The organism is Rouxiella sp. S1S-2, assembly GCF_009208105.1.
Taxonomy (GTDB): Bacteria; Pseudomonadota; Gammaproteobacteria; order Enterobacterales; family Enterobacteriaceae; genus Rouxiella.
The window spans coordinates 3,627,620-3,685,087 of the sequence record NZ_WFKL01000001.1 but is presented as its reverse complement, the minus strand read 5'-3'; the positions used below and the strand labels follow the sequence as shown (position 1 = coordinate 3,685,087).

The 57,468-nt window shown below is 52.6% G+C and carries 56 protein-coding genes (2 of these 56 only partly in view); 37 read left to right on the top strand and 19 right to left on the bottom strand.

The window, feature by feature from the left end; genetic code table 11:
* Positions 1-259, top strand: partial view of a bifunctional transcriptional activator/DNA repair enzyme AdaA gene (locus GA565_RS16935; protein WP_055783357.1) — the end only. The gene continues 788 nt to the left of window position 1, outside the view; 259 of the gene's 1,047 nt are visible here — the last part of the coding sequence; its start codon lies off the left edge, out of view; it ends in the stop codon at positions 257-259.
* Positions 260-411: 152 nt separating this feature from the next.
* Positions 412-1,161, top strand: coding sequence for an SDR family oxidoreductase (locus tag GA565_RS16930; RefSeq protein WP_152199541.1), 750 nt, complete (start codon positions 412-414; stop codon positions 1,159-1,161).
* A 53-nt stretch (positions 1,162-1,214) separates the two neighbouring features.
* On the opposite strand, the gene GA565_RS16925 is transcribed toward GA565_RS16930, so the two are convergent.
* The 8 genes from GA565_RS16925 to GA565_RS16890 all read right to left on the bottom strand — a co-directional run bounded on the left by GA565_RS16925 (position 1,215) and on the right by GA565_RS16890 (position 8,650).
* Positions 1,215-2,183, bottom strand: a complete 969-nt coding sequence (locus GA565_RS16925; RefSeq protein WP_152199540.1) for an ABC transporter ATP-binding protein — start codon at positions 2,181-2,183, stop codon at positions 1,215-1,217.
* A 5-nt stretch (positions 2,184-2,188) separates the two neighbouring features.
* The gene (locus tag GA565_RS16920; protein ID WP_152199538.1) at positions 2,189-3,175 is read right to left on the bottom strand and encodes an ABC transporter ATP-binding protein; all 987 of its coding nucleotides are present in this window, start codon (positions 3,173-3,175) and stop codon (positions 2,189-2,191) included.
* 3 nt (positions 3,176-3,178) lie between these two features.
* Entirely contained in the window at positions 3,179-4,120 is a 942-nt protein-coding gene (opp4C, locus tag GA565_RS16915) for an oligopeptide ABC transporter permease (RefSeq protein WP_193311927.1), read from the bottom strand.
* A complete protein-coding gene (locus GA565_RS16910; RefSeq protein ID WP_152199535.1) occupies positions 4,120-5,079 on the bottom strand; it encodes an ABC transporter permease in 960 nt (319 codons plus the stop codon). The genes opp4C and GA565_RS16910 overlap by 1 nt, the downstream gene beginning before the upstream one ends.
* 79 nt (positions 5,080-5,158) lie before the next feature.
* Entirely contained in the window at positions 5,159-6,763 is a 1,605-nt protein-coding gene (locus tag GA565_RS16905; RefSeq protein ID WP_152201579.1) for an ABC transporter substrate-binding protein, read from the bottom strand.
* Positions 6,764-7,105: 342 nt separating this feature from the next.
* On the bottom strand, positions 7,106-7,882 hold the full coding sequence (gene map, locus GA565_RS16900; protein ID WP_152199533.1) for a type I methionyl aminopeptidase: 777 nt from the start codon (positions 7,880-7,882) through the stop codon (positions 7,106-7,108).
* An 11-nt stretch (positions 7,883-7,893) separates the two neighbouring features.
* The gene (locus tag GA565_RS16895) at positions 7,894-8,091 is read right to left on the bottom strand and encodes a ParD-like family protein (protein ID WP_152199532.1); all 198 of its coding nucleotides are present in this window, start codon (positions 8,089-8,091) and stop codon (positions 7,894-7,896) included.
* Positions 8,092-8,245: 154 nt separating this feature from the next.
* Positions 8,246-8,650, bottom strand: coding sequence for a helix-turn-helix domain-containing protein (locus GA565_RS16890; protein WP_152199530.1), 405 nt, complete (start codon positions 8,648-8,650; stop codon positions 8,246-8,248).
* A gap of 82 nt (positions 8,651-8,732) precedes the next feature.
* On the opposite strand from GA565_RS16890, the gene GA565_RS16885 reads away from it, so the two are divergent.
* Positions 8,733-9,671, top strand: a complete 939-nt coding sequence (locus GA565_RS16885) for an aromatic alcohol reductase (protein ID WP_152199529.1) — start codon at positions 8,733-8,735, stop codon at positions 9,669-9,671.
* 11 nt (positions 9,672-9,682) lie between these two features.
* Here the strand turns inward: GA565_RS16885 and GA565_RS16880 are convergent, their stop codons facing one another.
* Positions 9,683-10,564, bottom strand: a complete 882-nt coding sequence (locus GA565_RS16880; protein ID WP_152199527.1) for a MurR/RpiR family transcriptional regulator — start codon at positions 10,562-10,564, stop codon at positions 9,683-9,685.
* Between the two features lie 8 nt (positions 10,565-10,572).
* Positions 10,573-11,289: an HAD-IIA family hydrolase gene (locus GA565_RS16875; RefSeq protein ID WP_152199525.1), complete on the bottom strand. Its 717-nt coding sequence runs from the start codon at positions 11,287-11,289 to the stop codon at positions 10,573-10,575.
* A gap of 161 nt (positions 11,290-11,450) precedes the next feature.
* Here GA565_RS16875 and GA565_RS16870 point away from each other — a divergent pair, with 161 nt between their 5' ends.
* The 7 genes from GA565_RS16870 (at position 11,451) to GA565_RS16840 (ending at position 19,365) form a co-directional block, all read left to right on the top strand.
* Entirely contained in the window at positions 11,451-12,329 is an 879-nt protein-coding gene (locus tag GA565_RS16870) for a metallophosphoesterase (RefSeq protein ID WP_193311926.1), read from the top strand.
* On the top strand, positions 12,322-13,245 hold the full coding sequence (locus GA565_RS16865) for an ABC transporter permease (RefSeq protein ID WP_152199522.1): 924 nt from the start codon (positions 12,322-12,324) through the stop codon (positions 13,243-13,245). The genes GA565_RS16870 and GA565_RS16865 overlap by 8 nt, the downstream gene beginning before the upstream one ends.
* A complete protein-coding gene (locus GA565_RS16860) occupies positions 13,242-14,162 on the top strand; it encodes an ABC transporter permease (RefSeq protein WP_152199520.1) in 921 nt (306 codons plus the stop codon). The genes GA565_RS16865 and GA565_RS16860 overlap by 4 nt, the downstream gene beginning before the upstream one ends.
* A gap of 78 nt (positions 14,163-14,240) precedes the next feature.
* Positions 14,241-15,794: an ABC transporter substrate-binding protein gene (locus tag GA565_RS16855; RefSeq protein WP_152199518.1), complete on the top strand. Its 1,554-nt coding sequence runs from the start codon at positions 14,241-14,243 to the stop codon at positions 15,792-15,794.
* A 34-nt stretch (positions 15,795-15,828) separates the two neighbouring features.
* Positions 15,829-17,631, top strand: a complete 1,803-nt coding sequence (locus tag GA565_RS16850) for an ABC transporter ATP-binding protein (RefSeq protein ID WP_152199517.1) — start codon at positions 15,829-15,831, stop codon at positions 17,629-17,631.
* Between the two features lie 132 nt (positions 17,632-17,763).
* Positions 17,764-18,759, top strand: coding sequence for an alpha/beta hydrolase (locus tag GA565_RS16845; RefSeq protein WP_226950988.1), 996 nt, complete (start codon positions 17,764-17,766; stop codon positions 18,757-18,759).
* 102 nt (positions 18,760-18,861) lie between these two features.
* Positions 18,862-19,365, top strand: coding sequence for a GNAT family N-acetyltransferase (locus GA565_RS16840; protein WP_055783408.1), 504 nt, complete (start codon positions 18,862-18,864; stop codon positions 19,363-19,365).
* A 17-nt stretch (positions 19,366-19,382) separates the two neighbouring features.
* Here GA565_RS16840 and GA565_RS16835 read toward each other — a convergent pair whose 3' ends face one another.
* Positions 19,383-19,970 (bottom strand): pyridoxamine 5'-phosphate oxidase family protein, encoded by a 588-nt coding sequence (locus tag GA565_RS16835; protein WP_226950987.1) that lies wholly within the window; start codon positions 19,968-19,970, stop codon positions 19,383-19,385.
* A gap of 393 nt (positions 19,971-20,363) precedes the next feature.
* On the opposite strand from GA565_RS16835, the gene rbsK reads away from it, so the two are divergent.
* The 3 genes from rbsK to GA565_RS16820 are packed head-to-tail and all read left to right on the top strand — an operon-like array spanning position 20,364 to position 23,633.
* Positions 20,364-21,278 (top strand): ribokinase, encoded by a 915-nt coding sequence (gene rbsK, locus GA565_RS16830; RefSeq protein WP_152199515.1) that lies wholly within the window; start codon positions 20,364-20,366, stop codon positions 21,276-21,278.
* 13 nt (positions 21,279-21,291) lie between these two features.
* A complete protein-coding gene (fucP, locus tag GA565_RS16825; protein ID WP_152199513.1) occupies positions 21,292-22,617 on the top strand; it encodes an L-fucose:H+ symporter permease in 1,326 nt (441 codons plus the stop codon).
* The gene (locus tag GA565_RS16820; RefSeq protein ID WP_152199512.1) at positions 22,614-23,633 is read left to right on the top strand and encodes an aldose 1-epimerase family protein; all 1,020 of its coding nucleotides are present in this window, start codon (positions 22,614-22,616) and stop codon (positions 23,631-23,633) included. The genes fucP and GA565_RS16820 overlap by 4 nt, the downstream gene beginning before the upstream one ends.
* Positions 23,634-23,666: 33 nt before the next feature.
* Here GA565_RS16820 and prpR read toward each other — a convergent pair whose 3' ends face one another.
* Positions 23,667-25,304 (bottom strand): propionate catabolism operon regulatory protein PrpR, encoded by a 1,638-nt coding sequence (prpR, locus tag GA565_RS16815; protein WP_152199510.1) that lies wholly within the window; start codon positions 25,302-25,304, stop codon positions 23,667-23,669.
* Positions 25,305-25,573: 269 nt separating this feature from the next.
* Between prpR and prpB the strand changes: the two genes are divergently transcribed.
* The 3 genes from prpB to GA565_RS16800 are packed head-to-tail and all read left to right on the top strand — an operon-like array spanning position 25,574 to position 29,071.
* On the top strand, positions 25,574-26,464 hold the full coding sequence (prpB, locus tag GA565_RS16810; RefSeq protein ID WP_152199508.1) for a methylisocitrate lyase: 891 nt from the start codon (positions 25,574-25,576) through the stop codon (positions 26,462-26,464).
* 1 nt (position 26,465) lies between these two features.
* Entirely contained in the window at positions 26,466-27,608 is a 1,143-nt protein-coding gene (gene prpC, locus GA565_RS16805; protein WP_152199506.1) for a 2-methylcitrate synthase, read from the top strand.
* An 8-nt stretch (positions 27,609-27,616) separates the two neighbouring features.
* A complete protein-coding gene (locus GA565_RS16800; protein ID WP_152199504.1) occupies positions 27,617-29,071 on the top strand; it encodes a bifunctional 2-methylcitrate dehydratase/aconitate hydratase in 1,455 nt (484 codons plus the stop codon).
* A 17-nt stretch (positions 29,072-29,088) separates the two neighbouring features.
* Here GA565_RS16800 and GA565_RS16795 read toward each other — a convergent pair whose 3' ends face one another.
* Positions 29,089-30,084, bottom strand: coding sequence for a LacI family DNA-binding transcriptional regulator (locus GA565_RS16795; protein ID WP_152199503.1), 996 nt, complete (start codon positions 30,082-30,084; stop codon positions 29,089-29,091).
* Positions 30,085-30,358: 274 nt separating this feature from the next.
* Between GA565_RS16795 and GA565_RS16790 the strand changes: the two genes are divergently transcribed.
* The 4 genes from GA565_RS16790 (at position 30,359) to GA565_RS16775 (ending at position 34,896) form a co-directional block, all read left to right on the top strand.
* Complete coding sequence (locus GA565_RS16790; protein ID WP_152199501.1) at positions 30,359-31,600, top strand: MFS transporter; 1,242 nt, start codon at positions 30,359-30,361, stop codon at positions 31,598-31,600.
* A gap of 21 nt (positions 31,601-31,621) precedes the next feature.
* Positions 31,622-33,049 (top strand): glycoside hydrolase family 32 protein, encoded by a 1,428-nt coding sequence (locus GA565_RS16785; RefSeq protein WP_152199500.1) that lies wholly within the window; start codon positions 31,622-31,624, stop codon positions 33,047-33,049.
* Positions 33,050-33,131: 82 nt separating this feature from the next.
* A complete protein-coding gene (locus GA565_RS16780; RefSeq protein ID WP_152199498.1) occupies positions 33,132-34,487 on the top strand; it encodes a carbohydrate porin in 1,356 nt (451 codons plus the stop codon).
* 136 nt (positions 34,488-34,623) lie between these two features.
* Positions 34,624-34,896 (top strand): PTS transporter subunit EIIB, encoded by a 273-nt coding sequence (locus GA565_RS16775; RefSeq protein ID WP_152199496.1) that lies wholly within the window; start codon positions 34,624-34,626, stop codon positions 34,894-34,896.
* On the opposite strand, the gene GA565_RS16770 is transcribed toward GA565_RS16775, so the two are convergent.
* The gene (locus tag GA565_RS16770; protein WP_152199494.1) at positions 34,893-35,828 is read right to left on the bottom strand and encodes a LysR family transcriptional regulator; all 936 of its coding nucleotides are present in this window, start codon (positions 35,826-35,828) and stop codon (positions 34,893-34,895) included. The two genes, GA565_RS16775 and GA565_RS16770, sit on opposite strands and share 4 nt — an antisense overlap.
* Positions 35,815-35,952 carry a hypothetical protein gene (locus tag GA565_RS24645; RefSeq protein WP_193311925.1) on the bottom strand — a complete coding sequence of 46 codons (138 nt, stop codon included), beginning with the start codon at positions 35,950-35,952 and terminating at the stop codon, positions 35,815-35,817. Before GA565_RS24645 ends, GA565_RS16770 begins: the two co-directional genes overlap by 14 nt.
* Between GA565_RS24645 and GA565_RS16765 the strand changes: the two genes are divergently transcribed.
* From GA565_RS16765 to GA565_RS16730, 8 genes are all read left to right on the top strand, one after another.
* Positions 35,951-37,216 (top strand): ABC transporter substrate-binding protein, encoded by a 1,266-nt coding sequence (locus tag GA565_RS16765; protein WP_152199493.1) that lies wholly within the window; start codon positions 35,951-35,953, stop codon positions 37,214-37,216. The genes GA565_RS24645 and GA565_RS16765 overlap by 2 nt on opposite strands.
* Positions 37,217-37,251: 35 nt before the next feature.
* Positions 37,252-38,235 (top strand): carbohydrate ABC transporter permease, encoded by a 984-nt coding sequence (locus GA565_RS16760; protein WP_152199491.1) that lies wholly within the window; start codon positions 37,252-37,254, stop codon positions 38,233-38,235.
* Positions 38,235-39,080, top strand: coding sequence for a carbohydrate ABC transporter permease (locus GA565_RS16755; protein ID WP_152199489.1), 846 nt, complete (start codon positions 38,235-38,237; stop codon positions 39,078-39,080). The genes GA565_RS16760 and GA565_RS16755 overlap by 1 nt, the downstream gene beginning before the upstream one ends.
* A gap of 35 nt (positions 39,081-39,115) precedes the next feature.
* On the top strand, positions 39,116-40,477 hold the full coding sequence (locus tag GA565_RS16750; RefSeq protein WP_055783455.1) for an alpha-glucosidase: 1,362 nt from the start codon (positions 39,116-39,118) through the stop codon (positions 40,475-40,477).
* A gap of 63 nt (positions 40,478-40,540) precedes the next feature.
* The gene (locus GA565_RS16745) at positions 40,541-41,650 is read left to right on the top strand and encodes an ABC transporter ATP-binding protein (protein ID WP_152199487.1); all 1,110 of its coding nucleotides are present in this window, start codon (positions 40,541-40,543) and stop codon (positions 41,648-41,650) included.
* Between the two features lie 22 nt (positions 41,651-41,672).
* A complete protein-coding gene (locus GA565_RS16740; RefSeq protein WP_152199485.1) occupies positions 41,673-43,328 on the top strand; it encodes an alpha-glucosidase in 1,656 nt (551 codons plus the stop codon).
* Positions 43,328-44,986, top strand: coding sequence for an alpha-glucosidase (locus tag GA565_RS16735; protein ID WP_055783772.1), 1,659 nt, complete (start codon positions 43,328-43,330; stop codon positions 44,984-44,986). The genes GA565_RS16740 and GA565_RS16735 overlap by 1 nt, the downstream gene beginning before the upstream one ends.
* Before the next feature lie 84 nt (positions 44,987-45,070).
* The gene (locus GA565_RS16730; RefSeq protein ID WP_152199484.1) at positions 45,071-45,433 is read left to right on the top strand and encodes a hypothetical protein; all 363 of its coding nucleotides are present in this window, start codon (positions 45,071-45,073) and stop codon (positions 45,431-45,433) included.
* Positions 45,434-45,531: 98 nt separating this feature from the next.
* Here GA565_RS16730 and GA565_RS16725 read toward each other — a convergent pair whose 3' ends face one another.
* Positions 45,532-45,723, bottom strand: a complete 192-nt coding sequence (locus GA565_RS16725; RefSeq protein ID WP_055783471.1) for a hypothetical protein — start codon at positions 45,721-45,723, stop codon at positions 45,532-45,534.
* Positions 45,724-46,152: 429 nt separating this feature from the next.
* Here GA565_RS16725 and GA565_RS16720 point away from each other — a divergent pair, with 429 nt between their 5' ends.
* The 5 genes from GA565_RS16720 (at position 46,153) to tmaR (ending at position 51,817) form a co-directional block, all read left to right on the top strand.
* The gene (locus GA565_RS16720) at positions 46,153-46,893 is read left to right on the top strand and encodes an IclR family transcriptional regulator (protein WP_152199482.1); all 741 of its coding nucleotides are present in this window, start codon (positions 46,153-46,155) and stop codon (positions 46,891-46,893) included.
* Between the two features lie 32 nt (positions 46,894-46,925).
* Positions 46,926-48,341 (top strand): YfcC family protein, encoded by a 1,416-nt coding sequence (locus GA565_RS16715; RefSeq protein ID WP_152199480.1) that lies wholly within the window; start codon positions 46,926-46,928, stop codon positions 48,339-48,341.
* 24 nt (positions 48,342-48,365) lie between these two features.
* Positions 48,366-50,225 carry a CocE/NonD family hydrolase gene (locus GA565_RS16710; RefSeq protein WP_226950986.1) on the top strand — a complete coding sequence of 620 codons (1,860 nt, stop codon included), beginning with the start codon at positions 48,366-48,368 and terminating at the stop codon, positions 50,223-50,225.
* Positions 50,226-50,328: 103 nt separating this feature from the next.
* Entirely contained in the window at positions 50,329-51,423 is a 1,095-nt protein-coding gene (locus tag GA565_RS16705) for an FUSC family protein (protein ID WP_152201573.1), read from the top strand.
* Positions 51,424-51,484: 61 nt separating this feature from the next.
* On the top strand, positions 51,485-51,817 hold the full coding sequence (gene tmaR / locus GA565_RS16700) for a PTS system regulator TmaR (protein ID WP_152199479.1): 333 nt from the start codon (positions 51,485-51,487) through the stop codon (positions 51,815-51,817).
* A 141-nt stretch (positions 51,818-51,958) separates the two neighbouring features.
* Here tmaR and GA565_RS16695 read toward each other — a convergent pair whose 3' ends face one another.
* Together GA565_RS16695 and pxpB are read right to left on the bottom strand one after the other, a co-directional pair.
* Positions 51,959-52,927, bottom strand: coding sequence for a biotin-dependent carboxyltransferase family protein (locus GA565_RS16695; RefSeq protein WP_152199477.1), 969 nt, complete (start codon positions 52,925-52,927; stop codon positions 51,959-51,961).
* Positions 52,924-53,640 carry a 5-oxoprolinase subunit PxpB gene (gene pxpB / locus GA565_RS16690; RefSeq protein WP_226950985.1) on the bottom strand — a complete coding sequence of 239 codons (717 nt, stop codon included), beginning with the start codon at positions 53,638-53,640 and terminating at the stop codon, positions 52,924-52,926. Before pxpB ends, GA565_RS16695 begins: the two co-directional genes overlap by 4 nt.
* Before the next feature lie 198 nt (positions 53,641-53,838).
* On the opposite strand from pxpB, the gene GA565_RS16685 reads away from it, so the two are divergent.
* The gene (locus tag GA565_RS16685) at positions 53,839-54,609 is read left to right on the top strand and encodes a LamB/YcsF family protein (protein WP_152199473.1); all 771 of its coding nucleotides are present in this window, start codon (positions 53,839-53,841) and stop codon (positions 54,607-54,609) included.
* Between the two features lie 5 nt (positions 54,610-54,614).
* Here GA565_RS16685 and GA565_RS16680 read toward each other — a convergent pair whose 3' ends face one another.
* Positions 54,615-55,577 carry a hydroxyacid dehydrogenase gene (locus GA565_RS16680; protein ID WP_152199471.1) on the bottom strand — a complete coding sequence of 321 codons (963 nt, stop codon included), beginning with the start codon at positions 55,575-55,577 and terminating at the stop codon, positions 54,615-54,617.
* Between the two features lie 174 nt (positions 55,578-55,751).
* Between GA565_RS16680 and GA565_RS16675 the strand changes: the two genes are divergently transcribed.
* The 3 genes in view from GA565_RS16675 to GA565_RS16665 are tightly spaced (each overlapping or abutting the next) and all read left to right on the top strand, a layout consistent with a single transcriptional unit that may run on beyond the window.
* On the top strand, positions 55,752-56,405 hold the full coding sequence (locus GA565_RS16675) for a DUF1989 domain-containing protein (RefSeq protein WP_152199470.1): 654 nt from the start codon (positions 55,752-55,754) through the stop codon (positions 56,403-56,405).
* A complete protein-coding gene (locus tag GA565_RS16670) occupies positions 56,405-57,220 on the top strand; it encodes an amino acid ABC transporter ATP-binding protein (protein ID WP_304621437.1) in 816 nt (271 codons plus the stop codon). The genes GA565_RS16675 and GA565_RS16670 overlap by 1 nt, the downstream gene beginning before the upstream one ends.
* Positions 57,217-57,468, top strand: the 5' end (the start) of a protein-coding gene (locus tag GA565_RS16665) for an amino acid ABC transporter permease (RefSeq protein ID WP_152199467.1). Its footprint extends 405 nt past the window's final position; the window shows 252 of its 657 coding nt (coding positions 1-252); it begins with the start codon at positions 57,217-57,219; its stop codon lies beyond the right edge, outside the window. Before GA565_RS16670 ends, GA565_RS16665 begins: the two co-directional genes overlap by 4 nt.

Here is a 57,468-nt window from a genome sequence, read left to right as displayed (position 1 = left end):
AGGTAGTGATTTTCAACGCTCCGTCTGGCAGGGGTTACGCGCGGTTCCTTATGGCCAAACGTCACACTACCAAGCTCTTTCCAGGCAGATTGGAAAACCTAATGCAGTACGCGCGGTGGCTGCGGCGAACGGAGCAAACCGAATAGCCATTGTTATTCCTTGCCACAGAATCATCGGCAAAGAGGGGGCTATGAAAGGTTACGGCGGAGGCATTGCGCGTAAAGAATGGCTTATTGAACATGAACGAAAACAACGCTAAAAGAACTGATACTTGCATATAGCTAACATAGCGAGTAACTAAATAATTGTAAATTATATCATTTACTGACGTTAGGTTTTTCTGCTCGCCACCGTCCATCATTTGGTTCTTTTCAATTATTTTGCCAATAAATACTGCTCAATAGGGAAATTATGAACGGAAAAGTTTTATTAGTGACCGGCTCTAGTCGAGGCATTGGTGCGGCTACCGCGTTACTGGCTGCAAAACAAGGTTACGCTGTATGCATAAATTATATAAACGATGAGAAATCTGCCTTTAGCATCCGTGACGAGATTTTAAACCTGGGCGGGAAATGTATTGCCGTACGTGCCGATGTTTCAAATGAGCATCAAGTAACAAAAGTTTTCGACGACATTGATCGTCAACTTGGCGTTATTACCCACCTCGTCAATAATGTGGGGATCCTGAAGCAAAAAATGCCCCTAATTGATATGGAGGGAGAGCGCTTCCAACAGGTGCTATTAACGAATGTGATGAGTCATTTTTATTGCTCACGTGAAGCGATAAAACGTATGTCACTTTCCAAAGGCGGTTTTGGTGGTTCTATCGTGAACGTTTCATCCGGAGCAGCGAAAAGCGGTTCACCTTTTGAATACATTGATTATGCCGCCTCGAAAGGGGCTGTTGACACTTTTACCACCGGCCTGTCCAAAGAAGTCGCTGCCGACGGCATCCGCGTCAACTGTGTTCGTCCGGGAGGCATTTACACGGATATCCATGCTGATGGTGGCGAGCCTTCAAGAGTCGATCGCATCGCCAAGAACTTTCCGATGCAAAGAGGGGGAACACCCGAAGAAGTCGCTAATGCAATTCTTTGGCTACTCAGTGACGAAGCTTCCTTCGTCACGGGCAGTTTTATAGACTTGTGTGGCGGTGTGTAGACGAGGTAAACGCCATTGACCGTTTCGCTGCCAATATTTTCCCCGCTTATGATTCACACCAAGTGGCAGGCTACACGATGACCCACTTCACCCACTTCGCGCAGGAGCGGCATCTCACTACGACAGCGCGCTGTCGCCAGCGGGCAACGGGTATTGAAGCGGCAACCGGCGGGAGGTTTGGAGGGGTCGGGAATTTCACCCCGCGCCATCGCTACCGGCCCGCAGTCTGGGTCAAGCGTCGGTACGGCCGCCAGCAATGCTTGGGTATAAGGATGCAGTGGCTGGCGGAATAGTGTATCGCGTTGTGCAGTTTCTACAATCTGCCCGAGATACATCACGGCCACGTCGTCACAAAGGTGTTCAACTACGCCAAGGTCATGAGAGATAAATAAAAATGTTACACCGTGGTCATCACGCAGGTCTGAAAAAAGATTGATGATTTGCGCCTGAATCGAGACATCAAGTGCCGATATCGGCTCATCGGCAATAATAAAATCCGGCTTTAAAATCAGTGCCCGCGCGATGCCGATCCTCTGGCGTTGGCCACCTGAAAATTCATGCGGAAAGCGGTTATAATGCAGCGGCGATAGTCCGCAAATACTCATTACTTCATCCACTTTGCCTCGCAGTTCTGCGGGCGAACAAAGCTTATGAGCCAACATGGCTTCGCCTATAGCGTCGCCAATTCTCATACGCGGGTTTAGCGAGCTGTAAGGGTCCTGAAATACCAGCTGCATTTTCGGACGCAGCGCAGTGAGCTGTTTTGGTGTGAGCGATGCCAAATCCATACCGCGAAATTTCACGCGGCCTGCGGTTTTCTCATACAACCCCAGCAGGCTTCTGCCCACCGTGGTTTTACCACTGCCGGACTCTCCCACCAGGCCAAAAATAGACCCCTTACGGATAGTAAAACTGACGCCGTCCACGGCGCGCAGCTGGCCAGTTTCTTGCCCGAACAGGCCATCACGGATCGGGAAATGTTTTTTGAGGCCTTCGACCTCGACTAAAAACTCTGTATTCATTTTTGTCACTCTGGCTCTTTTACAGCGGTCAAACCGCTGTAAAAACAGGCGGCCTGACGGAATTGACCCACTAACAACGGTATGCTCTGGCGGCAACGCGCAGTCGCTTTGGCGCAGCGGTCATTGAAGGCACAATAATCCGGCAATGCGGCAAGATCAGGCACCTGGCCCGGTATTGAGTAGAGACGGCGCCGACGTTCGCCCGGAACCGGCCGCGAGGCGATCAATCCCTGCGTGTAAGGGTGGAGTGGATTACGCAACACATCGGTCACCGGCCCCTGTTCGACGACTTTCCCCGCGTACATCACCACCACGTGGTCGGCCATTTGAGCAATCACACCCAAATCATGTGTTATCAACATCAGCGCCATCTGCTGGCGCAGTGCCTGGTCACGTAGCAACGTGAGGATCTGAGCCTGTACGGTGACGTCGAGCGCGGTGGTCGGTTCATCAGCAATCAATAATTTCGGTTTGCAACTCAGAGCCATGGCGATCATCACCCGCTGTAACATTCCCCCGGAAAGTTGATGCGGGTAGCTGTTCATCAGGCTGTCGGCTCGCGCCAGTCCCACCTCTGTGAGTAACGAGGTCGCTTTCTGCCACGCGGCTTTTGGCGCATCGCCCAGATGGCGAGTCAACGGCTCGACTAACTGTTCGCCGATGGTCAGCACCGGATTGAGTGCACTCATGGGCTCTTGAAAGATCATGGCCAGCTGGTTGCCGCGCAGATTCGCCATCTGTGATGGCCGCAGGTTCAGCAGGTTCTGCCCTTCGAACAGGATTTCACCGCCGTCGATACGTGCTGACTGGGGGGGCAGCAGTCCCATCAGCGACATGGCAGTGACGCTTTTTCCACAGCCCGATTCGCCAACAATACCCACCGTCTGACCGGGCATCACGTCAAAGGTGACGTCTTGTACGGCACGGACTCTGCCCAATTCGCTGGCAAATGACAGCGATAGACGATTAAAACGTACTAAAGGTTGAGTCACTTTTTAGCCCCGCTTCATTTTTGGGTCGAGGGCATCACGCAGGCCATCGCCCAATACGTTGATGGCAACCACTGTGAGGAAGATGGCAATGCCCGGCGGCATCCACAGCCACGGACGACGTTGGAAGTCGATCAGGCTGTTGGCGGCATCCATCATGTTTCCCCACGAGGCCATCGGCGGCACCACGCCTAACCCGAGATAGCTGAGTGCGGATTCGCTAAGGATGGCGTTAGCGACGGCCATCGTTGCCATCACCACCAGAATCGGGACCGTATTGGGCAACAGATGACCAAAAATACGACGCCTTGAGGAAAGTCCCAATACCTGAGTAGCGAGCATAAAGTCTCGTTCACGAAGTGAGAGAATTTGCCCACGCACAAGCCGCGCCAGCTTAGGCCATTCAAGCAAACTCAGCATGACGATGACCATGTAAACCCGAGACTCTGGGGGTAAATCCAGCTCTGCCAGCATCGCACCCATCACTATCAGCAACGGCAGGCTGGGAATGGTCATCATCAGATCAGCAAAGCGCATAATCAATTTATCAGTCAGCCCTCCGGCATAGCCTGACAGCGCGCCAAGCAGATAGCCGAGCGTCACGGACAGCAACATCGTCATTAGGCCGATAACCAACGAAATTCGCCCAGCCAGCAGGAGTCGGGTGTAGATATCTCGACCGAGAAAGTCGGTCCCTAGCCAGTGCCTGGTACTTGGCGCTTTGTTGATGATCAACGCGTCGGTGGCTTCATCACGCCATGGCGAAAAAATTGGGCCGAAAATGCACCACAGCGCCATGACAGCTAATAGGATCATGCAAAACATCGCCAGCCGATTTTGTCGCAGTGACTTCCATGCCTGATGTAAGGGCGATGGCGTCACCTGTGCCAGTACCGGTATTTGCGCCTTGCGTAGGCGACGCTGGCTGGAGAATAGGTTACTCAGCATCAGGACCTCACCCGGATCCGTGGATCCGCCCAGGCATAGAGCACGTCGGCTATCAAATTGCCGAGTAGGGTCAGCACGGCCAGAAACAGCGTGAAGCCCATCAACACCGGATAGTCGCGCGCGGCCAGTGAATCAATATGAATGTGACCGGCACCCGGCCAGTTAAACACTTTTTCAGTGATAAGTGCGCCGGAAAACAGCCCCGGCAGCTCAAAACCCAATAGGGTAATGATCGGTAGCAGCGCATTGCGCAACGCATGTTTAAGAATAACGGTGCGTTCACGTAGCCCTTTTGCGCGCGCGGTACGAATAAAATCCATGCGTACGACGTCTAGCATACTGGCGCGGAAATATCGCGTCAGGCTGCCTGCCTGCAACATCACCAGCGCTAACACCGGCAAAATGAGATGGGCGCCAACCTGCATCACCCAGGCCCAGCCTGTGGCATCGCTGCCGGTATTGGTCATGCCACCCACCGGCAACCAGTGCAGATCCACGGCAAACCATTTAATAAGCAATAGACACAGGAAGAAAGTGGGGAAGGACATTGCGGCGAAAATCACCACGCTGACACCGTGATCGAACAATGAATAGGGCTTCATCGCAGAGACAATGCCCACTGCTAGCGCGATACCCCAATAAAGGATCAGGGCAATTACACCCAGCAGGAATGAGTTCCAGATATACTGATTAAGCAGTTGGCTGACCGGAATTTGGTATTGCAGTGAAAAACCCAGATTGCCATGAAGTAACTGTCCGAGCCAGTGCATATAGCGGCTCAGTAGGGGTTGATCCAGACCATAAAGCGCTTTTAACTCTGCGGCGCGCTGCGCCGTGAGGGTGATGTTTCCATCAATAAAATCGCCGGGGGTAAGAGCAAACAGCATGAAGATCAACAACGAGGCCAGGAAGAGCATCGGGATGGTCTGCAGCAATCGTCGCAGAATGAAATTTCTCATGACTTTCTCATTAACGCTGCCGGAATATTTCCCGGCAGCGGCTTTGGTTCTGATTGTTTAACAAGACTGCATCGCGCCATTATTTGACGATTTTGACGTCCGGTAGGCTGCCGGTCAGGCCGTTATAGATATCCGGTTTGAAACCCGTGACGCGGGCGCTGCTGGCGGAAAGAATTTTTCGATTAGCCAGCAGGATAACCGGCGGGTCATTAGCCAGTACCTCATACAATTGGTGATAGATAGGCTTCCGTTTTTCAATATCCAATTGGGCGTTACCCTCATTGATCAACTTATCAACCTGTGGATTGTTGTATCCCCCTTGCGTGGCCGCCTCGGTGCTGTAGAAGTCCCAGACACCGTCGTGTGGATCGTTAAGGGTGCTGGTGCTGAAGGAAGCCAGGTCGTAGTTGCCCGATTTGCGCTGTGACATCAGCGCATTGAAGTCCAATACCTGGGGCTTGAGCAGCACGCCAATCTGGCGATAATTCTCTTTAGCAATCGGGATCAGCGCGTCGTTGAGCACTTTCTTGCTCACCAGCAGCGTCAGTTCAAGGCGCTTACCGTCTTTCTCACGAATGCCATCTGCGCCGACTTTCCAACCCGCTTCATCAAGCAGTTTCTTCGCCTGTTCTGGATTGTATTTATACGGGTTAACCCCCTCAGCGTTATACGCCCAGGAAATAGGGGCGATAGGTTCATTGGCCACTGAGCCATAACCTTGATAGACCACGTCAATCAACTGTTGGCGATCCAGACCGTAAATCAGCGCCTGACGGACTCTGACGTCTTGCAGGACAGGGCGTCTGAAATTGAATTCAATCTTGCTGTAATCGCTGGAACCATAAAGGTTGATGTTGGCGAAGCCGAGCAGCTTCAACTGTTCGATATCGTCAGGGCGTGAGGTGAAGGCGTCATAATCCGTGTCACCGGTCTGGAACAACTGGAAATTGGTGGACGGATTGGTCACACGATAGATAAAGCGCGGCGTTGGCGGCTCGCCTTTGTAGTAATTTGGGTTGGCGTGGAAGCGGATCTCCTGGCCTGGAATGTATTTGTCGTAGATGTAAGGCCCGTTGCCGAGCGGTTTGCCGTGCAGCGTGCGTAAGTGGTCAAGATTACCGCGGCTGTAACCTTTGCCGTAATAGGCTTTCGACAACACAGGGCCGCCGATTTTCTGCAACGTTGTGGCGCCCGCTTCCCGGGTGGTCACCTGCAGAGTTTGTGGGTCGATAACTTTCAGGCCGCTGATGCTGTCCGCTTTGCCAGCCTTATAATCATCCCCCCCGACAATGTGTGCGAGAGAAATGTCGGTATCACCGTCATATTTCGGGTCATAAAGCACGGTCAGCGTGAAAGCCACATCTTCGGCGGTGAGCGGTGAACCGTCACTGAATTTCAGATTAGGCCGCAGTTTGATGGTGTAAGTCTTGCCATCAGGGGTAACGCTCCAGCTTTCAGCCAGTCCGGGTACGGATTCGCCATGGCTATTCCAGTCAATAAGGCGGGCGAAAATTACGTTAGTCACGTTTTCGTCCCAGCCGTTGACGAAGAAGTAAGGGTTAAAAATCCCCTGCGGTTCCGAAATACCCGCAATCACCGTGTCTTTACGCAGTTTGGCGGCAGTCGGAATCTGGCTTGCGTCAGTCGCGGGTGTAATGCCCTCTTTGAGTAATTCATCAGCCATAGCGCCGGAGGAGAATAAAATCGATGCGCACAACAACGCGATTTTCAGCGGCGTAAATTGTGACAACCCGCGGGTTTGAAAACGTGGTAAAGACTTTGCCAAATGACATTCCTCATCAAGGGATTAGCGGATTAATATACAAAACATGACAAAGAGTAAGGTTGTGTTTTCGGATTGTCTAACAACGAAAAAATATGGCTTATAGCCAATTTGTACTGGAAAATCGCTGGATAAGATGACGGATGCGGCAGGTTATGCTTTAGGAGAAAGAAAGTAGACGGGCTGGCGATGTTCTTTTGCTCACACGCTAAAGAACATCGGCCGTAAAAGTAAACAGGGAACTTAACGTCTGTTAAGCATCCCTTTTTCATTAGAACCTAAGGTCAGCACTGAGAAGCCGGTAGCGGTAACAGACACGGTATGTTCGAACTGTGCGGAAAGCGATCCGTCTCGGGTGGTTACCGTCCAACCGTCGTCCTGTTGCTTTATGCTTCTTCCGCCCTGATTCAGCATTGGCTCAATGGTGAACACCATCCCCTCACGCATGACTAAACCTGTATTACGTTTGCCATAGTGTAAAATCTGCGGCTCTTCATGCATCTCACGGCCAATGCCGTGGCCGCAAAATTCACGCACGACAGAAAAACCACTTCGCTTGGCATGCTTTTCTATTGCCCATCCAATATCGCCCAGAAAAGCGCCGGGGCGAACCCGGTAAATTCCTTCCCACATGGCTTCATAAGTTGTTCGCACTAATCTCCTCGCCTCTACACTGACATCCCCCACCAGGTAAGTTTTACTGGAATCCGCAATATACCCCTCTTTTTCGAGGGTAATGTCAAAATTGACAATGGCACCCTCACGCAGAATATCTGTCTGAGAGGGGACGCCGTGGCAAATTACATCATCGATAGAAGCGTTAAGAACGAAGGGGTAGTTATACTGGCCTTTACTTGCCGGTCGAGCCTGAAGGTCATGGGTGATGAACTTATCTACCAGAGAATCGACTTCCAGCGTAGACATGCCACGTAATGGCAGTTTATCCAGCATCTCAAACACTGAGGCAAGCAGTCGTCCTGATTCGGCCAGCAGCGCCAGTTCATGGGGTTGTTTGATCATAGTTCTTTCACTCATCGAGGCTCGGATGAAACACCGGCAGAACACATTTCAAGTTTCATGATGTCATTGAAACTGAGTGTGGGATTGGTTTCACATAATCTGCCAATTTTAATCCAGAAGCTCGCCTGAGCATTAATGGAGCGCAGTGACACCCCGGAAGCTCGGCGCAGTTGATCGTGCAACTCATCGTCAATATTAACAATGCCCATAAATCCTCATTATATGAATCGTATATGAAACATATATTGACGCCACTTGAAGATTAAAGCAAGAAGACTTATGGCCATCGGTTCCTACGCTACATTAAGCAGCGCGAGACGTTGAGGTTAAAATTTAGTCATGGTTATCGTCAGAATGATGCTTTTATTGGGTCTCATCATAACGCGTTCTGGCAGTTCGAAAATCGTCGGCCGAGGTGATTATCCAATGCCACAAAGGCATCATTTGAATCAGCATCTCTTTGCCTAAATCGGTAACCGAGTAAACCACGCGCGGATGCTTTTCCTGGTAATCACAGCGTGAAATCAGGCCGTCGCGCTCAAGCTGGCGCAGCGTGCGCGTCAACATCCTCTGCGTGACGCCCGCCAGACGGCGGCTTATTTCCGCATGCCGAAGAGGTCCACTGGTGCCCAGAATATGTACCACACCTAATGACCAGCGGTTGCCAGCATGGGTAAGAATCTCTCGCTTTAGCCCGTCGTCGTCGTCGCTTAATCCTTCACATACCGCCTTTGAAAACTGCAGTATGTCTTCGTTATCCCACTCCATTTCACCTCCGGTATCATCAGTGTGCCTAATTGAATCCCGCTTTTATTACATGTCAGACTGATGCAATACAAAGGAGATCATTATGACGTACTCAATCGAAAAATCTGTAAATACTGTTTTAGTCATTGGTGCGGGAGAGCTCGGCATCGCCGTGTTGCGCGCGATGAGTTATAAAGCGCGAAATCAAACATCAACCAAAATCAGCGTATTGCTCAGAGAGGATGCCGCTCATGGCGTTTCCATTGCACAGAAGAAAAGGCGAGAGGAGCTTACGGCGATGGGCGTTTCAGTGGTTGAGGGTGACCTAAATCTGCACTCCATTGAGCAGCTAAGTGCACTTTTTCGTCCTTTTAATGCGGTGATTAACTGTAGCGGTTTTGTCGGTGGGCCGGGCACGCAAATCAAAATTACCCAGGCAGTACTTAACGCTGGCGTACCCCGCTATTTCCCTTGGCAGTTTGGCGTGGACTACGACGTAGTGGGAAAAGGCAGCGGCCAGCAGGTATGGGATGAACAGCTCGAGGTGCGCCAACGTTTGCGCGGGCAGGGCGAGACGGAGTGGACTATTGTTTCTACCGGAATTTTTACCAGTTATCTGTTCGAGCCCAGCTTCGGCGTGGTCGATAAAGATAATAAAGCCGTCTATGGACTCGGTGACTGGCAGTACGCGGTCACTCTGACTATGCCTGAGGATATCGGCACGTTGACGGCGGAAATATTTTTCCATCGGCCTGTTCTACGCAATCAGGTGGTTTATATCGCGGGCGATACGCTGACCTACGGTGAGATTGCCGACTTAATGCAGGCCCACTGGGGCGTTGCAATCAAGCGGATATTGCTGGATAAGGCGAAGCTGCTTGAGGATGTGCACCATTGCCCCGATGACGTGGCCGCAAAGTATCGCCTCGCCTTTGCGCGTCCCGACGGCGTGGCGTGGAATAAAGCGAATACCTTCAACGCCCGGCAGAGAATTAACACCACGACTGCCGAGCAGTGGCTGGCAAAACATCCACACAGCTGAGTCAGTGAGGGTTAAATACGTTTACTTCCCAGAACGTCAAACGTTTTTGCCAATGTCCGCACCGAGCGGTCGTAATCGCTCAGTGCCAGGCAGGCAATCAGAGCATCAATGACTGCCAGTTGCGCAATGCGGCTGGTCATCGCCTCTGAGCGAAACTGTGTTTCACGCGCCAGAGTATTGAGCACGATATCACTGTAAGCCAGCAGGGGAGAGCGGCCAAAGTTGGTGACGGCAATCGTTGTGGCACCCGCCTCTTTGGCTAACTGCGTCGCGGTAAGCGTTTCGACCGTGCTGCCTGAGTGGGAAATAGTAATCACTGCCGTTTGGGCATCCGCGAGCGACGCGGCAATGGCCTGCACGTGGCTGTCCACGCTGACCCGCGACGGAATACCAATGCGCAGCAGGCGATAATGGGTATCCTCGGCAATGGTGGCGGCGCTGCCTATACCAAAGACTTCGACTCTCTTCGCCTGGCGAATGGCGTTAACGGCCTCGGTAAGCGCTTCCACACTCAGGGCGCTTTGCGTATCTCTCAGCGCCTGCATATCCGACTGGAAAATTTTATCAATCACCTGCGCCGTGTTATCGCTGGGCGTTAAATCTTCATGAATAAAGTGGACGGGCTGAACCAGTTCTCTGGCAAGCGAGAGTTTCACCTGCTGAAAGCCACGTGCCCCAATGGTTTGACACAAACCAATCACGCTGCCCTCACTTGAACCGGTGCGTTCTGCCAGTTCGGTAATTGACATATGCATCACGTCCGCGGCGTGCTGGCTGATAAAATCAGCAATGCGACCGGCGGTGGGAGGAAGGTCTTTACGTACTGCCCCGAGCCTGTCCAGAACATTGGAAAACTCTCCGGCTTTGCCGTTCTTAATTTTTTCTTCCGACATACTGTTTCCTATTTTCCTTGCGTCAGGGCCGCAGGCTCGCGGATTTGTCCATTAACCACATGCCTGAACGCCATGTTTAATCGCTTCGCACCCAGCCCATCAGTTTGAAGATTATCACCAATCATTACCGCCTGTTCAGGCAGGACGTTGAGTTTGGCGCAGGCCATTTGAAACAGCACCGGCTCGGGCTTGCCAATCACCGTAGCCTGGCAATGTCCGGCGCAGCTAATGATTGCCGCGGCCAGTGCGCCGGTTTCGGGCACGGGTTCACCGTTGGGACCCGGATGGCTAACATCAGGTGCGGCGACATAAAGAGCAGCACCCTGGCGTATGGCGTTGGCGGCTAACGCAATTTTAGCGTATGAAAACTGACGATCGCGCGTCACTAACACCAAATCAGGCCGATGGCTTTCCAGCACCAGACCTTTATTGCGCGCGTAGCGTTGCAGGGCCGGGCTGCCAATCAGGAGCAACGTCGCCCCCGGGAAGTCAATGGCCAACCTGTTAATTGCCGTGGTTCCCGCCAATACAATATTGTCTGCATCCACTTTCAGACCCAGCCTCTTCAAGCGGCGTGAAAGCTGCTGTGGCGTGTGTTCAGCATTATTTGACACCAGCATATACCGACCTTTGACCTGTTCAAGCAACCATAGTGCATCGGGCAGTAGTTGGTTGCCGCTTATTAACGTTCCATCTAAATCAATAAGATAACCTTTGGCATTCATCTAAAGTGGGTTCTCGTCAGTCAGTTCTGATAGCGCTTAGCCTGTACTGAGGAAGTCTCAGTGTCAATCTAAAATAAAATGAGATTGTTTCATAAAATTGTCACATCCGTGGTTTAGAAATTAATCCATACCCCGAATGACAGAGACATCAGGAGCCTATTTTGAAAATTGCCATTGTTACCGATATCCACCACGGCCCGACCTCACACAATAAAGAAGCCGGGTGGAACAGCCTGGATGCGCTGCGTCGAGTGATTGACTGTGCCATTGAAGAGCAGGTTGATCTGTTGCTTGACCTGGGTGACCACATCTCTGACACCTGCGCAGAGGCAGATTATATTGTCGCTACCGAAGTGGCTGAGCTGTTCAAAACTTTCCCGGGCCAACGCGTACATGTCATAGGTAATCATGATGTTGCCAATCTAGACGTGGCGGATAACGAGGCCATTTATGGCGAGTCGATGCAAAGCCGCGTGGTCGATCTAGGCGTCTGTCGGCTGATTGTGTGGCAACCCCGCGTAGAGATAACCATGGGCATTGGATTACCGGCGGCAGAACCGAGTCTTGCCTGGCTGGTTGCCGCGCTGAACGCCGATGAGCGTCCGGCAATTATTGCCACCCACGTGCCGCTTTCAGGCCACTCGCAGACGGGTAATTACTATTTTGAAAACAATCCCAAGTATGCCAGCTATCCCGACCATCAGCGCGTGCGTCAAGCGGTAGAAGCCACCGGCAAGGCGGCACTGTGGCTCTCCGGGCATGTGCACTGGAATACGGTGACGCAGATTAACAACCTGCCGCATATCACGATTCAGTCGCTCAGTGAGCGTTTTACCACTTTTCCAAAAACGGCGGAAAGCTGGGCATTGCTGACGTTGACGGATAACGAACTGAGTCTTGAGGTGCGCGGTAATGACCCCTTTTATGTCCGTCTCCCTTTCAACCGTTCAGGCGATAAACCTTGGATAACACCGACTCATACCTGGACAGCGGCCGATTTTGCCGATTTTGTCACCGGTCAGGAGCAGGAAGATGCTTGAATACCTTGCCCGGCGGCTTTCCGGTGGTTTCCTCACGCTGTGCATCATCGTGACGGTGGTGTTTTTCGCCACCCGCCTGTCAGGAAATGCGGCGGATTATGTTTTACCTCCGGGCATGGATGCGGCATCGCGTGTTGCCATGAGTCAGCAGTTTGGTCTTGACCACTCCGCGGGCGTGCAGTTTCAAAAATACCTGTCAGGTTTGCTGCAGGGAAATTTTGGCATCAGTTTTGTTGAACGTCGCCCGGTGACGGATATTTTCGCCGAGCGTCTGCCCAATACGCTGATCTTGTTCGCTATCGCCTTAATATTTTCGGTGGTGATCGGCGGGGCGCTGGGGATCGTGGCGGCAATGACGCGAGGGAAAGCCTTGGCTTCATTGATTATGGGCTGTGCATTTTTAGGCTATGCCACGCCAAACTTTGTGCTCGCCATTCTGATGATCCTGCTGTTTTCGTTGAAATTGCATTGGCTGCCGAGTTCGGGATCGTCCAGCGCGTTGCACTTTGTTATGCCTGCGTTGGTGCTGTCAGCGCTGATGGTTGCGGAAATACTGCGCTTTATGCGCAACGCGATGCTGGACGTGCTTTCGCAGGATTATATCCGCACCGCGCGGGCTAAAGGGATACCCGCATGGAAGGTCGTGACCCGTCATGCGCTACGCAATGCCGCTATTCCGGTGATCACCGTGATTAGCCTGCAAATTGCCGGACTGGTAGGGCGCTGCGTGCTGGTTGAAGCCATTTTTGCGACGAAAGGCATCGGCGATTTAATTGTCAGAGCCGCGATTGCCCGCGACTATCCGGTGCTGCAATTTGGCGTGATTGTGATGGCGACTATCGTCCTGGTGATGTCGGTGCTGGTGGATCTGCTTTATGCATTAATTGACCCGCGGATAAAGGTGACACAATCATGAGTGATTCAACAATGTCTGATACCCCGGGGCAACGGGTGAGTGCTCAATCCACCGTCAAACCGGTGCCAGTGAATGTCTTACGTGCTTTTTGGCGGCGTATGTCGTGGAGATTTCGCCTCTATCTGTTGGCGCTGTTTTGTTTGCTGCTGCTGGCATTGCTCGCTCAGGTGATTGCTCCCTTTGACCCCGATGCGCAGTCGTTGTTATCCCGCCTGCGTCCGCCGATGGGCTTTGACCACGCGTTGGCTACACATCCGTTCGGCACCGATGAACTGGGAAGAGACGTGCTGTCGCGTACCTTGTACGGCCTGCAGTTTACTTTACTGATTGCGCTGGTGGGCAGCACGTTAAGTCTGATTGTTGGCGTAGCCTGCGGCATTATTGCCGGATTTTTTGCCGGTCGGACCGGTGCGTTGCTGGTGGCAGCGATGGATTTTCAGATGGCTGTGCCGTTTACTCTGGTGGCTTTGCTTACCGTTGCGCTACTGGGCAGCAGCCTTCCGGTTATCGTCACGGTGATTGGACTTTCCGGTTGGGAAGTTTATGCCCGAGTTGTCAGAGCGCAGGTACTGATCGTTTGCCGACAGCCTTTTATTGAAGCGGCTCGCGCGGCCGGGGCCTCACCGCTGCGTATTCTGCTGCGCCATGTTCTGCCGAACGTCTCATCACAAATCGTGGTTGTCTGGACCATGACTTTCCCCGCGCTGATTTTACTGGAGTCCTCACTCTCTTTTCTTGGATTAGGCGTCCAGCCGCCAACGGCAACGCTGGGGTCGATGGTCGGCTTTGGCCGTGATTATCTCGCCTCCAGCCCGTGGATTGCGCTGGTACCGTCGCTGGTGATTATGGCGCTCTCGCTGCTGGTCTTATTGGTTGGCGAAGGGCTGCGTGACCAAATGGACGTCAGGCTGCGTTAAATCAGACTTTTTATTCAAATATTGTAAGGGGCCGTCACGGCTCCGCGGATCACTACATCTCACTATCAGGAAAATATTATGTCCATCAGGCCACTGTTGTTGAGTTTTTCTGCTCTGCTGTTCTCTTTACCGACCTTTGCTGCACAATTACATGTGGCAACGATGACGCTGCCGCCGTTCCTCGATCCCGGCAAAGACTTTGGCAATACCGGATCGCAGATTTACTACAACAGCTTCGATCCATTGATAGAGAAGGATTACAGCAAATCGACGGCAAGCTTTAAGCCAGGCCTTGCCATCAGTTGGAAAACGATTTCGCCGACGGTGTATGAAGTCAAAATCCGTCAGGGCGTTAAATTCCAAAACGGCGATCCGATGACGGTAGACGACGTCGTTTTCACCTTCGAACGTATTCTGCAAGACATGACGCCAGAATTCGCCGGCATTCATAAGCAATTTTTCAGTAATTTCAGTAAGGTAGAAGCGATTGATGCTGACACAGTACGGTTTACGACCTTTAAACCGGAGCCGCTGTTTGAAACGCTGCTCAATACCTCTGAGTCCTCTATTGTGCCAAAAAAATACATCATGGGACTGAGTGGTGACCACAATAAGCTCGAAAGCAGTGATTTTGACGCCTTCGCGCTTAAGCCGATTGGCACCGGCCCTTATCAAATAACCGACTTCCATCCGGGTCAAAGCTTGACGTGGGTTAAATTTAAGGGTTTTTACGGCCCGCCCGCACCTTACGATAAAATTACCGTGCGCAGTATTCCTGAAACGGCCACTCGCATGGCGGCATTGGCCAATAACGAGGTCGATCTGGTGACCAACGTGGCTCCCGATCAGTTGGCCGGGATTAGCGCCAATCCAAACCTCAAAACTGTAGGCGCTGTGACACCGCTGTTCCATATCGTTTTCTTTAATACCCACAATCCGGCATTGAAGGACAAGCGCATCCGTCAGGCGCTGAGTCTGGCAATCGATCGTAACCTGCTCAATGAAGCCTTGTGGCAGGGCAAAGCGGTGGTGCCTTCCACCCATACCTTCCCGCAGTACGGCCCGCTTTATATGCCTGAGTTGAAAACCTTTGAATACAATCCGGAAAAGGCAAAAGCGTTGCTGAAAGCTGCGGGTTATAACGGAGAACCTATTCGCTATGATACCGATGCCGCTTATTACACCAATGGTTTATTGGCAGCACAGGCAATCAAAGAGATGTGGGCGGCGGTGGGTGTCAAAATGAACCTGAATATTACCGAAAAATGGACCGCGGATGACGCAGATATGCAGTCCCGCAACTGGTCAAACCCGATGTATTTTGCTGACCCTGCCGGTTCATTTGGCATCATGTGGGCGCCACACGGCGCAGGCACCGAATCGACCTGGTCGACCACCCCGGCCTATGACCAGATGTGGGAGCGCTTCCGTTATTCCACTGACGTCGCAGTGCGTAAACAGGCTTACAAAGAGATGATGGATTACGTCAAAGAAGAGGCGCCGTTTATTCCTCTCTACCAGCCTTACGAGTCTTACGGTATGCGCAAAAATCTCGACTGGAAGCCATTGCCGGGGCACATTCCTTACGTTCTCGACTTCCGCGCTGGCGCATTGCCGTCGCCGTCGGTCTAACTGTGGCAACACGTGCCCGTATTGAGGTAAGAAAATGAACGATAACGCACTGTTGACGGTAAAGGATCTGCGAGTCAGCTTCTCGGCGAAACGCGGCAAAACTGTCGCGGTAAAAGACCTCAGTTTTTCCTTGTCTATCGGGGAATGTGTCGCCCTGGTGGGGGAGTCCGGTTCAGGTAAGTCGGTGACGGCGATGACTTTGCTCGGCCTGACGGTCTTTAACGGCGGGCAGGTGGAGCAGGGCCAGATAACGTTCCAGCGTCGTGACGGCGTGAGTGTCAGTTTGTTGCAACAGTCGGAACGTCAGTGGGAAAATCTGCGAGGCGATCAGATAGCGATGATTTTTCAGGAGCCGATGACCAGTTTGAATCCGCTGTTTACCGTGGGTGAGCAGATTGCCGAGGTGTTGAGACAGCATCGAGGAATAAGCAATCAGCAGGCTAAAGCGCAGGCTATTACGCTGTTGGACCGCGTGCGCATTCCGCAGGCTGAAACGCGCTATGCTCAGTATCCGCACGAAATATCGGGAGGGATGCGTCAACGCGTAGCGATTGCCATGGCGCTGGCCTGTGCCCCTCGGCTGCTGATCGCCGATGAACCGACAACTGCCCTGGATGTGACGGTTCAGGCACAAATTCTTGACCTGATACAGGATATCGCACGAGAGTCACAGATGGCGGTGCTGTTTATCACGCACGATATGGGCGTAGTCGCGCAGGTGGCCGATCGGGTTATTGTCATGCGTCACGGTGAAAAGGTGGAAGAACAGCCGGTCGCCGACTTATTTAGCCGTCCGCAGGCGGCCTACACTCGCCAATTGTTGGACGCCGTACCGCGACTGGGCGATATGCGGGGCATGACCTCACCGCGGGGTTTTGGCAAGTTCGCGCCCAGCAGTAAGATCATTGAATCTTCGCTGCGTCCCTTGCTTGACGTCCGTCATTTAAGTGCCCGTTTTCCGGTACGCAAAGGGCTGCTGCAGCGCCACGTTGCGAACGTTCACGCCGTTGAGGACGTCTCATTTTCCATCTCGGCGGGTGAAACGCTGGCGCTGGTGGGGGAGTCAGGCAGTGGAAAGTCCACCACCGGCCGAGCCGTTCTGCAGTTGATTCAGGCAGAGAGCGGCAGCGTGGAGCTGGAAGGGCAAGAGTTACGCGCGTTGAGCGGAGGCCGTCTGCAGGCGCGCCGCCGTGACATGCAGATCATTTTTCAGGATCCTTACGCCGCCTTGGATCCCCGCTTGCGGGTTTTCGACCAGTTGGCAGAACCTCTCCGCATCCACGGCATGGTTAAAGAAAGCGAGCTGCCTGCGCGGCTTCATGCCCTTTTGGCGCGGGTTGAACTACCTGCAGAATTTCTTACCCGCTATCCCCATGAAATGTCGGGGGGCCAGCGCCAGCGACTGTGTATCGCCCGCGCACTGACATTGGCACCCAAAATCATTATTGCCGATGAGCCGGTTTCCGCGCTTGATGTTTCCATTCAGGCTCAGGTGATCAACCTGATGATAGAGTTACAGCGCGATCTGGGACTTGCTTATCTGTTCATCTCTCATGATATGGCGGTGGTTGAGCGCATTAGCCACCGCGTCGCGGTGATGTGCCGGGGAAGAATTGTCGAGATAGGCCCGCGCGAGAATATTTTTGCGTCTCCGCAGCATCCTTATACTCAGGCATTACTGGCGGCGGTTCCTGAAGCGGATCCTGCTCGGCGACGAACCGTCTCTCCAAAGGCAACTCAGCTTTCAACGCCGGTCTATCCCAAAAATCATCGACAGGAAGTCTCACATTATCGTGAAGTGTCACCAGGACATCGGGTATTGGTGAACACTTTTTAAAGGCAAAAAACCCCCTCCGCGCAGGAGGGGATACAAATCAGATAATCAATAGGAGTCTTTAGTTTGTAATTAATAATAGTTATCATTATAGTTTGCCTTTTCATTTCTATTTATTAACACAGGAAGGTGTTAATGATCATCATAAATGATACTTATAGGGAGAAATTATCGATGAGCCACCGAGCCTGTCGCCGGAATAATCAACGGGTGGTGATACGCCTGGCCGCATTTATATTTCCCCTCATCTACGCTGCAAACAGTTATTCCAAACCCGACATGACGCCTTTGGGACCTAATATCGCCGATAAAGGATCCTCTTTTTATCATTTCTCGGTAAGCACGTTCGATTCTGCAGACGGTAACAGGCACTACAAGGTGTGGACCGGTGTACCCGATAAACACCCTCCGGCGTCTGGGTATGCGGTGCTTTATATGTTGGATGGGAACGCGGTGATGGACCGGCTAACTGATGCGTTTTTAAATAAACTGACGCAGGGAACGCCACCCGTACTTATTGTCATCGGGTATCAAACCGTTAAACCTTTTGAGCTGACTGCCAGAACCTATGATTACACTCCGCCGCTAAGAGAAAACGACGGTGAGGTAGGTCATGGAGAAATACAGGGGCGAAAAAGCGGTGGCAGCCTTAACTTCCGTCGCCTGCTTGAAGAGACCATTGCACCTGATGCAGAGAAAGGCCTTTCTGTTGACGCGAGTAAAAGGGCGATATGGGGGCATTCCTATGGCGGGCTGTTTGTTTTGGACTCTTTTGTAAACTCTACGTTTTTTAACGGCTACTATTCTGCCAGCCCTTCACTGAACAGTGATTATATTGTGTTACTCAGCAGGTTAGAAAAGATAAATACAGCCCACTTCCCTCATAAGCAGCTCTATTTTATGGAGGGAAGCGCAGCACCCAGAAAAAAAGCTGACGGTGAAGAAGCTTCTGCCGTACTTAACCAAGTACGCAGCACACTTTCCTCTCTAAACCATGAAGGTCTTGCCGCCACATTTTGGGCTTATCCTGGACTCAGCCACGGTGAAATGTTCAACGTCTCGTTTCAGCGCGCTTTGTTAACGATGGCAGCGGATAACGTAGAGAAACAACCCCTGCCTCCGCTGCAATAATCACTTACGTTACCTCCCGTTTTACGCTTGTTAAAAAAGAGCCGTTAGCATTTAATCATTTGGGAAAAGTTCAGCCATAAATAATTAAACAGGGAGATTTTGATGAGTTCACTTATTCGTCTGGCCACGCTGGAAGATGCCAAGGCAATCAGTACGTTGGCAATTACTACCTTCCACATGGCTTGTCCTGCAAGCACGCCTGCGGAAGATATAAAAAGCTATATTGAAAATAATCTGCAAGTTGAATGCTTTGAAAATCTTCTTCAGTCATCCCAAAAGAAACTTCACGTTCTGGAATTTGAGGGTCGGATCATTGGTTACAGTATGTTGAGTCTTGCACCTGAACCGGTGGGGATCCCGAAGGCTGATGGAATAGCAGAGCTTACGCGTTGTTATGTCCTGGCGGAGTTTCATGGTGCAGGGTATGCACAAAAGCTGGTCAGCGCGACGCTGCAAAGTATCTCAGGTGGCGTAAGACTGCTGGTGAATGACGAGAACGATCGTGCGATCAAATTTTACACTCGCCAGGGATTTAGCCCGGTGGGCGAGACGTCTTTCTATGTCGGTCAAGATAAGCATCGCGATTTGGTGATGGTTAATTTCTAGGCCTTTACGGCCGAAGATTACGGATTAATCCACCGGTGGCTGGTGGTTATCCCCTTATCGTTATAGGTCAGTCGTGCTCGGCGGTTGTTCTCTCTTTGCAACTGGTACCAGTCCAGCACGCTTACCCGCAATATTATTACGCCGAAATGGGCCTTTCCCTCGGCTTCATTTGTCGATATCAATAATGCCTGCTCAGCGACAGGATCAACGGGCTGCTCGTCGCCGGGAGGTCCGCCCGCATAGGTGCGGCGCGTGTGAGCGGGTAATCTGTTCCATGCAGTTATCGCCACAGCACTTTCAGAACCATGCAACTCCGCTATTCCCTGAAGACGCAGTTGCAGCCGCGTCTCGCCGCAGTAGCCGAGCGCAGTTACCTGCGGGTTAACAGATATCTCGAGCCATTTTGGACTGCGTACGTCGGTATGAAATTCAAACACACGGGTGACTCTGTCAACGCGCCGTAAAACGACCGTGCGTGCCTGAGGTTTGCCCTCGCCATCGACTGAACAGAGATTCAGGAATCTAAAACTTGCATTCGGAGTGCGGGTCGCCGTTTCAAGCTTTTCCCAGGTCGAAGTATCAATATCCTCCAGATTTATCAACATAATAGTGCTCCTGTTACCCGTGCATGCAGGATGTCTTTATTCATTATCATCTCCATCTGGCTGATAGTTTCTTGTGCGTTGCCAAGGCAACATAGGGCACATTTCCACTGCCTGCAAATGCTTTCCAGGCCTCGCACCTTTCAACATGCCGTCCAGCACTTTTCTTTCCAGGCACGCCGGTCGATAGCCCACTCCTTTAGAAAACGCGTTGATCTTTCAGTGACAATAATTAAATTGTTAAAATAGTAACATTTTATGAATTCCATAAAATCCCAGTAAATTCGCACCTGATAGGATTAAAGGAGTGCGATTTATGTCACGTATTTAACATTGATTGGCTGCTATTGTTATTTCTACAACATTTGATGATTTTAATTTTTCCGGGGAGATGTGATGGAAATTGCCGTCATTGGTTCGAACATGGTCGACCTTATTACTTACACAAATACGATGCCTAAAGCCGGTGAAACGCTAGAGGCACCTGATTTTGCGCTAGGCTGCGGCGGCAAAGGGGCTAACCAGGCCGTGGCTGCCGCCAAACTGGGTGCGAAGGTTATGATGGTCAGCAAGGTGGGCGAAGATATCTTTGCCGAAAATACGGTGAAAAATTTGCAGCAATATGGTGTAGATGCTCGCCATGTCACCGTCGCGCCGGGCACGTCCAGCGGCGTAGCGCCCATTTTTGTTGATGACCAGTCGCAAAACCGCATTCTGATTATCAAGGGTGCGAACGCTAAGCTTTCTCCTGCAGATATTGATGCTGCCGCTGAACAGTTAAAAGCCTGTAGCCTGATCGTTTTACAGCTCGAAATACCGCTGCCAACCGTGTATTACGCCATCGATTTTGCCCGCCAACATGGCATCAAAGTGATCCTTAATCCCGCACCCGCTGTTGCAGGCCTGGATATCGACTATGCCTGCCAGTGCGAATTCTTTATGCCTAATGAAACCGAACTGGAAATTCTCACCGGCTTGCCGACCAGCACCGAGGAAGAAGTGCTGCGCGCCGGACGAATGCTGCTAGGACGTGGGCTGAAAAACTTAATCATAACTTTGGGCAGTCGCGGCTCCGTGTGGATGCAGGGCGACGCCGTGCACCGTATTGATCCAACCACCGTGCAGGCCGTTGACACCAGCGGTGCCGGTGATGCTTTCATCGGCTGCTTTGCCCACTATCTGATTCAACACGGCGATATTGCACAGGCTATGCAGTCTGCATCCGCCTATGCCGCCTGCAGTGTCACACAAAGGGGCACTCAGCGCTCCTACCCCGATGCCGAGACTTTTCAGCGTTTTCTCACTGCTTAATTGAGGATTCATCATGCACCCGAACATCATTCAGCAGCCCGACGGATATTTAAATAAAACCCCGTTGTTGCAGTTTATTTTGCTGTCTTGCCTGTTTCCGCTGTGGGGCTGTGCCGCCAGCCTGAACGACATTTTGATCACCCAGTTCAAGAGCGTTTTTGAACTGAGCGACTTTGCCAGTGCACTGGTACAAAGTGCTTTTTACGGCGGCTATTTCCTGATTGCTATTCCCGCTTCTTTGGTTATTCGCAGCAGCAGTTACAAAATTGCCATTTTGCTCGGGCTTGCGCTCTATATCGTCGGGTGCGTGCTGTTTTACCCCGCGTCGCATATGGCGACTTACACCATGTTTCTGGCGGCTATTTTTGCCATTGCCATCGGTCTAAGCTTCCTTGAAACGGCGGCGAATACCTACAGTTCGATGATTGGTCATCGCGGTTACGCCACGCTGCGTCTTAATATCAGCCAGACTTTTTATCCGGTTGGCGCGCTGATGGGCATCGTGTTGGGAAAATACCTGGTGTTTCAGGACGGTGACAGTCTGCATCGTCAAATGGCTGGCCTCAACCCGGACCAACTGCATCAGTTCAAACTGAATATGCTCGAACATACGCTGGAGCCTTATAAATATCTGGTGATGGTGCTGGTGGTCGTTATGGTGCTGTTCCTGCTGACGCGCTATCCGCGCTGCAAGCCGCAGACCGTAGAGAAAAAACTGCCGAGCCTGAGTGAAACATTCAGCTATCTGGCGAAAAACCGCCACTTTAAGCGCGGCATTATGACCCAGTTTATCTATGTCGGTATGCAAGTGGCCGTCTGGTCATTTACCATCCGCCTGGCGCTAAACCTGGGGGCTGTCAATGAACGCCACGCCTCCAACTTTATGATTTACAGCTTTATCTGCTTCTTCATCGGCAAGTTTGTCGCCAATTTCCTGATGACGCGCTTCCGGGCGGAAAAGGTGCTGATTGCCTACTCCATCGTGGGCGTTGCCACGCTGCTTTATGTGATGCTGGTGCCGAACTTCACAGCGGTGTATGCGGCGGTGTTCGTCAGCGTGCTGTTCGGACCCTGCTGGGCAACCATTTATGCCGGTACACTTTCCACCGTGGACAATAAATATACTGAAGTCGCCGGTGCGTTTATCGTCATGGCCATTGTCGGTGCCGCCTTCATTCCGGCGCTGCAAGGTCTGGTTTCTGACCGCACAGGCTCGATGCAACTGGCGTTTGGCGTCTCGCTGCTGTGCTTTGCCTGGGTCGGTTTTTACTTCTGGGGCGAGCTGCGTCATAAAAAACAGCCCACCACCACAGGACGTTTAGCGGAGGATGCACAATGAAAACCACGTTGCCGCTGACCTCATCAATGTTTACGGAAACGCCTCGGGTTTTACTCATCCACTCGCGATTCAAGGTTACGCTGTTCCGCTACGCTTCAGGCATTGAGGCGGTAAGGCTTGAAAATGAGCGCGGGGCGGTTATCGTCCTGCCTTATTACGGCCAGATGATTTGGGACGCAAGTTTCGACGGGCGCACATTGACGATGGGCAACGGTTTCAAACAGCCGTTGCCCGGCAAGGACATCATCGACACTTATGGCTGCTTTGCCTTTCATTCTGGCCTGCTGGCAAACGGCTGTCCCGCACCGGAAGACGACCATCCGCTGCACGGCGAAATGTCGTGTGCGAAAATGGACAGCGCATGGCTAGAGCTGGACGAAGAGGGCATTACTCTCAGGGGCGAGGTGGAATATATCAAGGGATTTGGCCACCACTACCGCGCGACACCGGCGGTAACGCTGCTGGCAGACAGCCCACGGCTGCGCATTGAAATGGCGGTGACTAACCTTGCCGGTAAAAGTATGCCGCTGCAGTACATGTGCCACATGAACTATGCCTGGGTAGCGAATGGCGTTTTCAGCCAAAGTATTCCTGATGACGCATTTGTGCTCAGAACCTCGATTCCTGCTCACGTGCATCCAACGCCAACCTGGCTTGACTACACCCGTCAGATGGCGTTGGCACCGGCAAATTTTGACGGCCTGAATCGACCTGAAATGTGTGACCCGGAAATCGTCTTTTTTGCCGATAATCTGTCGCAGTACGGTGAGAAGGTCAGCTTCAGTGTGACTTCACCGGAGGGCTATGGATTCAGTACCCAGTTTGACACCCGCCAGTTTAGTCATGCGACGCGTTGGATATTGCACAATTCTGATCAGCAAGTGGCGGCTTTTGTGCTGCCAGCCACCTGCCGTCCCGAAGGTTTTCTTGCCGCGAAACAGGCCGATACGTTGCTAAACCTTGAACCGGGTGAAACGCGTTTGTTTGAAGTAGAAACCGGAATGATTGAGCCATAAAAGACGCATAAGCAGGCATTTGGGAGCCGGTATTTATTCGCGCGCTTTGCGCAATCTTCGCCATAGCGTGGTGCGGCTAATGCCTAAATAATCAGCCGTTGCAGAATGATTACCGGAAAATTTTTCCAGCGCCTGCTCGGCCGATAGCAAGGGCGTCGGCGCGGGAGGTGTTGCGAGTGAGATATCCACGTTTGGGGGTAATTGCGCCAATTCCGGTAACAGCCTCAGCATAAATTCTTTAGTTAACAGCCGTTCAGGTGAGGCGCTGAGAAACAGCGCCACGCGCTCCATGAGATTACGTAATTCTCGGATATTACCCGGCCAGTGATAATCAAGCAGCAGTTCTCGACAGTGATTGATGGCGTTAAGCATCTTCTCCTGCACCGGTGCATTGAGGGCCGTCAGCGATTGTTGCAGATACCACTTCGCCAATAGAATGACATCTTCTTGCCGCTCTCTGAGCGCGGGCAGAGGCAGGCGCAGTACGCTGAGGCGATAAAACAGGTCGGAACGAAAGCGCCCCTGTTGCTGCCAGGCATCGAGGTCACAATGCGTGGCGCTAATGACCCGCACATTAATATTAATCGGCCGCTGACCGCCGACCCGCACGACTCTGCGCTCTTCAAGCACGCGTAATAAGCGCGTTTGCATCGCGAGCGGCATTTCTCCTATCTCGTCAAGGAAAAGCGTACCGCCGTTTGCCGCCTCAAACAGTCCCGGCCTTCCGCCTCGACGAGAGCCGGTGAAGGCACCGTCCTCATAACCAAATAGTTCCGCTTCGAGCAGTGATTCGGTGATAGCCCCGCAGTTAATCGCAATAAAAGGCGCGCTTTTCTTATCCTGACGAGGGTGCCGGAGGGCGATATATTCACGATGCAGCGCCTGCGCCACCCACTCTTTACCGGTACCGGTTTCACCCTGGATTAGCACGGCAGCGGGTGAGCGGGCGTAGAGCAGGACTGTTTGGCGAACCTGCTCCATCGCGGGTGATTCACCCTGTAAATCACTGATGTTATGGCGCGTATGCAATAAATTTGGCGATGCAAATTTCCGACTCTGATTGATTCCCGCACGGGTTAAGTGAGAGAGGTCCAGCGCATCATGGAACGCCTGCCTTACTGAATTGGCGGAATAGACAAACACGCCGATAAGTCCGGCTTCAGTGGTCAAATCGGTGACCATACCCTGACCGATTATTACCTCGATACCCTTGGCTTTTAACTCATTAATCTGAGCGCGGGCATCCTCTTCGGTAGCATAGCTGCGTTGTTCAATCGGCAAATCGAACACCTGCTGAAATTCAGTCAGCTGAGGTAAGGTGTGCTGGTAAGTAATGATCCCGATTTTCGCACTGATTTTTCGCGCGTTAGCCAATGCCTGCATCACGTCAAAACCGCTGGCCCTTGCGGTAATCACCGGTACCGAGACGCGACTTTTAAGGTAAGCCCCGTTCGAGCCGGAGGAAATAATGACATCACAGTGCTCGGTGGCCAGCTTTTTCCTAATGAACTGGACGGCCTTTTCAAAACCGTAGGGGACCGGTGTGATGATGGCGCTATCATCAAATTCCAGGCTGATATCTCGGAAAAGGTCGGCAAGACGAGAGATAGACACCGTCCAAATCACCGGCTTATTACCTGCCTCGGTGGTATATCGCGAAGAGTCTGCCATGGGTGTCCCTAAGTCGTCGCTGTGGTTTAGATGCGTTTCATTGTTGTTTCATTAATCTAAATATGAAACCTAAACGAAACATAGCCTGTAACGCGCTCGGTGACAATATCAGCACGGCAAATATCACTGGTTGAAATATTTTTTTTAATTTATTGATATATATCGTTAATATTTTTTATGCGTGAATTGAGAGCCATGCACCTATCCGTTGGCATCCCCCTTGCTATGGTTAATGGAGAACTTAATCCCCGATTAACAGGCAGGTAACGATGAGCTTACATTCTCCTGGTCGCGCATTCCGCGCCGCCCTGACCCAAGAGTCCCCTTTACAGATTGTTGGCACCATCAATGCCAACCACGCCTTGCTGGCTAAACAGGCCGGTTACCAGGCGATTTACCTTTCAGGGGGTGGGGTGGCAGCGGGTTCGCTCGGGCTGCCCGATTTAGGTATTTCTACCCTTGATGACGTGTTAATCGACGTGCGTCGTATCACAGATGTGTGTGATTTACCGCTGCTGGTTGATGCCGACACCGGTTTTGGATCCTCGGCGTTTAATATCGCCCGCACCGTGAGGCAGATAAGCAAAGCCGGTGCGGCGGCGCTGCATATTGAAGATCAGGTCGGCGCGAAACGCTGTGGGCATCGCCCAAATAAAGAAATCGTCAGCACGCAAGAAATGGTCGATCGCATCAAAGCGGCAGTCGATGCGCGTACTGATGAGAATTTCGTCATTATGGCGCGTACGGATGCGCTAGCTGCCGAAGGGCTTAATGCCGCACTTGCGCGCGTTCAGGCCTACGTCGAAGCGGGCGCCGATATGGTATTTCCGGAGGCGGTCACCGAGCTGGAGATGTATGCCGTTTTTGCTAAAACGTCAGGCGTGCCGATTCTGGCTAATCTGACCGAGTTTGGCGTAACGCCCTTGTTTACGCTGGACGAACTGAAAACCGTCGATGTCGCTATGGCGCTGTATCCACTTTCTGCTTTTCGCGCGATGAATAAGGCAGCCGAGCGGCTTTATCGCGGATTGCGGCAGGAAGGCACGCAGAAGCATCTGGTTGATACCATGCAGACCCGTGCGGAACTGTATCAAAGCATTAACTACTACGATTTTGAACAGAAGCTGGACCAACTCTTTGCTCAGAAAGAAAGGAGATAAAGTGACTACGTCAACCTTCACCCCTAAAAAATCCGTCGCACTGTCGGGCGTGGTGGCGGGTAATACCGCCCTGTGCACCGTGGGTCGCAGCGGTAACGATCTGCACTATCTTGGCTATGATATTGTCGATTTAGCCCGCTACTGCAAGTTTGAAGAAGTGGCGTATTTGCTGATTTATGGCAAATTGCCCACCGCAGCAGAACTCACGGCCTACATGCATAAGCTGCGCTCGCGACGCGGGTTGCCTGCTTCGGTCAAAACCGTACTGGAAGCCTTACCCGCCGCCTCGCACCCGATGGACGTGATGCGCACAGGCGTGTCTGCGCTGGGCTGTACGCTGCCTGAAAAAGATGACCATTCTTTCGCTGGCGCCTGTGATATCGCCGACAGCCTGCTGGCCGCACTCGGTTCGATGCTGCTTTATTGGTACCACTACAGCCATCACGGTAACCGTATTCAGGTCGAAACCGACGATGAATCCATTGGCGGACATTTCCTGCATTTGCTGCACGGTGAGGCGCCCGACGAACGGTGGATTAAGGCGATGCACACTTCGCTTATCCTTTATGCCGAGCATGAATTCAACGCGTCTACCTTTACTGCGCGCGTTATCGCCGGCACCGGCTCGGATATTTATTCGGCAATTACCGGCGCTATCGGAGCTTTGCGCGGTAAAAAACACGGCGGTGCCAACGAAGTCGCACTGGACATTCAGCAGCGTTATCTCTCCCCCGATGAGGCCGAAAGCGACATCAAAAAACGGCTGGCCAATAAAGAAGTGGTGATTGGCTTTGGGCATCCGGTCTATACCTTGGCCGACCCGCGACATAGTGTGATCAAGCAGGTTGCCCTGGAGCTTTCACAGCAGGCGGGTGACGAGAAAATCTTTGCCATTGCCAGTCGTCTGGAAACGGTGATGTGGGATGAGAAAAAAATGTTCCCCAATCTGGACTGGTTTTCTGCCGTGGCTTATCACCAAATGGGCATACCGACCGCGATGTTTACGCCACTGTTTGTGATGGCCCGCACCAGCGGCTGGGCGGCGCATATTATCGAACAGCGCAAAGACAATAAAATCATCCGCCCGGCGGCGCATTATATCGGCCCCGATGATTTGCCCTTTATTCCACTGGATAAACGTTAAGGAACCCCATGTCATCTTCACTGAATGTGTCGGCCCGACAACCGTATGACGCCGCGATAGTGGATATTGTCGATTACGTCATGCAGTACAAAATCAGCTCTCAAAAGGCGTATGAAACGGCGCATTATTGCCTGCTTGATACGCTGGGTTGCGGACTTGAAGCGCTGGAATATCCGGCCTGTAAAAAGCTGTTGGGGCCGATAGTACCGGGCACGGTGGTGCCGCAGGGGGCGAGGGTTCCCGGCACGCAGTTCCAGCTTGACCCGGTGCAGGCGGCGTTTAATATCGGCACGATGATCCGCTGGCTAGATTTTAATGACACTTGGCTGGCGGCCGAATGGGGCCATCCTTCCGATAATCTCGGCGGCGTGTTAGCTACTGCCGACTGGCTTTCTCGCACCGCCGTGGCGGCGGGCAAAGCGCCATTAACCCTATGGCATGTATTGACCGGCATGATTAAGGCGCATGAGATCCAAGGCTGTCTGGCATTGGAAAACGCCTTTAATCGGGTCGGGCTGGACCACGTCCTGCTGGTTAAGGTGGCCTCAACGGCGGTAGTGGCCGAGATGCTCGGCCTGACGCGTGACGAAATTTTGAGTGCCGTATCCAATGCCTGGATAGACGGGCAGTCCCTGCGTACCTATCGCCATGCGCCAAACACGGGATCTCGCAAGTCTTGGGCGGCGGGCGATGCGACTTCACGAGCCGTGCGTTTGGCCCTGATGGCCAAAACCGGCGAGATGGGATATCCCTCCGCGTTAACCGCCAAAACCTGGGGCTTCTATGACGTGCTGTTTAACGGCGAACCGTTCCAGTTTCAGCGGCCCTATGGCAGTTATGTGATGGAAAACGTGCTGTTCAAGATCTCATACCCCGCCGAGTTCCATGCGCAGACGGCGGTTGAGGCGGCTATCACGGTGCAACAAAAATTGCAGCGGGCGGGGAAGGGCGTTGACGATATCAAGGCCATCACCATTCGCACTCATCAGGCCTGTATTCGCATTATCGACAAGCAGGGACCGCTCAATAATCCGGCCGACCGAGACCACTGTATTCAATATATGGTGGCCGTTCCGCTGATATTCGGGCGTTTGACCGCCGGAGATTATGAGGACGATATTGCCGCCGATTCGCGTATCGACACGCTGCGGGAAAAAATTACCTGTGTTGAGGACGTCACATTGACTCAGGACTATCACGACCCGCAAAAACGGGCGATCGGTAACGGCATCAGTGTTGAGTTTAACGATGGCAGCCAATTCGACGAAGTGCTGGTGGAATATCCGATTGGCCACGCCCGCCGTCGTCAGGAAGGTATTCCGCTGTTGATTGAGAAATTCAAAATCAATTTGGCCCGCCAGTTCCCTGAAAAACAGCAGCAGCGTATTCTCAACGCCTCGCTGGATCGGGAGAAACTCGAGCAGATGGCGGTGAATGAGTATCTGGATTTGTATGTGATTTAACCTTCCCGACCCTTTCCTTACATCGATTCGCGTTGAAGCCACGGGCTTTCAACGCGAACGGTTTCACGATGCCGATCCCCGTTAATAATGTGCAGCGCGCTCAGGCGGCCAATTTCGTAGTGGGGCAATTGCACCGTCGACAGTGGGGGCAAAAACAGGTCGCCAATGCCCACCATATTGTCGTAGCCCAGCACGCCGACGTCTTGCGGAATGCGCACACCTCGCGCCAGAAGAATTTGATAGACCATGAAAGCAACGCGATCGTTACCACACACCACGGAATCAAACGTCGGCTTACCCTGCGGCATGTGCGCTGCCATCATCGCCGGAATATCCCGATAGTGCTCGTCGCCGAAGTCCATATAGCGGTGTAGCAGAGAATCGGGGTCAATACCGGCTTCACGACAGGCACGCGCCAGCCCCTTGCGGCGGCGAATTGTTGCCAAATGCTGTGCCGGCAGGTGCAGGCAAAGTGGTCGGCGATAACCCGCCTGTAGCAACGCTTTCACCCCCTCGTACTGGCCCTGTTCATCGTCAGGAATATAGCTGGCAACCGGCTCATGCAGGCTTTCACAGTTGGCCAATACGCAGGGAAGAGAGAGCAGTTTAGGCGGAACCGGCACCTGTCGCAGCCCCATTGTCGTATAAATAATGCCGCTTGGCCGATGGGAGAGCAGCAGGTCGACCATGGTTTCAGGACTGTCGTCGGAGAACATATTGACCACAAAACTGTTCCACCCGTGGGCGCGAGCGGTTTCTTCAATCGACAACGTGATCTCTACGGAAAAAGGGGTGGTTACCGTATCAAGCGCCAGCACGCCGACGGTATTCGGCGTTGCCCGCGCTCCGCGCACCTTTTTGGCTGACAGGTCGGGCACATAATTTAATTCACTAATGGCGGCCTGCACACAGGCAAGCGTGTCGGGTTTAAGCCTTTCCGGGCTATTCAAGGCACGCGATACCGTCATTAACGACACGTTCGCCAGCTTTGCCACATCTTTTAACGACGCCATAAGTTTCTGTCCTGATTCGAGGAAATCTCGGGCCATGCCTGCAAATATACAAGGCTATACAACTCCCATTCTGAAGTAAAAGGATGGGGAGATAATGTTGTTCTCAATATTTCACTGTGCCATAGCGACAATCAACATTAAATCATGATCGCGCTCTCAGATACGCTATGTTAACGTTAACTTATGTGATTAACATCATAAGTTCGCCTTAAATTGCGTGAGAAGAGTAATATGTTAACGTTACCATTTCATTATCTTTCCTACTGAGACTGCCATGATGAAAAAACATCATTCTCAAAATTACCCGCTGTTAAGTGCATTGCTGTTTTTCTTTTTTGTGAGCTGGTCATCGTCCAGTTCTCTGCTTTCCATCTGGCTTCATCAAGAAGTCGGGTTAAAAGCCATGGATACCGGCGTCATCTTTTCCGTGCTGTCAGTGTCGGCGCTTTGCGCACAGGTTTGCTATGGCTTTATTCAGGACCGGCTTGCCTTACGCAAAAACCTGCTGTGGTATATCACTGCGCTGCTTATTTTTTCCGGTCCGGCGTATGTGATTTTTGGTTATCTGCTCAGTATCAACATCCTGCTGGGCAGTATCTTCGGCGGGGTGTTCATCGGCCTGACTTTTAACGGTGGGATTGGCGTCCTTGAGTCCTACACCGAGCGAGTGTCACGTCAGAGTACCTTTGAATTTGGTAAAGCCCGCATGTGGGGGTCACTTGGCTGGGCCGTGGCGACCTTTTTTGCCGGTATTCTTTTCAACATCAATCCAAAACTTAACTTCCTGCTTGCGTCATGCGCGGGGCTGGTGTTCTTTGCGCTGCTAGCGCGGCTCAAAGTGAGCACCCCAGCCAGTCTGGAAAGGGTGGAACTGGGCGCAGAAAAAGTAACCTTAGAAGACGCGTTGCGTTTGTTAACGCTGCCACGTTTCTGGGCGTTAGTATTTTTCGTGGTCGGAACCTGCATTTATGGCGTTTACGATCAGCAGTTCCCGGTCTATTTCTCTTCGCAGTTTGCGACCCTGCGGGAGGGGAATGCGATGTACGGCTACCTGAACTCTTTCCAGGTATTTCTTGAAGCGGCGGGCATGTTCTGTGCGCCGTGGCTGGTAAACCGCATTGGCGCTAAAAACGGACTGATCTTTGCTGGCATGGTAATGGCGCTGCGCATGATGTCCTCAGGGATAGTGGAAGGGCCGGTGCTTATCTCCATTACCAAACTGCTGCACGCGGTTGAACTGCCGATTCTGTTGGTTTCAGTCTTCAAATATAACAGTCTGAACTTCGACAAGCGGCTCTCCTCCACGCTTTATCTTGTGGGCTTTGCCTGTACTAGCTCCGTTATCGCCACCTTTCTTTCGCCACTGGCGGGCTACAGCTATGAAAAATACGGTTTCGCGCAGTCCTATCTACTCATGGGGCTGATGGTGTTCTGCACCACCTTTATCTCAATTTTTCTTCTCAGCAGTCACAAACCCGCACCCGAAGACGTAATGCCGCACCCCTCGTCCGTTTGAATGAAATAAGAGTGAATGATTATGACGTTATTGATAGAAAAAGCTGAACATACCCTGGCCGCTAAACGCGAGCAGCTAACGATGCGCTGGTATCCCGAGTATCACCTGGCGGCCCGCGCGGGCTGGATGAATGATCCTAACGGGCTGGTATGGTTCGACGGTTGGTATCACGCATTTTATCAACATCATCCCTATTCCACCGAGTGGGGGCCAATGCACTGGGGACACGCCCGCAGTCGCGACTTGCTGCACTGGGAGCATCTGCCCGTCGCACTCGCGCCGGAAGGGCCGGAAGATAAAGACGGCTGTTTCTCAGGCTCGGCGGTGGTCAACGGTGAGGCGTTGGCGCTGATTTACACCGGCCACAAGTTTCACGGCGATAACACCTGCGACGAGAATCTTTACCAGGTGCAATGTCTGGCCACCAGCCGGGACGGTGTTCACTTTAGGCGTGAGGGGCTGGTGCTCGATACCCCCGCGGGACTGCATCACTTCCGTGACCCTAAGGTGTGGTGCGAGAACGGGATGTGGTACATGGTGGTCGGCGCGCGCGTTGAAGATACCGGCATGGTCAGGCTCTACCGTTCAGAAGACCTGCATCATTGGCACGACGAAGGCATTTTGGCCGAAGCGCCGGCGGGCATGGGTTTTATGTGGGAATGCCCAGACTTCTTTACGCTACAGGATAAGCAGGTGCTGATGTTTTCCCCGCAGGGCATCGCAGCGCAGGGCTATGCGAATCGGAATTTATTCCAGAGTGGCTATATTGTTGGGCATTGGCAGCCGGGCGAGGCCTTCGTGCAAGAAACTACATTTCACGAGCTTGACCACGGTCACGATTTTTATGCGCCGCAAAGTTTCTTAACGCCGGACGGCCGCCGCATCGTTATTGGTTGGATGGATATGTGGGAGTCTCCTTTGCCCGAGCAGCAGGACGGATGGGCCGGCATGCTTTCACTGCCCCGAGAGCTGACATTAACCGAAGACAACCGCGTGCAAATGCGGCCTGCGAGAGAGGTTGAAGCGCTACGGCAAGACTTTTCCCGCTGGTCAGTCAGTACGCTGCAAAATAAAGCGCTGTGCGTGATGGAACACTGTGAAACAGCGGAAGTTGTTCTCAACTGGAACCTCGCCGCCAGCGATGCCGAGCAGTATGGCATTGCCTTGCAAGACGGCATGCGGCTTTATATCGATAGTCAGTCGCAACGTCTGGTTCTTGAGCGCAATTATCCGCAACTGGGGCTTTGTGGACAACGGAGCGTGCCGCTGCCGCGAACGACAGAGCTAAATCTGAGGCTGTTTTTTGACCGCTCTTCGGTTGAAGTCTTCGTTAATGACGGGGAGGCCTGCCTCAGCAGCCGTATTTACCCGCAGCAGCGTCAGCTAACGCTTTTTGCCTGGTCTGGGACCGCAATTATAAAAGAGTGTGGCAGCTGGAATTTAAAATAATTATATAAAAAGCTCTGCCCCGAATATCGGGGCAGACTTGGTTCGCTTTTACTTTCTATATTAACAAGCAAGGATTAATTCGATGAATAAAAAAATCGGACTGATGCTGTGCGTCAGTGTATTCTCTGGGACGGCTTATTCACAATCCTCTTTAACGGTAGAACAGCGCTTTGCATTACTTGAGCAGCGTCTGCAGTCCGCCGAAATGCGTGCCGATAAGGCCGAGGCGGAAATAGTAAAATTAAAACAGCGGCCGATTGAGGTTAAAAGTAGTACAGTTGCCGCCAATAAGAATGAAAGTGAATCAATGATTAAATTAAATAAGGACGCTTCGCTTAAATTTTATGGTGACGTTGAATTTAATCTCGACGGTGCCAGTCGTACAGGAAGCCTGACCTCTTTAAAAACCAGCGCCAATAAAAACTGGGCACCGGGTAATAAAGAGCGCTGGGACATTAATGGTCGGATTTTATTGGGCGTGGAGGGCATACAAAAAATGACTAACGGCCAGTATGCCGGATTCAACGTACAGCCGCTGGCGGATATGAATGGCAAAATGAATCTCGACGATGCAGCCTTCTTCTTTGGCCAACAAAATGACTGGCAGGTGAAAGTGGGGCGCTTTGAAGCCTATGACATGTTCCCGCTTAATCAGGACACTTTTGTCGAGTATTCCGGCAATACTGCGAACAATCTTTATAGCGACGGCTATGGCTATATTTACATGATGAAAGAGGGGCGCGGGCGCAGCAACAGCGGTGGCAACCTTCAGTTAAGCAAAAATATCGGTCACTGGTATTTTGAAGTCAACAATCTGGTAGAAGATGGCAGCTCGCTGTATGTCGACCAGCGTTATCACGGAATGGCGTTGGAAAATCAGAAAAATGCCGTGTATGTCCGGCCAGTCATTGCATGGCAGTCTGGTGACTATTCCGTTGCGGCGGCGATGGAAAGCAATCTGGTCAATAATGCCTATGGCTATACCGATAATAACGGGAAATGGAACGACCAGTCGGGGCGTACGGGTTACGGATTAACCATGACGTGGAATACGCTAAAAAATAACCCGCAGGACGGCACCGTAATTAACCTGAATACCGCGATGATGAATGCAAAAGAAGAAAAAGATTTCAGTGCGGGTGTTAATGCCCTTTGGCATCGGGTGGAGGTGGGTTACATTTATGCCCATAATAAAATTTCCGAATTTAATATTTCCGGTATCGATAGCGAGTGCATTACCGACTGCGCTATTTTGGCACCGGGTAATTATGATATCCATACCCTTCACACCTCTTGGCAATTGCCGAACATTATGGATATGCCTAACTTCAATATTTATCTCGGGGCCTACACGTCGTGGTTAAATTCCTCTGCAGAAGGTGACTCCAATCACCAACCTCGCTATGGCGCACGCGTGCGGTTTAAATACCTGTTCTGACTTACTCACAAACCTTGCCCATGTAACCCGAGCGATATAGATAAACTCTATATTGCTCGGGTTTAAATCAATTTCACATCGCCCGATATTGGTTTTATGCTGCTGCGGAAAATGCAAAGGGCTATCAGGAGGCAACATGGAAAAGCAACAGCTGGCGGCGTTAATGCTAAAGGCAATGGGCGGTGCGGAAAACCTCGTCAAGATGAGCTACTGTGCCAGTAGAATCAGAGTAAAAATACGCGACACCTCGCGGCTCGATAGGCGAGGACTGGAGTCATTGGATGACATTAAGTCAGTGCTGGACGTCGACACGGCGCAGCACTACACCGAGTATCATCTGGTCGTGGGACCGGGAAATACCCGGACATTGTATGAAGCACTAACGGCATTAATGCCTAAAAATAGCTAAATTAGCAGGTGGCGTATTGGCTCAAGGTGTTGCTGCATCAGCTCCTGCATCTGCACCACGTGCGCCGTGTCCATCTTTTCACGCATCATATAAAAGCCCACGTTGTAGCGCGGGCTTTTTTGCCTGCTTTGTAGCGGCACAATGTTGTAGCGGGCAAAATATTCCGTCATGCATCTTGGATAACTGATCATTACCGCGTCAGAGTCGTTAATCATGTCTATCGCCGCCATCATCGAGTTAGTTGACCAGATCACTCTTTCTTCCAGATGCATCAGGTTTCGCGCCAGCCTTTTGGGCTGCATATCCTCCACTATGTGTTGAAAACGGCCTTCATCCGGCGTCAGTTCTACACACGGGTAGTCCTGCAGTTCAACGGGGTCAATAACCTTATTACACAGCGGATGCCCGCGGCGAACAAAAAGACTGTCGGACACGCTAAAAAGTGGCGTAAAGCTGATGCCCGCCTTCGAGTTAAGCCCCTGAATTTCATGGCCAATGAATAAATCGATATCGCCACCCAGCAGCAGGTCCATCAGCCGCAGGTGGTTTCCCTGATCAACATGGATATTCACGGTGGGGTGCAGCGTTCTGTAGGCGTTAAAACTGTCGCGCACAAACATGTACCACCAGGCGTGCCCGGTGCCCATCCGCAGACTCTGCACCTGACGTGCTTTGATAAATGCCAGTTTGGTAAGCGTATTTTCATAAATACGCTGCATCATCTGCGCCTGTTCAAGCAGAAGATCGCCATACTCCGTGGTTTTCACGCCCGTTGACGTCCGCTCCAGCAACTGTACGCCAAGATTCTCTTCCAGCTTCTTCATATTATGCGTAAGTGTCGGCTGGCTAAGGCAAAGTTTGTTTGCAGCATGACTCACATTTTTGAACATCGCTACTTCGATAAACTGCCGTAGAATTTTATCCAAGATCACATTTTCCACTGGTGATATAGAGAATTTCTATATCGTAGCGGTGAAAATCAATTTCCGCCAATGTCTCGGCTTCGCTATTTTTCTTGCATGACGGTATTCCCGCCACCATCTGAGAGCAAGCCATGAGAAGAGTGATCCCGGGACTGATTGCTGCCGCGTTGGCCCTCACGTCGGGTCTGGCACGAGCAGATACCCTGCGTATGGAGTGCCCACCGAGCAAGGAAGGTCGCCAATTCTGTAGCTACATCAAGCAGCAGTTTGAAGCGCAAACCGGCCATACTCTGGCCTTTATCAGTCTTCCTCCCGCCTCGAACGAAAAACTTTCTTTATTCCAACAGCTGTTTGCCGCCAAAGATTCGGGGGCCATTGACTTGTTTCAGGCAGATACCGTGTGGATTGGCGTGTTGGATAAACATCTTCTGGATTTGACCGACAGCGTCACTGACATCCGCAACGACTTTTTTCCCACCTCGTTGCAGAACGACATCGTCAACGGGCGCGTCAAGGCGATTCCTGCCTATATGGACGCCGGTGCGCTTTTTTATCGGAAAGATTTATTAGAAAAATATGGCGAAAAACCGCCCGTGACCTGGACAGACCTGACCCGTATCGCCACGCGTATTCAGCAGGGCGAGCGCGAGGCGGGGCACAAGAATTTTTGGGGACTGGTGTTTCAGGGCAAAGCCTATGAAGGCCTGACCTGTAACGCACTGGAATGGGTTGAGTCGCAGAAGGGCGGCAGCTTTATTGACGCGCAGGGCAATATCACCATCAACAATTCGCGGGCAGCGCAGGCGTTGGATATGGCCGCCGCCTGGGTGGGGAAAATCGTCCCACCTGGCTCGTTGGGCTACATGGAGGAAGAGTCCCGCTCGGTGTTCCAGAACGGTGATGCGCTGTTTATGCGCAACTGGCCCTATGCCTACATGCTGGCAGAAGACCGCAGCAGCGCCATCCGTGGCAAGGTCGGCGTGATGCCTTTACCAAAAAGTGAAGACGGCACGTCTGTCAGCACCATGGGCGGCTGGCACTGGGCCATTAGCGCCTATACCAAGAATCCCAAGGCGGCTATCGCCTTGCTCAAAATTGTCAGCAGCGCCGAATCACAGAAGAAAGCATTGGCCTTAACCGGCTGGGCGCCATCACGCACCGCGCTGTATGACGACCCCGAGGTATTGGCGCAGGCGCCTTATCTTGCCGATTTCAAAGAAGTCTTTATTCATGCCAAACCTCGTCCGGCCACCCAGACCAAGCGGCAATACGCTCAGGTCTCCAAAGCTATTTACAACGCCACGTATAACGTGCTGCGCGGTGACAGCGACGGCGCGACGGCGGTTGCGGAGTTACAGCAGCGGCTCGAGAGAATTAAAGCCAGAGGATGGCGCTAAGCGCTGCGCCCCATTAACGGTCCGGAGATTGATGCATGAAGCAAGAAACACGCTCTTTATCCCTTTCTGACGATAACCTTGGCAGCGGTGCGCAAAAGCGCAGCAAGTCGAGTTATCAGCTACGCCGCAGTCGTATTGCCTGGCTATTGCTCGCACCCTCTGTTCTGTTGCTGGCCGCCGTTGCAGGCTGGCCGCTGTTTCGCACGCTGTTTTACAGCTTTACCGACGCGATGCTGGACGCACCCGAGGACTACCACTTTGTTGGATTCGCCAACTACTTTGACCTGGCTGAGGGGGGCCATCATTACGGCGTGCTGGCCGACCCACTTTGGTGGCTGGCGGTGGGCAACACGCTGCGCTTTAGTCTGATATCGGTCTCGCTTGAGCTGGTGTTCGGCATGCTGCTGGCGCTGCTGATGAATCAGAAGTTCCGCGGTCAGGGGCTGGTGCGCACCGCCATTCTCGTGCCGTGGGCTATCCCGACGATTGTGTCTGCCAGAATGTGGAGCTGGATGTTCCACGACCAGTACGGCGTGGTAAATGACCTGCTGCTCAAAATAGGCGTCATCAATACGCCGCTGGCCTGGGTGGCTGATCCTGGGCTTTCAATGTGGGCGGTGATCATCGTCGACGTCTGGAAAACCACACCGTTTATGGCGCTGATGCTTCTGGCTGCGCTACAGCTTATCCCGCGCGATTTATACGAAGCGGCAAGGATTGACGGAGCCAACGCCTGGCAACGTTTTCGTCGTATCACTCTGCCGTTAATCATGCCGGCGATGATCGTGGCGCTTATTTTCCGCGTCATGGATGCGCTGCGCGTCTTTGACCTGATTTATATCTTGACGTCGAACAGTGAAGCTACCGTTTCCGTCTCCGGCTATGCGCGAGACTTGCTGGTGAGTTATCAGGAAATGGGCTCCGGTTCCGCCGCATCGGTGCTGGTATTCATGATGGTCGCGGGTATTGCAGCCTGCTTCCTGATGCTGGGCCGCCGCCGTCATTCAGAGGAAAAATAATGAGACTGAATCGTCAACAGCAACAGCTTGCCCATCGTTCACTCTTGCTGGCAGGAGCCACGCTGGCCTGTCTAATCTGCCTGTTCCCGTTTTATTACGCGATTATCACCTCGCTGCGCTCGGGACAAAACCTGTTCAACGTAGTCTGGCTGCCCAATGAATTGAACTGGAGTAACTACGTCACGGCGCTGATGGACAACGGCATCGCCCGTAGCCTGTTCAACTCTGCCGTGGTGGCCACGCTGACGGTCGGCCTGTGCTTATTGGTGTCGATCACCGCCGCTTTTGCCCTGTCGCGCATTCACTTTAAAGGCCGCAAATATCTGCTGTTCACCATTCTTTGCGTGTCGATGTTCCCACAAGTGGCGGTGCTGTCGGGCATGTTTGAACTGGTACGTTTTATGGGGCTTTATGACTCGCTTGGCGCGCTGGTGCTGTCTTACACCACTTTTTCGCTGCCGTTCACCATCTGGGTCCTGACCACCTTCATGAAGGCAATCCCGAAGGAGCTTGAAGAGGCGGCCATCGTCGACGGCGCAAGCACCTGGACCATTATCAGCCGCATTTTTGCACCGATCATGGGGCCGTCGTTGGTCACCACCGGACTGCTGGCGTTTATCGGCGCATGGAATGAATTCATGTTCGCCCTGACGTTTGTTATTTCCAGCGATAAACGCACTGTGCCGGTGGCTATCGGCATGCTGCAAGGCTCTTCTCAATATGAACTTCCGTGGGGAGCCATCATGGCCTCCTCGGTGATTGTCACGCTTCCTATTGTGGCGGTGGTGCTGATTTTCCAGCGACGCATCGTCAGTGGATTAACCAATGGCGCAGTCAAAGGCTGATGCCCAAATAACAACCGTCAGGAGACAGAACCAATATGGCTACAAAAATCGTATTAGTGGGCGCAGGCAGCGCACAGTTTGGCTACGGCACGCTGGGTGACATTTTCCAGAGCAAAACACTGTACGGCAGTGAAATCGTGCTGCTGGATATAAATCCCGCTGCGCTGGCGGTCACTGAAAAGACGGCCCGCGATTTTCTGGCAAAAGAAGACTTGCCGTTTATCATCAGCGCGACCACCGATCGCCGTACCGCGTTACGCGGGGCGGAGTTTGTCATCATTTCGATAGAAGTCGGGGACCGTTTTGCCCTGTGGGACCTGGACTGGCAAATCCCGCAGCAGTACGGCATTGCGCAGGTTTATGGTGAAAACGGCGGACCAGGGGGGTTATTCCATTCACTGCGCATCATTCCGCCTATTCTGGATATCTGTGCCGACGTGGCCGATATTTGCCCTAACGCGTGGGTGTTCAACTATTCAAACCCGATGAGCCGCATTTGCACCACCGTGCATCGCCGCTTTCCTGAGCTGAACTTTGTGGGCATGTGCCACGAAATCGCCTCGCTGGAGCGCTACCTGCCAGAAATGCTCGGCACCTCATTCGATAACCTGAACCTGCGCGCCGGTGGGCTTAACCATTTCAGCGTATTGCTTGAGGCAAGTTACAAAGACAGCGGCAAAGATGCTTATGCCGACGTACGTGCCAAAGCGCCGGATTACTTCTCAACCCTGCCCGGCTACAGCGATATCCTGGCCTACACGCGTATCCACGGCAAACTGGTGGAGACCGAGGGCAGCACCGAGCGCCACGCGCTGGGCGGCAAAGATAGCCGTTATCCGTGGGCGGATCGCACACTATTCAAAGAGATCCTCGAAAAATTCCATCATCTGCCGATCACCGGCGACAGTCACTTTGGCGAATACATCAGTTGGGCAGGCGAGGTCAGTGACCATCGCGGCATTCTCGACTTCTATACTTTCTATCGCAATTACCTCGGCGAGGCGCAGCCGAAAATAGAACTTAAGTTGAAAGAGAGAGTGGTGCCGATTATGGAAGGAATATTGACCGATTCAGGTTACGAGGAGTCAGCGGTCAATATTCCCAACCGCGGGTTTATCAAGCAACTGCCAGAGTTTATTGCCGTAGAGGTGCCAGCCATCATTGACCGCAAGGGCGTGCACGGCATTAACGTCACCGTTCCGGCGGGGATAGGCGGGCTGCTGAGCAATCAGATTGCCATTCATGACTTGACCGCCGAGGCGATCCTGACCGGTTCGCGCGACCTGGTTATTCAGGCGCTGCTGGTGGATTCGGTGAATAACAAATGCCGGGCGATCCCTGAGCTGGTGGACGTGATGATCTCTCGTCAGAGTCCGTGGCTCAATTATCTGAAATAGCCGCAGACTTCCCCCATGCCGGCGCACAGCCGGCATGACTTCAACCTGAATTCGGAGACTGATATGGCGCAACTGACGCTGGATAATATTCAAAAACGCTACGGTGCCAAGACCCAGGTCATCCACTCGCTGGATTTACAGATTAAAAGCGGGGAGTTTGTGGTGATCGTCGGGCCTTCGGGCTGCGGTAAGTCAACGCTGCTGCGCATGATTGCCGGGCTGGAAGAGATAAGCGGCGGCGGCATGTATATCGACGGTAATTACGTCAATGACGACAGTCCTGCCGAGCGCGGCATCGGGATGGTATTCCAGTCCTATGCGCTCTATCCGCACATGAGCGTGTATCAGAACATGGCGTTTGCGCTGGAGTTGGCGCGGTATTCGACGTCGGAGGTTGATCAACGGGTGCGGGAATGCGCGCGCATTTTACAACTGGAACCGTTGCTGGACCGGCGGCCGAAAGACCTGTCCGGCGGTCAGCGTCAGCGTGTGGCGATTGGTCGCGCCATTGTGCGTGAACCCAGACTGTTCCTTTTTGACGAGCCACTTTCCAACCTTGACGCCTCGCTGCGCGTGCAGATGCGCATGGAGGTTGCCGCCCTGCATAAGCGTTTGGGCGTCACCATTATTTATGTCACCCATGATCAGGTCGAAGCTATGACGTTGGCGGATCGCATTGTGGTGCTCAATCAGGGAAATATCGAACAGGTAGGCACGCCGCTGGAGCTGTATGACCATCCTGCCAATGAGTTTGTTGCCCAGTTTATCGGCTCGCCGAAGATGAATTTTATCCCGGCCATTTTGCGCCACTCCGGTGAACAACACAGTGTGGTCGAACTGGACAACGGCAAAACGCTGACGTTACCCATCGCGACGCCGGCCACGGCTGAGGGACGCAGCGTGAATATCGGCATTCGTCCTGAGCATATTAGAAGTGGCGATAGGCAACAGTGCGAATACCAGGGAGAGGTGATGTTTGTCGAACAGATGGGCAATGAAACGCTGCTGTATCTGGACAATGGCAATGCGGGCGAACCTTGGGTCGTCAGGCACGCCGAGCGTTCCGCGATTAACGTCGGCGAAACCGTCGGGGTGCGTCTGCCGGTGGAGTGCTGCTACCTGTTCGACAGCAAGGGCCGCGCATTCCAGCGCATCCTGTCAAAGAGACATTAACGGGTTTGGGGAAGCTTAATTGATGAGTGATACGCATAGCGCACCAGGCTGGAAGGACGCGGTGGTTTATCAGGTCTATCCGCGCAGCTTTATGGACAGTAACGGCGACGGTATCGGCGACCTTAACGGTATTATCAGCAAACTGGATTATCTGCAGCAGCTTGGCATCAATCTGCTGTGGTTATCGCCGGTTTACCGCTCGCCCATGGATGACAATGGTTATGACATCTCCGACTACGAGGACATTGCGGAAATATTTGGCTCAATGGCTGACATGGAGCGTCTCATTGTCGAGGCCAAGGCGCGTGATATCCATATTTTGATGGACCTGGTGGTCAACCACACTTCCGATGAACACCCGTGGTTTATCGATGCAATTAGCTCAACAAACAGCGCGTACCGTGATTTCTATATTTGGCGAAAACCTGGCGCCGACGGTGGGCCGCCCAATGACTTGCGCTCCAACTTTGGCGGCAGCGCCAGGACATTCGATAAGCCGAGCGGCGAATACTATCTGCATCAGTTTTCGACCCGCCAGCCGGATCTAAATTGGGATAATCCTCGCGTTCGCGTCGAGGTTCACGCCATGATGAATCGCTGGTTGGATAAGGGTATCGGCGGATTTCGAATGGACGTTATTGACCTGATTGGTAAAGAGGTCGATCAACAAATTATGGCCAACGGGAAAAATCTTCATCTGTATCTTCAGCAGATGAATCGGGCGACCTTTGGTAAACGCAACAGTATTACGGTGGGTGAAGCGTGGAGCGCCACGCCGGAAGATGCCCTGCTTTACAGCGCCGAGGAGCGCAAAGAGCTGACGATGGTCTTTCAGTTTGAGCACATCAAGCTTTTCTGGGACCCGCATCAAGGCAAATGGTGCAACCAACCTTTCGACCTGCTGCGTTTTAAAGCGGTGATCAACAAGTGGCAGACGGCTTTGGCGCATCGCGGCTGGAATTCGCTGTTTTGGAGCAATCACGATTTGCCGCGCGCGGTTTCCAAATTTGGTGATGATGGCCAGTATCGCGTGGTGTCAGCGAAAATGCTCGCCACCGCACTCCACTGCTTAAAGGGGACGCCCTATATATATCAGGGCGAGGAGATTGGCATGACCAACGTGCATTTTGCCCATATTGAAGATTATCGCGATATCGAAAGCCTGAATCTTTATCAGGAACGGATTGCCGAAGGGGTAAGCCACGCGCAGATGATAGGCGGCATACACGCCAACGGACGTGACAATGCGCGCACGCCGATGCAGTGGGACAGCAGCGCGAATGCCGGTTTTACCGACGGTCAGCCGTGGATTGCATTGAATCCGAACTATGAGCAAGTGAACGTGGCGGCGGCGCTTGCCGATCCCAACTCTGTTTTTTATCACTATCAGCAACTGATCGCCTTGCGCAAACAGCTGCCACTTTTAGTGCACGGCGATTTTCAGCAAGTTTTTGCCGAGCATACGAAAGTGTTTGCCTGGTTGCGCACCCTAGAGAAGCAGATGCTGCTGGTTATCAATAACTTCACGCGCGAGCATCTTACGCTCGACGTGCCAAAAAATTTGCAGTCGTTGCAGGGCCGCTGTCTTATCAGTAACTGTGCGCCGCGTGAGCAGCTTGACGCACAACTGGAACTGCAACCCTATGAATCTTTTGCAATAATTTTTGAGAGGTCATGATGGCAAACTGGTGGAAAGAGGCTGTGGCGTACCAGATTTACCCGCGCAGCTTTAAAGACAGCAACGACGACGGCATCGGTGACCTGAATGGCATCACTGACAAGCTCGATTATCTTCAAGACTTGGGGATCACTCTTATTTGGATCTGCCCGATGTACAAATCGCCCAATGATGATAACGGTTATGACATCAGTGATTATCAGCAAATCATGGCAGAGTTTGGCACAATGGCCGATTTTGACCGCCTGCTTGAGCAAGTCCATGCACGCGGTATGCGCCTGATTATTGATTTGGTGGTAAACCATACCTCCGACGAACATCCGTGGTTTTTGGAGTCGAGCGCCTCGCGTAATAATCCAAAGCGCGACTGGTACATCTGGCGCGACGGCAAAAAAGGGGCCGAGCCCAATAACTGGGAAAGTATTTTCAACGGTTCTGCCTGGAAATACAGCGCCACCAGCGGGCAGTACTTTCTGCATTTATTTTCAGAAAGACAGCCGGACCTCAACTGGGAGAACCCAGAAGTGCGCGAGGCGGTGTACACGATGATGCGCTGGTGGCTCGACAAAGGCATCGACGGTTTCCGCATAGACGCCATCTGCCACATGAAAAAAGAGTCGGCTCTGAGTGATATGCCCAATCCATTGGGGCTGCCTTTTGTGCCGTCGTTCGAACGCCATTTGAACTATGACGGGCTGCTCGATTACGTCGATGACATGTGCGAGCAAGTGTTCAATCGTTACGACATTGTCACCGTCGGCGAAATGAACGGGGCTTCCGCCGAGCAAGGCGAAGCGTGGGTAGGGGAGCAGCACGGCAGGCTGAACATGATCTTTCAGTTTGAGCACGTGAAGTTGTGGCAGGACGGCCAACGCGACAGACCGGATGCCGGGCTCGACCTGATAGGGTTAAAAAATATCTTTACCCGTTGGCAGACCTTGTTGGAAAACAAAGGCTGGAATGCGCTGTACGTCGAGAATCATGACCTGCCTCGCGTGGTATCTGGCTGGGGCGACGTTGAGCATTACCATCACGAAAGTGCAACGGCCATTGCCGCGATGTATTTCCTGATGAAAGGTACGCCGTTTATTTATCAGGGACAGGAATTGGGCATGACCAACACCCACTTTGCCAGTCTGGATGATTTTGATGACGTGGCCGCTAAAAAACGCGCGGTTGAAATGCGACGCCAGGGCAGAGACGAAGCGGATATTCTGGCATTTCTAAGCCGCAGCGGGCGCGATAACTCACGTACGCCAATGCAGTGGGATGACAGTGCCAACGGCGGTTTTAGTGCGGCAACGCCGTGGTATCCGGCGAACGGAAATTACCGTGAAATCAACGTGGCGCGTCAACGCGAAGACAGCGGTTCGATACTGAATTTTTATCGTGCACTCATTGCTCTGCGTCGGCAGATGCCAGTGCTTATCGAGGGAAGTTATGCACTGCTGCTGCCCACTGACCCGAATATTTATGCCTACACCCGGACGCTGAACGACAGCCAGGCGGTGGTTATCGGTAATTTCAGTCCCCAGGATCAGGACGTCAATGTGCAACAGTTGGCGCTGGAAGGCTGGCAATTACTGCTGGGTAATTATCACGATGAAGGTGAGTTGCAAAGACTGCGCCCCTATGAAACGCGGATTTATCAGCGCTAGGAGGCTAAATCCTTTCTGATTGGGGTTTTCCGCAGTGCGTCACCGATGCTATTCTCTGTACATATCATTATGTTGGGGGATGGCATGCTAAAAAAATCATTAATATCAATCATCATCTTATTTGCTTTGCCGTTAACGGCCTCTGCTGCTCAAAATTTTCAATGCAGCGTGACGCACAATACCGAAGGCGATGATGGTACGGTTCATTCTGAGCGGATCAGCGCCAATGGCGAATTGACCGACAGCGGCAGCACGTTCTCCATTAGCCCTGAAGGCAAGGGGATCGTCACCAGTCCGGAACTTAAAACGGTTAAGACGCCCGACGGCGGCAAGATATTTACCGCTAAAACGATTGATGGCATGGTGTTTGCCAAGTTTGGTGACAGCTATGTGATGCGCAATGCCAAAGAAGGTTACGTGTACTCCGACTGCAAGCCTGCCAGTTAGTGATGTGTTAAAGGGGGGAATAAACCTACCTTGTTAATAATGAAAAACCCGCCATGGCGGGTTTTTTAATTCAGTATGCCTACCTGTGCAGGCTGCTGTCAGGACGTGAACTTCAACGTCTTCTTGGCATTTTTGGCTGACTCAATGGGATGCTCTGATTTTAGCCATTCATCAAATTTTGTGTAGGATTCCAAAAATTTCACAAAGTAGGTCACCTCAGTCAATTTTTCGGCGTTACTGTCCATAAATTTAGAAGCAAGTTTGAAAGCATCTTCATTATCAAACTTCATAAATACACCTCGACTAGATTTGAAAATCCAAAATGCGATCGATTCAGAATCAGCGCTAATTCTGATTGAGATCAGTGGACACAAAACAACTGTAATATTATTTAACGTAAAGTTACTGAATTCAGACACTATCACAGAATATTAACATTTGTAAAAAATTGCACCTTTTTAGAAACCCATATCTAAAAATTTATCGGACTGTCATACACCAGCAATATCCCCTCCCGCAGACCAAAACTTATCCCGTTGCCCCGATAAATTCATTGACGCTTCAGCGAACGCATTTTAAGCAGAATAAAACACTGTGAGCAGAGGCGCAGTTGTGATCTGGACACCCTTGTCATCATTCATGAATCGTGTAATGTTTAATTTCATCAAAAATAAAACACCGGTTTTATAGACGAACCGATTGATATAAAAGGAATTATCATGAGCGATTTGGGCGTCGCCAGCGTTGACAGCGCGCTGCAGCTTTTGAACTTGCTGGCCGACAAACCGGGCGTGGGGTTAAGCGAGATTGCGCGCCTGAGTGGCATCAACAAGTCGCGCGTTTACCGCCTGCTGTGCACGTTGGAAGCACGTTTTTATGTGCAAAAAAGTGCAGACCCGGTGACCTACCGCCTTGGGCATCAAATTTTGGTGCTTGGCGTGGGAGCACGCAGTCAAAACCTGCTGCTGCAGGCTGCAGAACCGCTGCTCGACAGGCTGAGTCAACATCTCAATGAAAACTTGCAGATAAGGCTCTGTGAGGGCGAGGAAGTGGTGCAGATAGCGGCGAGAACCTCAAAACAAACGCTGCAGGTGCGCAGCTTGATAGGCAACCGGCGTCAATTGGGCGAAGGGCCTTCCGGCAAGCTGCTGTTGGCCTATGCCGCGCATGACTTGCAGGACAAATACCTGCAGCAGTCAGACAGTCCCGCTCAACTTTCTGCGCAATGGCTGAACATTCGCCAACAACGGCTGGCGCGATCTGAAGGTGAGCTTACCCCCGGAGTATGGGCGTTTGCCGTGCCTATTTTCGACAGCCAGCGTCGCTGTATAGCTTCGCTAAGCCTCAGCGCCCCGGTGCAGCGCGCTGAAATCAACGCTGACAACATTATTGCGCAACTGACTCAGGCGGCGGCAGAAATTTCGAGCCAGTTAGGCTGCCCGAACGACTCCTCCTTTTAACGGCTGTTTTATCTTAACCAGAGGGCAACACCATGACGGAATCCGGCTTAAAGACCGGCAAGAGCTTCACTCCTGCAAAGCAAATGAACCCGACGTTAGTTTTGCTGTTTATTGTCGTGATTGCGGTGGTGATGACTTGGATACTTAGCTCCGGAGAGTTTCAGCATCAGGGCCAAAAAGTGATCCCCGGCACTTATCAGCAGATTGAAAAACATTTTTCACTGTCGCAGATGATAGGCCTGGGTGAGGCTCCACCGGCGGGGCAGGCCGCACCGGTTGGCATTATCGACGGCATAATGGCGATACCTGCCGGTATTGTAAAACAAGCCGGACTTATCGTTATGGTGCTGTTTATCGGCGGTATGTTCGGTGTGCTTAATCAGTCGGGGGCCATTGAGGCCTCGCTGGAGCGCCTGCTGGGCGTCACCAAAGGTAATATTTACGTTTTAGTGCCGACACTGATGCTGGTCTTTTCGGCCGGAAGCACGTTTATGGGGCTGGCCAAGGAGTACCTGCTGGTGATCCCGCTGGTGGTAGCGCTCATGAATCGTCTCGGACTGCCGAACATTCTCGGACTGGCCGTGGTAGCGATTGCCGTCAAGGTCGGATATTTGGCGTCGGTCACTAACCCTTATGCGCTGTCGATTGCCCAGCCGCTGGTCGGGGTACAAATTTTCAGTGGTCTGAGCCTCCGATTAACCGCCTATGCGCTGTTTATGCTGGTGGGCATCACGTTTGTGTTGTGGGCGATACGCCGTCACGGCAAGCTTAATCAGGACGTCGAGGTCAGTTTTTCGGTAAAACCTCTGTCACTGCGCCACAGTCTGATGATGACAGCACTGCTAGTGGGCATTGCGTTTATGGTATTCGCCGCCAATCAGTGGCATTGGAAAAACACGCAACTTTCAGCCTACTATCTGTTTTTAAGCATGATTTTTGCGTTGATGAGCGGAATGGGGGCCAGCGCTTCGGCGGATGCATTTGTCAGTGGCATGAAAAAAGTGCTGATTGCCGGTCTGCTGATTGGTCTGGCTACCGCGGTTGAAATTGTGCTGACTCAGGGGCGGGTGATGGACACGATGATCAACGCGCTGGTGCAGCTGGTGGGGCAGCACGGTCCTTATATGTCGGCCTATGGCATGTTTATTTGCCAGTTGTTACTCGACATTGTCATTCCTTCTACTTCGGGGCAGGCGGCCGTCACTATGCCTATTCTTGGCCCGCTGGGTCAGCTTACCGGCGTGGCACCGCAGACCACCGTGTTCGCCTTTTTAATGGGCAACGGGCTAACCAACATGATCACGCCAACCTCGAGCGGGCTGCTTATTTTCTTGGCATCCGCTCAGGTGGGATGGACGCAGTGGGCCAAATTCGTGTTGCCGCTGTTTCTGATTTTTGCCGTTCTGGCGGTGGCAATGCTGACCTTTGCGGTGGCAATTGGCTATTAATTCCCCTGTTTTTTGGAAAATTTTATGCAAACTTTTAGAAAAATGATCCTGCTTGAGGATGTGATGGTCAGCTTGCGCGACGGCGTGCGTCTGGCTACTGACGTCTATTTACCTGAGTCAGCATCCGGCAGCGTATTTCCGGTGGTTATCGAACGTACGCCTTACAACAAGCGCGGCCAGTCACGCTCTGAGGTTAATTATGACGGGACGATGATTTCCCGTCTTGAAATGGCTCAGGCGTTGGTTAATCGCGGCTATGTGGCGGTGTTTCAGGACTGTCGAGGCTGCTACGGCTCCGAAGGCGTATTTACCAAATACACCTCTGAGGGGGTAGACGGCGTTGACACCTTGAAATGGATTATTGAACAACCTTGGTGCAACGGCGACATCGGTAGCATGGGCCTGTCCTACGCCGCACATACTCAGTTGGCGATGGCCTGCCTTAATCCACCGGGTCTGAAAACCATGGTGCTCGACTCTGGAGGGTTTCATAATGCCTTTCAGTGCGGCATTCGTCAGGGCGGCGCTTTTGAGCTTAAGCAGGCAACGTGGGCCTATAAATGGTCGCAGGAAAGCCCGCTGGCCCAGCAGAACCCTTTAGTGAAGCAAGCACTCAGGGAAGAGGATATTTTAAGCTGGTTTGCCAACATGCCCTGGTTCCCGGGGCATTCGCCGCTGCGCCACGTGCCTGAATTTGAAAACTATCTTTTTGAGCAATGGTCGCAGGGTGAGTTTGGCGAGTATTGGCGGCAAAACGGCCTCTACGCCGCCGACAGTTTTGCACTCATCCCCGATATGCCGGTGCTGTTTATGTCGAGTTGGTATGACGCCTATGTCAGCTCGACGCTCGAAAACTTTGCCGCGTTTTGTGAGAAAAAAACCGCCCCTCAGCGGCTGATCATGGGGCCTTGGCTGCACGGTGATCGTAACGTTACCTTCAGCGGGAACGCCGAATTTGGCGTCGCCGCCGCCTTTGACGGCAACGTGGCCGAAGACTGGTTAACCTGCCGGTTGGACTGGTTCGACCGTTGGTTGAAGAGCAGCGCACAAACTGAGCCGTCCGCGCATCAGGTGAGTGTGTTTGTGATGGGCGGCGGCAGCGGAGCGAAGGACGATGCGGGGCGTTTGCAGCACGGCGGTAAATGGCAGAGCGGCGAGCAGTGGCCGCTCAAGGGAAGCCGGCCGGCCACCTTCTTTTTACACCATGACGGTCAACTTTCCCCTGTCCTGGGGCAAACACAGTCCGCGCCGCTGCGCTATCTGGCCGACCCGTATCATCCGGTGCCCACCGTCGGCGGTTCTGTTACTTCAGGTCTGCCGGTGTTTCAGGGCGGTGCGTTTGATCAGCGCGAGAGTCCCGAATTTTTTGGCACTCGTGGTGATAATTTACCTCTCAGCGCCCGCGCCGACGTGCTTGTTTTTCAAACGCCCGTGCTGGAGGAGGACCTGTTGGTGGCGGGGGAGGTGACCATCAAACTGTGGATTTCCAGTTCGGCACCCGACACCGACTTTACCGCGAAGCTGGTTGACGTTTACCCACCGTCCGAGGATTACCCGCAGGGCTATGCGATGAATATTACCGACGGCATTATTCGCAGTCGCTATCGTCATGGCTGGGATCGGGCGCAAATGCTGACCGCCGACGACATTGTTGAAGTCACCGTCGAACCCTTTGCCACGTGTAACCTGTTTAAAAAGGGACACCGCATTCGGTTAGATATCGCCAGCAGCAACTTTCCGCGTTTCGACAGCAATCCCAACAGCGGTGAGCCACAGGGCCAGGCGCGGATGAAACAGGTGGCGACCAATCACGTCTTTGTCGATGCGTTGAGGCCCTCAAGACTGATCCTGAACGTTTTATCTGAAAACCCGCTAATTTCTTGATAAAACCAGAGGATTCCTTGATAAAAGCGGGGTGATCGACGGGTTCAACTCGGATAAAATAATGCTCTACTATTTATCCGGGTTGAACCAGGCGGTACCGGTTGTGCGTTTAGACAAAAAAATTTCCTCGCTAGATAACCTCATTTATTCCAATTATCGCATTACCCACGGGTTGCGAATGGGGCTGGCGTTTGTTCTCACCTTTATGATTGTTCGTCTGACGCATCTTCCCGAGGCGACCTGGCCGTTAATTACCCTCGTAGTCGTGATGGGCCCGATTTCGTTTTGGGGAAACGTGGTGCAGCGTGTTTCCGAAAGGATTATTGGCACCGTAGGTGGGTCAATTGCCGGTATGATTGCGCTGTGGCTGGAGCTGTACTCGTTGCCGGTAATGCTTGCATGGTGTGGACTGGTGGTGTTCGCCAGTGGTTATCTGGCGCTAGGCAAACGCGCTTATGCGGGGCTGCTGCTGGGTGTGACGCTGGCGGTCATTATCGGTGCAGGACCCGGTGAAATGGAAACCGCGCTGTGGCGAAGCGGTGACGTGCTCATCGGCTCGGTGCTGGCGCTGCTTTTTTCCAGCATTTACCCGCAGCGCGCCTTTATTCACTGGCGCATGCAAATGTCTGACTATCTGATGTCGCTCAATAAACTGCACAGCGCCTGGCTTTCGCCCAATATGCTCGAGCGTCCGCGTTTGCAGAAAAAGCTTAAGCAGGCGATGACGCAGATGATAAAAATGCGCGCACTGCACGCGGCTTCAAGCAAAGAGTCACATATTCAACGTGAAGTGTTTGATGCCACGCAAACGCTTTGCCGTAACCTTCTGTGTACGTTAGAGTTATTGGCTGATGCCTATTGGAGTTCGCGGGAAAGCCATTTTATTATGCTCAATGCCCGCACCCTGCGCCATACCCAACGCTCGATACTCGACTGCCTCGCGAAGCTTAGCGTTTTACTGCGCAACGGTTCCATTGGTGACGAGCTGACTATCAGCAACCAGTTGACCGAATCTGCGCAGGAATTGCAGGACCTGATGCAGTCAATGAACCGCGGCAAGAACCACGAAGCGCAAATTTACGGCTACGTCTGGCTCAGCATGCAGGTGACTGAACAGCTAAAATCTTTAGGCGATTTAATCACTATGGCGATGGATAAGCATGAGCCGGTTGTGGTCGCGCAGCCCGAATCCTGCTAATCTGTTCGCCATTGCGGGCAGTCAGTAAATGAATCTGTGTAACTTAATCGAAGGTGTAAAAATGGATAATACTACTAAGCCGAGTTTCCAGGACGTTCTGGAGTTTGTGCGTATTTTTCGTCGTAAAAACAAACTTCAACGTGAAATTGTCGATAACGAAAAGAAAATCCGCGATAACCAGAAACGTGTGTTGCTGCTCGACAACCTGAGTGATTACATTAAGCAAGGCATGAGCATCGACGACGTGCAGGGCATTATTGCCAACATGCGTGGCGACTATGAAGATCGCGTTGATGACTACATCATCAAAAACGCTGACCTGTCGAAAGAACGTCGTGAAATGTCTAAAAAACTGAAAGCGATGGGCGAAATCAAAGCCAACGAAGCCAAGTAAACCGCACTACATTCCTTCCCCAGCCCTTTTTCGCGGGGGAAGGCCTTGTCAACTCCCCCGCCTTAGTGCCTCCAATATCTCTGCGACGTTTCACTGCGTAATTCCTAAAGCCTGCTGTAACGATAAAATCAAGAAGCAGCATCAGGCTGGCTGAGCAGCCTCACGCAGCGTGTTCAACCAGGCATCAAGCAGTGCCTGGCGACCGGCCCACAGTGATTCGGCTTTCTCCACGCTGACCGTTTCAAACCGCAGCCTGTCGCCAGGTTTAGCCTGCCCAAGTCGAGCGAGATCCGCACGGATCACAGTGGCAATTTTCGGGTAACCGCCAGTGGTTTGTCGGTCATTCATGGCAACGATCGGTTGCCCATTGCCGGGGATCTGAATACTGCCACGGGCGATAGCATCGGAAATGATATTAAAACCTTTACTGTGGGCAAGCGGGTCGCCGGTCAGTCGATATCCCATCCGATCGCTTTGTTCACTAACACGATACTCATTACTCAGAAATTGACCTAGGGCCTGCGCGTCAAAGTGGTCGTCTTGCGGACCGGCTATCACGCGGATCGGACGCCGTTCGCGCTGTGGCATGGGGCGCTGTTGGGGTTTACTGCACCGGTCTGGCGTAAATGAAGAGGGTAAGTTTAACGCCAGCCAGTCGCCTTTTTGCAACTGACGACCGTTGAAACCGCCCAGTCCCGCACGCATCAGAGTAGAGACGCTGCCCATCACCGGTTGAACATTAAACCCGCCCGCCACGGCCAAATAGCCTCTGGCACCGCTCAGTGCCCGTGTTATCCGCAACGTGCTGCCGGGCAGTAACACTAGGCGGTGATAGGGCGAAACGGCGACGTCGTCAACCGTCAGTGCCATATCCCCCGTGACGGCAAAAGTGCACGGGCAGGAGCCGATTAGCCGCAGCGTTGCACCCGTTAATGTAAACTCCAATGCACCAATGTTAGTGTCATTGCCAACCAACGCATTGGCAATGGCAAAGCTCATCTCGTCCATTGCGCCCGAAGGCGGGACGCCGCAGGCTTCAAAGCCAAAGCGACCCAAATCCTGCAGGCTGGTAAATAAACCGGGGGATAACACCTCAAAACCGTTGCTCATTGCCACGTCCACTCGGGTAAATAGTCAGTTTTTGCCTGTAAATGTGCGTATTCCTCAACGCCAATGGCGGTGAAGCAAATGCGGTCACCGGCGCTGAACAGAAAAGGATTGGCACGCTCGGGGGCAAAGCTGCGCACCGGCGTGCGGCCAATCAAGTGCCAGCCGCTGGGGGCTTCAACGGACCCCACGGCGGTTTGCATGCCCCCAATACTGATGCTTCCGGCCGGAACTTTTAGGCGCGGTGATTCGCGGCGCGAGGTGTGCAGCAGGGGATCGAGGCCGCCGAGGTAGGCAAAGCCGGGCATGAAGCCAATCATGTAAACGCGATAAGAACCCGCCACGTGACGTTCCACCACTTCTTGCGGACTTAGCCGGTGCGTTTGCGCCAGCCATTCGAGGTCCACGCCCTGTGCGCCGCCGTAGTTAACCGGAATAGTCCAGATTTTTACCGGGTCTGCTTCGCCATCGGGCTGCGACAGCAAAACGGTGAGGGTTGTAATCAGCGCAGACTGTAGCGTTTTAGTGGGATCGTATCCCACGGTGAGTGCCCGATAGGTAGGAACCAGCGACGTGACGCCCGCCACTGCGCCTTGACGAACGCGCGATGCCAACGCAGTCACGCGGGCATTAATCACCTCATCAATCACATCACCAAAGTCTACGGTGACCGCCTGATCGGCAATCGGCAGAATTCGCCACGGGATTTCGTTCACTTTGCCTTCCTCCTGTTTAGGGCTTTTTAAAACACTTTTAGTGTGGAATACTTTTGGCATACCAATGGTGTGCTGTCAATACATCCACAATGTGGCCGCGCTCTTGCATGATTTCATCTGCCAAATTTCAGCCAAGACATTGCATCGAACTCAACACGCAAGAACAGTGCCAACACGTTTATCAGCCGGAGAAAGAAAATGTTAATTGACCTCAACAGTGATATGGGCGAAAGCTTTGGTGCCTGGAAAATGGGCGAAGACACTGAGATGCTCAGCATTGTCACGTCTGCGAATATCGCCTGCGGCTTTCATGCGGGCGATCCTGACGTGATGTTCAACACCCTCCGAGAAGCAAAGGCCCACGGCGTTGGTGCAGGCGCGCACCCAAGTTTTCTCGATATTCAAGGATTTGGCCGTCGGCAGATTTTAGGTGAATCCCCCGCTCAGATTGAGCGGCAAATTATTTATCAGATTGGTGCCCTGAAAGCCTTGGCCGAAAGTATGGGGTATCCGCTACAGCATGTGAAAACGCACGGTGCAATGGGCAATATGGCGGCGGAGGACCCGGAGCTTGCCATGGCAGTGGCGCGGGCGATTCATGCCGTCGACAGGGAGCTGATTATGGTGGTGATGCCGGGTATGGAAACCGAAATGGCCGCCGAGAGAATGGGGCTAAAAGTCGTGCGCGAGATCTATGCCGATCGCGCGTACACCGAGAGCGGGGCGCTGGTTTCACGCAAGCTTGCAGGGGCGGTCATCCACGATGCATACCAAGCGGCGGAAAGGGTGATGACGATGCTCGAGAATCGGGCAATTATTACTCTTGATGGCAAAAAGTTACCGACGCGCATTGACAGTATTTGTGTGCACGGCGATACCCCCGGCGCGGTAGAGATGGCGCGCCAGCTGCGGTCGTTGCTTGAAAGTAACGGCCTGACGCTGGCGCCGATGGCGAAGGTTATTGCCTGAGGCGGCTAGCGCCGCCGCCTTTCCCAAATCTGCGGATTAAGCAGCGACGGCGGTGCGCGGTCATTGATGACGTCGAGTACACCCGCGACCGCGGCGCTTGCCATGCGCATCAAAGCCTGTTCCGTTGACGCTGCGGCGTGCGGGGTGAGCACCACGTTAGGCAACTGGGTGAGTGGGCTTGATGCAGACAGCGGCTCAACCGCAAAAACGTCAAGACCGGCACCGGCAATTTCGCCAGTTTGCAGGGCTGCAATCAGCGCCTCTTCATCGATTAGCGCGCCGCGACTGGTATTAATTAGATAAGCCGAGGACTTCATCATGGCAAGCTGCATCGGGCCAATCATCTTCTGCGTCTCGGGCAGTGAAGGCGCATGCAAAGACACAATGTCACTGGTGGCGAGCAGCGTTTCGAGGCTGGCGGCTTTTTCCAGCCCCAGCGCGGTCAGCTCTTGGGCACGGCTTCGCGTTAATACCTGGACCCTCATTCCCAGACTAAGCGCCAGTTTAGCGGTCAGTTGACCAATTGCGCCAAATCCGACAACCCCTAACGTCGCGCCGAAAAGCTCACGCAGTCCGCCTTCAAAGCGGAAAGAAAACGCGCCTTTGCGCACCGCGCTATCCGACTCCGGCAGGCGTTTGGTCAGCGCGAACATCAGTCCTATCGCATGTTCCGCCACCGAGCGGTTATTGGTTCCTGGGGTGTTAAACACTGCAATGCCTAAATCAGTGGCGGCCGCGAGATCGATGCCGTCGATGCCGACGCCGTGAACGCCAATTGCTCGCAGGTTAGGCAATTGCACCATCCTGGTGCGCGAAAATTGTCCACTGCGGTATATCGCCGCGACCACATTTTCCACCGGTGCGTTGCTACAGGCCGCCTCACCTACCCAGGGCTCAACGCCGTATTCCCTTAGTGTTTGTAAGCCGCTGGCGTGTATCGGCTGGGGGATAAGACAAAATTTTTTCATTTTTTTCGCTCTTTTTTCAGGAATGTTTTTCATTCTATTTATGAGGGTTTTTAAATCATTTCGCCTAATAAGTGTGCTTGGCATTTTAATTGCATTTCTTGTGTATACCAAAGGAATTCCAACTTTGAATGCCAGAAAGTAACAGCACTGTTTTTTTATAGCGAGAGGAATTGTATGACCGCCATAAACGACTCATCTCTGTCCAATTTTGTATTGGATGCAACACGCGGTACTGCCATAGCGTTACGCAAGGGCCAAGTGTTAAGCATTACCAATCTCCAGGGAAACCAAGTTGTTGATGCTTGGGCTGTGATGCAGTCTGACCCTTTTGAATATTCTTCCATGGAACACACACGCTCAGTTAACAGCAATCTTTTCTTCCAGCTGCAGATGCCGGTGGTCAGTATTTACCGCCGTGCGATGTTCACGCTGGTCGGTGACACCACGCCGGGCCGTCATGACACATTGCTCTGTCCGTGCAATGCCGCTATCTATCGCGAGCTGGGTTGTGCGCAATATCACCGCAGCTGTACCGACAATTTTCACGAAGCGCTACAAGAGCAGGGCATTACGCTGCCCTTTACGCCCGCCTCGCTGAATCTGTTTATGAACGTGCCCATCACCGAAGCCGGTGAACTGGACCGCGTTCCGCCGCGCTCGGTGGCCGGTGACGTATTGCAACTGCGTGCAGATGCGGATATCTACGTGGTGCTTTCCGCCTGTCCACAGGACATCACCCCGATCAACGGCGCACAGCGCCAGCCTGCCGACATTGGACTTAGCATCTCTAACGACAATGCGAAAAGCGTGCCGGAGGAGGCCAAATGATGGAAACACATTCCCCGCTGCTGACCATTAAAGAGTTGAACAAAAGCTACGGTGACCTGCACGTGCTGAAAAACGTCGCGCTGGACGTGCATAAAGGTGAAGTGGTGTCGATTATCGGCGCCAGTGGTTCAGGTAAAAGTACCTTTCTACGCTGCCTTAACGTGATGGAAATGCCGCAAAGCGGTTTTATGAATTTCGATGAGTTCTCCTTTGATTTTCGTGAGGGTGCTCGCGACCAGCCTACTGTTGAGCAGCTGCGCCTGCTACGTGCGCGCATTGGCATGGTATTTCAAAGCTACAACCTGTGGCCGCACATGACCGTGCTGGAAAACGTGATTGAAGCGCCGCTGCGGGTTAAAAAAATGTCGCGCAAGTTGGCGATTGAGCTGGCCGAAAGCCTGCTTAGCCGCGTTGGGTTGTATGAAAAACGCCATCAGTATCCGGCCAAGCTTTCTGGTGGCCAGCAGCAGCGCGTCGCCATAGCCCGCGCACTGGCGATGAAACCGCAGCTGATGCTGTTTGATGAAGTGACGTCGGCACTGGACCCCGAGCTGGTGGGAGAAGTGTTGTCGCTGATGGCCTCATTGGCCGACGAGGGGATGACCATGCTGCTAGTGACGCACGAAATTGCCTTTGCCCGTGACGTCTCGTCTCGCGTGGTGTTCTTCGATCAGGGCGTGATGGCCGAAGACGGGCCGCCAAAACAGGTGCTGCACAATCCCGAGAGTCCTCGCCTGCGCCAGTTTCTTAGTCGCATTTTGCATGAAGATATTTTACACAATGAGAGTAAAGGCCTGCAGGGGAGCCAGCCATGAATCAACTCTGGAGTGACATTAACACCTACGGCATGGGTTTTCTGGAAGCGTCCTGGACCGTTCTGTTAATAACGATTTGTACCATTGTGCTCAGTTGGGTCTTTGGCTTCATGGCGGTCAGCGCTAAAACCTCACCGGTGAAGCTTTTTCGCGGTATCGGCCGTTTCTACATCTGGTTTATTCGCGGTACACCGGCGCTGATTCAGGTGTTTGTGGTCTATTTCGGTTTTCCACAGATTGGCATTCAC

Excerpts from the sequence above, each read along its gene's own strand:
- GA565_RS16695 (WP_152199477.1), bottom strand. The coding sequence starts at position 52,927 with ATGAGCAACGGTTTTGAGGTGTTATCCCCCGGTTTATTTACCAGCCTG.
- rbsK (WP_152199515.1), top strand. The coding sequence starts at position 20,364 with ATGGAAATTGCCGTCATTGGTTCGAACATGGTCGACCTTATTACTTAC.
- GA565_RS16890 (WP_152199530.1), bottom strand. The coding sequence starts at position 8,650 with ATGGAGTGGGATAACGAAGACATACTGCAGTTTTCAAAGGCGGTATGT.
- GA565_RS16795 (WP_152199503.1), bottom strand. The coding sequence starts at position 30,084 with ATGGCGTCGTTAAAAGATGTGGCAAAGCTGGCGAACGTGTCGTTAATG.
- GA565_RS16685 (WP_152199473.1), top strand. The coding sequence starts at position 53,839 with ATGTTAATTGACCTCAACAGTGATATGGGCGAAAGCTTTGGTGCCTGG.
- GA565_RS16785 (WP_152199500.1), top strand. The coding sequence starts at position 31,622 with ATGACGTTATTGATAGAAAAAGCTGAACATACCCTGGCCGCTAAACGC.
- GA565_RS16750 (WP_055783455.1), top strand. The coding sequence starts at position 39,116 with ATGGCTACAAAAATCGTATTAGTGGGCGCAGGCAGCGCACAGTTTGGC.
- GA565_RS16725 (WP_055783471.1), bottom strand. The coding sequence starts at position 45,723 with ATGAAGTTTGATAATGAAGATGCTTTCAAACTTGCTTCTAAATTTATG.
- GA565_RS16930 (WP_152199541.1), top strand. The coding sequence starts at position 412 with ATGAACGGAAAAGTTTTATTAGTGACCGGCTCTAGTCGAGGCATTGGT.
- opp4C (WP_193311927.1), bottom strand. The coding sequence starts at position 4,120 with ATGCTGAGTAACCTATTCTCCAGCCAGCGTCGCCTACGCAAGGCGCAA.
- GA565_RS16845 (WP_226950988.1), top strand. The coding sequence starts at position 17,764 with ATGATCATCATAAATGATACTTATAGGGAGAAATTATCGATGAGCCAC.
- GA565_RS16840 (WP_055783408.1), top strand. The coding sequence starts at position 18,862 with ATGAGTTCACTTATTCGTCTGGCCACGCTGGAAGATGCCAAGGCAATC.
- GA565_RS16760 (WP_152199491.1), top strand. The coding sequence starts at position 37,252 with ATGAAGCAAGAAACACGCTCTTTATCCCTTTCTGACGATAACCTTGGC.
- GA565_RS16755 (WP_152199489.1), top strand. The coding sequence starts at position 38,235 with ATGAGACTGAATCGTCAACAGCAACAGCTTGCCCATCGTTCACTCTTG.
- GA565_RS16860 (WP_152199520.1), top strand. The coding sequence starts at position 13,242 with ATGAGTGATTCAACAATGTCTGATACCCCGGGGCAACGGGTGAGTGCT.
- GA565_RS16850 (WP_152199517.1), top strand. The coding sequence starts at position 15,829 with ATGAACGATAACGCACTGTTGACGGTAAAGGATCTGCGAGTCAGCTTC.
- map (WP_152199533.1), bottom strand. The coding sequence starts at position 7,882 with ATGATCAAACAACCCCATGAACTGGCGCTGCTGGCCGAATCAGGACGA.
- GA565_RS16780 (WP_152199498.1), top strand. The coding sequence starts at position 33,132 with ATGAATAAAAAAATCGGACTGATGCTGTGCGTCAGTGTATTCTCTGGG.
- GA565_RS16865 (WP_152199522.1), top strand. The coding sequence starts at position 12,322 with ATGCTTGAATACCTTGCCCGGCGGCTTTCCGGTGGTTTCCTCACGCTG.
- prpB (WP_152199508.1), top strand. The coding sequence starts at position 25,574 with ATGAGCTTACATTCTCCTGGTCGCGCATTCCGCGCCGCCCTGACCCAA.
- GA565_RS16680 (WP_152199471.1), bottom strand. The coding sequence starts at position 55,577 with ATGAAAAAATTTTGTCTTATCCCCCAGCCGATACACGCCAGCGGCTTA.
- GA565_RS16875 (WP_152199525.1), bottom strand. The coding sequence starts at position 11,289 with ATGAATGCCAAAGGTTATCTTATTGATTTAGATGGAACGTTAATAAGC.
- GA565_RS16715 (WP_152199480.1), top strand. The coding sequence starts at position 46,926 with ATGACGGAATCCGGCTTAAAGACCGGCAAGAGCTTCACTCCTGCAAAG.
- GA565_RS16765 (WP_152199493.1), top strand. The coding sequence starts at position 35,951 with ATGAGAAGAGTGATCCCGGGACTGATTGCTGCCGCGTTGGCCCTCACG.
- GA565_RS24645 (WP_193311925.1), bottom strand. The coding sequence starts at position 35,952 with ATGGCTTGCTCTCAGATGGTGGCGGGAATACCGTCATGCAAGAAAAAT.
- GA565_RS16675 (WP_152199470.1), top strand. The coding sequence starts at position 55,752 with ATGACCGCCATAAACGACTCATCTCTGTCCAATTTTGTATTGGATGCA.
- GA565_RS16775 (WP_152199496.1), top strand. The coding sequence starts at position 34,624 with ATGGAAAAGCAACAGCTGGCGGCGTTAATGCTAAAGGCAATGGGCGGT.
- GA565_RS16895 (WP_152199532.1), bottom strand. The coding sequence starts at position 8,091 with ATGGGCATTGTTAATATTGACGATGAGTTGCACGATCAACTGCGCCGA.
- GA565_RS16670 (WP_304621437.1), top strand. The coding sequence starts at position 56,405 with ATGGAAACACATTCCCCGCTGCTGACCATTAAAGAGTTGAACAAAAGC.
- GA565_RS16855 (WP_152199518.1), top strand. The coding sequence starts at position 14,241 with ATGTCCATCAGGCCACTGTTGTTGAGTTTTTCTGCTCTGCTGTTCTCT.
- GA565_RS16880 (WP_152199527.1), bottom strand. The coding sequence starts at position 10,564 with ATGTCGGAAGAAAAAATTAAGAACGGCAAAGCCGGAGAGTTTTCCAAT.
- GA565_RS16925 (WP_152199540.1), bottom strand. The coding sequence starts at position 2,183 with ATGAATACAGAGTTTTTAGTCGAGGTCGAAGGCCTCAAAAAACATTTC.
- tmaR (WP_152199479.1), top strand. The coding sequence starts at position 51,485 with ATGGATAATACTACTAAGCCGAGTTTCCAGGACGTTCTGGAGTTTGTG.
- GA565_RS16885 (WP_152199529.1), top strand. The coding sequence starts at position 8,733 with ATGACGTACTCAATCGAAAAATCTGTAAATACTGTTTTAGTCATTGGT.
- GA565_RS16710 (WP_226950986.1), top strand. The coding sequence starts at position 48,366 with ATGCAAACTTTTAGAAAAATGATCCTGCTTGAGGATGTGATGGTCAGC.
- GA565_RS16790 (WP_152199501.1), top strand. The coding sequence starts at position 30,359 with ATGATGAAAAAACATCATTCTCAAAATTACCCGCTGTTAAGTGCATTG.
- GA565_RS16820 (WP_152199512.1), top strand. The coding sequence starts at position 22,614 with ATGAAAACCACGTTGCCGCTGACCTCATCAATGTTTACGGAAACGCCT.
- GA565_RS16800 (WP_152199504.1), top strand. The coding sequence starts at position 27,617 with ATGTCATCTTCACTGAATGTGTCGGCCCGACAACCGTATGACGCCGCG.
- prpR (WP_152199510.1), bottom strand. The coding sequence starts at position 25,304 with ATGGCAGACTCTTCGCGATATACCACCGAGGCAGGTAATAAGCCGGTG.
- fucP (WP_152199513.1), top strand. The coding sequence starts at position 21,292 with ATGCACCCGAACATCATTCAGCAGCCCGACGGATATTTAAATAAAACC.
- GA565_RS16740 (WP_152199485.1), top strand. The coding sequence starts at position 41,673 with ATGAGTGATACGCATAGCGCACCAGGCTGGAAGGACGCGGTGGTTTAT.
- GA565_RS16720 (WP_152199482.1), top strand. The coding sequence starts at position 46,153 with ATGAGCGATTTGGGCGTCGCCAGCGTTGACAGCGCGCTGCAGCTTTTG.
- GA565_RS16835 (WP_226950987.1), bottom strand. The coding sequence starts at position 19,970 with ATGTTGATAAATCTGGAGGATATTGATACTTCGACCTGGGAAAAGCTT.
- GA565_RS16735 (WP_055783772.1), top strand. The coding sequence starts at position 43,328 with ATGGCAAACTGGTGGAAAGAGGCTGTGGCGTACCAGATTTACCCGCGC.
- GA565_RS16730 (WP_152199484.1), top strand. The coding sequence starts at position 45,071 with ATGCTAAAAAAATCATTAATATCAATCATCATCTTATTTGCTTTGCCG.
- GA565_RS16910 (WP_152199535.1), bottom strand. The coding sequence starts at position 5,079 with ATGAGAAATTTCATTCTGCGACGATTGCTGCAGACCATCCCGATGCTC.
- GA565_RS16905 (WP_152201579.1), bottom strand. The coding sequence starts at position 6,763 with ATGGCTGATGAATTACTCAAAGAGGGCATTACACCCGCGACTGACGCA.
- GA565_RS16745 (WP_152199487.1), top strand. The coding sequence starts at position 40,541 with ATGGCGCAACTGACGCTGGATAATATTCAAAAACGCTACGGTGCCAAG.